The sequence below is a fragment of the Devosia elaeis genome (assembly GCF_001650025.1).
In the GTDB taxonomy this organism is placed as follows: Bacteria; Pseudomonadota; Alphaproteobacteria; order Rhizobiales; family Devosiaceae; genus Devosia; species Devosia elaeis.
This window is the reverse complement of record NZ_LVVY01000086.1, coordinates 171,693-217,062: the sequence shown is the minus strand read 5'-3', so window position 1 is coordinate 217,062 and position 45,370 is coordinate 171,693. Positions and strand designations below refer to the sequence as shown.

The following is a 45,370-nucleotide window of genomic DNA, read 5'->3' as shown; positions in this document are numbered from 1 at the left end:
CGCCATCATCAAACAATCCACAGTTGCTTGACCCGAGGGTGTTCACAGGGTTGAGCCGGCGCCATGGTGCGTGTGGTGGTTCGGCCCGGGGGCAGCGCGGTGTGTGGGGAGGCTTCGGCAAGGAAGAGCCCTCGGGTTAAGCCCGAGGGTGACGATTTGTGGTTGGGGCTGGATCGTTCGGCAAACGCGATGCGGCACCCTCCCCCTTGCGGTGGGGGCTAGGTGTCGTCGTCTTCGTGGGGTTCGTGATCTTCCATGGCGTGGGCGATCATGTCGGTGAGCATGTTGGCGATATGGGCGTCGGCGGCTTCGTAGAAGACCTGCTTGTTGCGTCTGGTGCCGCGGACGAGGCGGGCGGCGCGGAGCAGGCGGAGGTGGTGGCTGACCAGGGACTGGCTGGCGCCGGTGGCCCTGGCGATGTCGCCGACGGCGATGGGGCCTTCGAGGCAGGTCAGGACCACTTTGAGGCGGGTGGGGTCGCCGAGCAGCCGGTAGGTCTCGGCGATGACGGCGAGGTGATTGTCTTCGGGCAGGGGCAAGGCTGGTGTCCCGTTGGGCTTGCTGTGCCTATTACGTAAGGCGGTTCGGCCGAATTGGCCAGTTTGGTCCTCAGCGGTAACCGGCGGCCTGGAGTTCGAACAATTCGGCATAGCGGCCGCCCAGGGCGACGAGTTCTTCGTGGCTGCCCGCTTCGAGAATGGCGCCGTTGTCGAGCACCAGGATGCGGTCGGCCATGCGCACGGTGGAGAAGCGGTGGGAGATGATCACCGCGCTCTTGCCCTGGGCCAGGCCCTTGAAGCGGGCGAAGACCTCGGCCTCGGCCTTGGCGTCGAGGGCGGCGGTGGGCTCGTCGAGAATGATGAGCTCGGCGTCGCGCATATAGGCGCGGGCAATGGCTACTTTCTGCCATTCGCCGCCCGACAGGTCGCGGCCCTGCTTGAACAGGCGGCCCAATTGCTGGTCGTAGCCCTGGGGCAGTTTGGCGATGACGCTGTCGGCCAGGCTCTGTTCGGCGGCCTGGTCGATGCGGGCCTGGTCGGCGCGCGCCTCGATGCGGCCAACCCCGATATTGTCGCGGGCGGTGAAGGAATAGCGGATGAAATCCTGGAAGATGACGCCGACATGGGCGTGGATATCCCTGGGATCCATGTCCTTGAGGTCGATGCCGTCAATGGTGATGCGGCCTTCGCTGGGATCGTAGAGGCGGGTCAGCAGCTTGGCGATCGTGGTCTTGCCGGCGCCGTTTTCGCCCACCAGGGCCAGGGTTTCGCCGGCGGGCAGGGTGAAGGAGAGGTTGCGCACCACCCAATTGTCGGTCTCGGGATAGCGGAAGCCGACATTGTCGAAGGCGATCCCCTGGCGGATCGGCACCGGAAAGGGCCTGGGCTCGGCCGGCGGCAGCACGGTGGGCTCGATCTCGAAGAAGGAAAAGAGATCGTCCAGATACATGGATTGTCCGGCGATCTGGGTGAAGCCGAGCAGGATGCGCTGGAACAGGCCGTTGAGGCGCAGGAAGGAGCCGGACAGGAAGGCCAGGTCGCCCAGGGTGAAGGCGCCGGTTATGGTGCGCCAGACGATGAAGGCATAGGCGGCGTAATAGGCGAGACTCGCAATGCCGGCAAAGAGCGCGCCCCAGGAGGCGCGCAGGATGGCGACGCGGCGGTTTTCGAGGAAAATCTGCCGGGCCAGCGTGCGGAACCGGTCGATGAGGTAATCGCCCAGGCCGAAGAGCTTGACCTCCTTGGCGGTTTCGGCGCTGGCCCCGATATGGCGGAGATATTCGATCTCGCGCCGCTCGGGCGTGCGCCAGCGGCTGAGCATATAGGCCAGGGTATTGAAGCGGGTCTCGCCCCAGATGGAGGGGATGAAGCTCAGCGGCAGGAGGAGGATGAGCCAGGGCGCGTAGAGGAAGAGGCCCGCGGCCAGGGTGATGACGGTGAGGATATCCTGGGCCTGGCCGAACATCTGGCTGAGCAGGGCATTGCGGCCGGCGGCCTGGCGGCGGGCGCGCTCCAGCCGGTCCTGATATTCGGCGCTTTCGAAATGCTGCAGGTCGAGCCGGGCGGCATGGGCCATGAGCTCGATGCTGACCTGGTTGGAATGCAGCTCGGACAGTACCGAATCGACCAGGCCCGTGGCGCGGGCAATGATGTCATTGGCGAGCACCAGCGCGAGTTCGAGCAGCAGGAAGCCGATGACCGGATTGAGCAGGCCGGCATTGAACCAGTCCGGCAGGGCGGGGCCGGGCGGCTCGATGGCGGTGAGGCGCACCACTTCGTCGACGATGAGCTTGGCCGTATAGAGCACGGCCACCGGCTGCAGGGCGGCGATGAGGCGCAGCCCGAGGGAGGCCAGGGTCAGCCAGCGGCTGGTGCGCCAGATCTGGGCGATCAGCCGGCCGAGATGCACCAGGTTTTCGAGGCGCTGCCGGAGGCTGGGATTTTCATCGGGGAGGGGCGGCGGACGACGCCCGGGAAGGTCGGTCATGGCGACCAATGTAGTGCTCCGGCGGCCCGCCGGGAATAGGTCCGTTACGGCAAATTGCGCAGGAAGCCGGCGAGGTCGCCGGTGACGTGATGGACATGGGGGCCGGTGGCGCGGCCCAGTTCCCATGCATCGACCTGGTCATGGGCAAAGCCCTCGCCGGGCACGACCTGTACCGTGGCCATGCCCATGTCATGGGGCACGACGAGGTTCTTTTCGAGATCGTCGAACATGATGGCGCGCCTGGGATCGATGCCGTAGCGGGCGAAGAAGCCGTCATAGGCGGCGCGATGCGGCTTGGGCACGAAGGTCATGGCGCGGATGTCGTGCACCTCCTCGAAGAGATCGCCGCCGCCCAGCCGCGACAGGACCGAGCGGGCATGGCCGACATCGCCATTGGTGAGGATGAACTTGCGGCCGGGCAGGGCGCGAATGGCCTCGACCAGGGCCGGATGCGGATCGACCGGGCTATAGTCGATGGCGTGGACATTGCGCAGGAAATGATCGGGATCGATCTGGTGCCGCTGCATCAGCCCGTTCAGCGTGGTGCCGAAATCGCGGTAATAGTCCTTTTGCAGGGCGCGGGCGGTGTCGAAATCCAGCCGGGTGATATCCATGACATATCGGGTGATGCGGATATCGATCTGCGCGAAGAGATTGCATTCGCGCGGATAGAGCGTGTTGTCGAGGTCGAAGACCCAATCGGTGACGTGGCTGAGGCGGGATGGCGCTGACATGGGCCGATGATGGCAGAAAAAGATGAAGCTTTCATCAGCCGCGATGCGGGGGCCGGCGGCCGGCCCCCGCAAGAAGGCGTTACTGGTTGGCGGCGACCGTCAGGCCGAGGGCGGAGATCAGGCCGGCCGGATTGGCGGCCGCGGCAGCCAGGACCAGGAAGCTGGTGGGGCTGGGCGGCGCCACCTTGACCTCGAAGCTCTGCGGATCGTCCAGGAAGGCATTGGCGGCGGGAACCACCAGTTCGGTCAGGGCCGGAATGCCGGCCTGGCCCACCATGGCGGGAACCATGGGCTTGATGGTTTCGACGAACTGGGCGCGCTCGACGCCGGACTGGGCGGCGAACATGTCGAGCAGGCGGCCGGCAATGCCGGCATCGTCATAGCGCACCGAGGCGCCCACAATGGACAGGGCCTGGGCCATTTCCATGCCCATCATCATCTGCTGGGCCTGGCCTTCCTCGCTTTCCGGATCGAGGTCGCTGGACTGCATGGCGTAAATCTTGTCCAGCACGTCCATGGTGAAGCCGGTGAGGTCGAAGGTGAGGTTGAGCGCGCCGATATCGGCGAAGTCGAACAGGGCCTCGTCGACCACCAGGTGCCCGTCGGCCATGGTCCAGTCCATGGACTGGCTGATATTGCCGTTGATCGTGCCCAGGCCCAGGGCCTCGATGATGGCGGCGCTTTCGGCGTCGTCTTCGCTGAAGGTGGCCAGATCGGCCCAGATATTGGTGATCGAGAAGTCGGACTGCACCGATTCCAGGGAATCGTCGTCGGCGAAGGTGAAGTCCGAGGTCATGTCCATGGCGTCGAGCTTGATCACCTCGACCCCGTCGCGGGTGACCACGAGCGGGCCGGTGGCGACGCGGCCGATGGTCTGGACCAGGGCGGCGGCGCTGGTATCGCCTTCGGGCGGCAGCCAGAGATCCTGCGCCACGATGCCGGTGAGGCTCAGATGGCCGACCGGATCGGTGGCGAATTCGGTGTCGATATCGGGAATGGTCAATTCCTCCATCGTATAGCTGCCATCCTCGTATTCGACGACTCCGCTGAAGGTGAGGACGGTGTCGATCTCGGAGGGCTCCTCGTCGAGACCCACGACGGCCATGGTCGCGCCGTCGATGGTCACGGTGTCGCCATCGACACTGGCCGGGCCGAAGGTGAAGTCGTAGCCCATGGCCTTGTAGACCGTCTCGATGCGATCAACGAAGGCCTCCGCGTCCAGCGCCATGGCCGGCTGCATCATCGCCAGCGTCGCCAGCCCGGTGGCCAGCATGAGGCCCGTCGTCTTCATCGTCTTGATCATCGTTCTGAGTGTCCCTCGGATCATGAAAGCGCCCGGGTGCACCCCCGGCGAGATTATCAGCAGATTGCGTCTTGGCCGGTCAATTGCAAGGACATAGGGGCCAAAATGCGTCGCTTGTGGTAGACGCGGTATATTTCAACCTAATGTCGCAACACAGCGCGGGTTTCACGGCAATTCGAGAAATTGCCGGTAGGCGGGATTTTCGGTCTCGTCCCAATAGGGGAAGCCGATGGCCTCGATATGGGCGAAGAAATCGGCGCGCGTCTCGGGCGGCACCTGGATGCCCACCAGCACGCGGCCGTAATCGGCGCCGTGATTGCGATAGTGGAACAGGGAAATGTTCCAGGCATCGTTGAGCCCTTCGAGGAATTTCAGCAGCGCGCCGGGCCGCTCGGGAAACTGGAAGCGGAACACCATTTCATGGGCGATGCCGGCCACGCGCCCGCCCACCATGTGGCGCACATGCAGCTTTGCCACCTCGTTGTCGGTCATGTCGGTGACAGCCAGGCCATTGGCTTCGAGCATGGCGATGAGGTCGCGCTTTTCGCCATCGCCGCCAGAGAGCTTCACCCCCACGAAGATATTGGCATTGGCGCCGGGGGCGTAGCGATAGTTGAACTCGGTGATGGCGCGCTGGCCAATCATGCGGATGAAGGCGCGATAGGAGCCGGGCCGCTCGGGAATGGTTACGGCCAGCAGGGCCTCGGCGCGTTCGCCGATCTCGGCCCGCTCGGCGACATAGCGCAACCGGTCGAAATTGACATTGGCGCCCGAATTGATGGCGATCAGCGCGCCCTGGGGCGCATTGCCGTTTTCGATATCGCGCCGCAGGCCGGCCAGCGCCAGGGCGCCGGCCGGCTCGGTGATGGCGCGGTGGTCGTCGAAAATATCCTTGATGGCGGCGCAAATCTCGTCGGCGCTGACGGTGACGATATCGTCGAGCAGGTCGCGGCAGAGGCGGAAGGTTTCCTCACCCACCTGGCGCACGGCCACACCATCGGCGAAGAGGCCGACCTGGTCGAGGGGCACGGGCTTGCCCGCCGCGATGGCCGCCTTCATGCTGGCCGCTTCCTCCGGCTCGACGCCGATGACGCGGATGTCGGGGCGCAGGAACTTGACGAAGCTGGCAATGCCGGCGGCAAGGCCGCCGCCGCCCACCGGCACGTAGATGGCGCCGATCGGCTCGGGATGCTGGCGCATCAGTTCGAGCCCCACAGTGCCCTGGCCGGCAATGACGTCGGGATCGTCGAAGGGATGCACGAAGACATAGCCATGCCGCTCGGCCAGCGCGGTGGCATGGGCACGGGCGGCGTCGAAGCCGTCGCCGAACAGCACCACTTCGCCGCCCAGGCGCTTAACGGCATTAACCTTGATCAGCGGTGTCGTGGTGGGCATGACCACGACCGAGCGGATGCCCAGCCTTGTGGCGGATAGGGCCACGCCCTGCGCATGATTGCCGGCCGAGGCGCAGATGACGCCGCGGGCGCGTTCTTCGGCGGTGAGATGGACGATGCGGTTATGGGCGCCCCGGATCTTGAAGGAAAAGACCGGCTGCAAATCCTCGCGCTTGACCAGAATGTTCCGCGCCAGCCGCTCGGACAGCAGTTCCATCTTTTCCAGCGGGGTCTGTTCGGCCACCTCATAGACGGAGGAAGTCAGGATCTTGCGGACGTAATCGGTCATGGCTGGCTCTTTGTCAGCGCGGGAATGGTCCGGTGATGGACGCCTGCTGACGCCAAATGTCAACCGGGGCGCGCAATGGTGCAGCCATTCCGCATGGCGGGTGGCTTTTTGCCCCGCCAATGCTTTATGACCTGCCGGAGCATGCCGCTTCCCGACGTGACCGATCCCGAAGGAAAGTTCATGTCCAGCTTTGCGGCCGAAACGGCCACGCCACCCGATCCGCGCCGGTGGCTGTCGCTGGCGATCCTGCTGATCGCCAATTTCATGAACCTGATCGACGTCACCATCGTCAATGTGGCGCTACCCTCGATGCGCGACAATCTGGGGGCCACCGACAGCCAGATCGAATGGGTGGTGGCGGCCTATGTGCTGGCCTTCGCGCTGGGCCTGCTACCCTTCGGGCGGCTGGGCGACATTGTGGGCCGCACGCGCATGTTTCTTTGGGGCGTCGCCGCATTCACCGCCGCTTCGGCGCTGTGCGGGCTGGCGCATAATATCGAGATGCTGATCGGCGCCCGCGTGCTGCAGGGCATTGGCGGAGCCATGATGACGCCGCAGGTGCTGGCCATCGCCACCGTGACCTTTCCGCCGCAGGAACGGGGCCAGGCCTTTTCGCTGTTCGGGCTTTCGGCCGGGCTCGCCTCGGTCTGCGGGCCGATCCTGGGCGGCGTGCTGATCGATGCGCAATTGTTCGGGCTCGACTGGCAGCCGATCTTCCTGGTCAACATTCCCATCGGCATCGCCGCCATCATTGCCGGCTGGATGCTGATCCCGCGCCTGCCGGGCCACAAGACGCTCAGCAACGATTATGTGGGGATCGTCCTGTTCGGGCTGGGCATCGTGGCCCTGGTCTTCCCGATCATCGAGGGGCGGGCCTTCGGCTGGCCGGCCTGGAGCTTCGTGATGATGGCGGGGGGCCTGGTGCTGCTGGCGGCCTTCTATTTCTGGCAGGGCCGGCGCGCCGCGGCGGGGCGGCCGCAATTGCTCAATTACGACCTGCTGCGCAATCGCGACTACATGTTCGGCGCCTTCGTGGTCACCGTATTCGCCTCGGGCATTCCGGGCATGTTCCTGGTCATCTCGCTGCTGCTGCAGGCGGGATTCGGGTTCACGCCGCTGCAATCGGGGCTGACCAATACGCCTTTCTCCATCGGCGTGCTGATCGCCTCGTTCATCGCCGGGCGGTTCGGCGCGCATTATCTGCGCAGCCGCCTCGCCAGCGCCGGGGCGTTGCTGGCCGGCGGCATTCTCTGGCTGCATTTCATCATTGCCGGGACGGGCGGGAGTATCGACGCCTGGAGCCTGCTGCCGCCGCTCCTGGTGGCCGGCGTGGGGCTGGGCACCGGCTTTTCCTCGCTGTTCCAACTGGTGCTGCGCAATGTGCCGCCGCGCGATGCCGGCGCCGGCTCGGGTGCCTTGCAGGCCTTCCAGCAGGTCGGCGGCGCGCTGGGCGTGGCGCTGGTGGGGCAAATCTTCTTCTCGCAGCTGGCGGGCAATTTTTCCGCCGGCCTGGGCCCCAACCGGGCCTTTGCCGACGCGGCGGCGCTGTCGCTCTGGTATCAGGTGATCTCGTTCGGCCTGGTGCTGCTGCTGGCCTTCCGCTTCAAGGCCTCGGGAAAGCAGCCGGGCGGCCAGGGGGCGCCGGTGGTGGCCGAGGCGTGAGGCATTCTGCCGGCTTCGTCATTGCCGGGCTTGTTCCGGCAATCCAGTCTTTGCTTCCATATCGCATGGACCACCGGGACAAGCCCGGTGGTGACGGGCATGGCAAGCCTTTGCCTGAGCGCGGCGTAAAACGCCTCAGCTCAGCAATTGCCAGGTCTGGAAGATGGCCAGGGCCATGACCAGGCTGCCGACCAGCATCATCAGCTTCTGCGGCGGGATCATGCGGACCACGAAGCCTGCCAGGGGCGCGGCGAGCACGCCGCCGGCGACCAGGCCCGCCACCGACCAGATATAGCGGTCGATGCCCTCGGCCTCTTCCCAATGGCCGGTAAGCAGGGCGGTGACGAAGGCCACCGATACGGCGGTGGTGACGAAGAATTCCACCGTGTTGACCGTACCCACCACATAGCGCGGGGCGCCGCCCGAGCCGATGAGGCTGGAGGTGACGATGGGCCCCCAGCCGCCGCCGCCGGCGGCATCGACGAAGCCGCCGGCCACGCCCAGCGGCAGGACCAGGCCGGTGCGCGGCTCCTTATAGGCGGCGCGGATGCGGAAGGCGCGATAGAGGATGTAGACGCCGAGCAGGCCGAGATAGATGGTGACGAAGGGGCGCAGGACCGCCCCGTCTATAGCGGTCAGCACATAGGTGCCGAGCACGCCGCCCAGGATGCCGGCCGGGGCCAGCCGCCAGAACAGGCGCCAATTGACGTTGCGATGGCTGACATGGCTGGTGGCCGAGGCGGCGGTGGTGAACATTTCGGCGGCATGGACGCTGGCCGAGGCGGCGGCGGGCGGCACGCCGACGGCCAGGAGCATGGTCGAGCTGACCACGCCATAGGCCATGCCGAGCGCGCCATCGACGATCTGCGCGAAAAAGCCCACGGCTGCGAAGATGAAGAACTCTGTTCCCAAGCGGTGCGCGCTCCTGGCCGGGTCGTGATGTCAGCGGAGACAAAGCGCCAGAGGGCGCCTCGTTCCACTCAGCGAACGATCAGCGTGCCGGCGCCGTGCTCGGTGAAGAGCTCGACCAGGACGACATGGGGGGTCTTGCCATTGAGGATGACCACGCCTTCCACGCCATTGTCCAGCGCCTCGAGGCAGGTCTCGACCTTGGGGATCATGCCGCCGGAAATGGTGCCGTCGGCGATCAGCGCCTTGGCTTCGCGCACGGTCAGCTCCGGCATCAGCTTGCCGTCCTTGTCGAGCACGCCGGGCACGTCGGTGAGGAACAAGAGGCGCTTGGCGCCGAGCGAGCCGGCAATGGCGCCGGCAAAGGTATCGGCGTTGATATTATAGGTATTGCCGTCGCGGCCGGGCGCCACCGGGGCGATGACCGGGATCATCTCGGAGCGCGCCAGCAGGTCGAGCAGGGTGCGGTCGACCTCCACCGGTTCGCCCACATAGCCCAGATCGAGCACGCGCTCGATATTGGAGCCGGGATCCTTATAGGTCTTCTCCGCCTTCTTGGCGAAGACCATGTTGCCGTCCTTGCCGCAGAGGCCTATGGCCCATTCGCCCTCGGCATTGATCAGGGCGACGATTTCCTTGTTGATGGAGCCGGCCAGCACCATCTCGACGATTTCCATGGTGCGCTTGTCGGTGACGCGCAGCCCGCCCTCGAACTTGGATTCGATGCCCAGATTCTTGAGCATGGAGGCGATCTGGGGACCGCCGCCATGGACGACGATGGGATTGACTTTGGATTGCTTGAGCAGGGCGATATCGCGGGCAAAGGCCTGGCCCAGCGCCGGGTCGCCCATGGCATGGCCGCCATATTTCACCACGACCGTCTTGCCCTCGTAGCGCTGCATATAGGGCAGGGCCTGGGCGAGAATGCCCGCGTCGTGGCTGAACCGGTCGGTGGACGGCTTATCGTTGGACATGGGTTCGGCGCTCCCTGGCACGGCAATCGGGGAAAGGGTCTAGTCGATTTTCAGCATGGATGAAATCGCCTTTGCCGACATTTTCAAGACGGGGCCGCGTTTTGTCCCCCATCTAGTCGATCAGCAATTCCACCTGGACCCGGGTGTCGAAGGACCAGCCGCCCAGCGCCAGCACGCCGCCCTCGGCATCGCGGACCAGGGGCGCGGTGCGGATGGCTTCGGCGGGGGTGGTGACCTTGAAGCCGAGCACGTTTTCCAGCCGGTGGCGCGGCATGAAATCGGTGGCGCCGACGATGAGGTCGCCGGCATCGGACATATTGGCGATGCGGAAGCGCTCGTCCCAGATCAGCGCGCTGCCCGGCGGCAGGGGCGCTTCGGGCGGCAAGGCGCGGCCGGGCTCGCGCGAAACGGTGAGGGTCTCGTCCTTGAGGCGGATGACGGCGCCCAATAGCGTGGCGGCGCGGGGCAGGCCGTTTTCGGCGATCTGGTCGTAGAGCCGTTCGACCTGGCCCAGGGCGCGCGGCTTCTGGCGGCCGCCCACGATATTGAGGACGCGGCCCAGCACCCGCCGGCCGATGGCCGGGCTCAAGGCCCGGAGCGCCGCGACAGGCAGGCCGGCGGCGCCGAAACCGTCCAGCGTCACCAATTCCTCGAAGGCGGCCTCGGCCATCTGCGCCAGGGCCAGGTCGGCCTCGGCCATGCGCGTGGCGAAGCGGGCGAGGGCGGCGCTGTCCAGCCCCTCTGCGGCGAGCACGGGCAGCAGCTTGCGCCAGCGCACCCGCTCATAGGCCGGATCGTGGTTGGACGGGTCCTGGGCGGCGACGAGCCCGGCCTGCTCGACCAGGGCGGCAAGGCTGGCCGGCTCGACATCGAGCAGGGGCCGGAAGATGGCGATCCCCTCCACCGTGGAGAACGGCGTCATGGCCTTCAATCCCTCGATGCCGCTGCCATGGGCCAGCCGCATCAGCACGGTTTCGGCCTGGTCGGCGCGGTGATGGGCGGCGAGCAGCATCGTGGCGCCATCGGCCTGCATGGCCGCCCCGATCAGCCGGTAACGGGCCTGGCGCGCCGCTTCGGCCAGGCCGGTCTCGGGCTTGGCGCCCGTCCAGGCGAGGCCGCGCGCGGCCAGGCCCAGGCCCCTGGCCGCCTCGAGCACCATGGCGACTTCCGCCGCCGCTTCCGGGCGCAGGCCATGATCGAGGCTATAGACGTAAAGCGCGGGGGGATGGTCGAGGGTGGCGGCCCATCTCTGGGCCAGCAGCATCAAAGCCAGGCTGTCGGGCCCGCCCGATACGGCAAGCCCGATGGCCTTCTGGCCGGCAGCGGGCGCGAAGAGCCGCGCCAGGACCGCCGGATCGTGCAGGTCCGGGGTCAGGCCGGTGGACATTCGGCCCTGGTCTTCTCCTCGGCCAGCCGCGCCTTGAAGGCCGGGATGGTGTCGGTATAGCGCCGGTCGATCTCGGCAAAGGTGCGGCAGGCGGTTTCGCGCTCGCCCACCTCGGCCAGCGCCGTGCCGAGCTTGAGCAGCAGGTCCGGCGCGCGGCTGTGATCGGGATATTTCTGATAGGCTCCCACCAGCACATCGGCCGCCTCGGCATAGGCGGAACGGGCCATCAGCGCCTCGCCCAGCCAATTGGCCGCCTCGGGCGCCTGGGCATTGTCCGGGTAGAGCTCGAGGAACTGGCCGAATTGCTGTTCGGCGAATTCGTAATCGCCGCCTAGAAGGGCCTCGTAGCCGGCGCGGAACTGGGCGTCGGCATCCGGATTGCCGCTGGCATCGGCGCGGGGATCGTAGCTCAGGTTGAGCGGCTGGCCGGTCACCAGGTCAATGCCGCCGGACTGGCCGGTGCCGACCAGGGGATCGGAGGATTCGCCGACCGAGCCATCATCGAAGGACGGATCGAATTCCTGTTCGCCGGGCAGGGGCTGCACGCCCTGCTCGGGGATGATGGTGGGCGGGGCACTATCCTCGCCGGAAGGGGCCGGGTCCTGCGGCAACGCCTCAGGCTGCGTCGCGCCGCCTGGTTGGGTTGCCGCCTCAGTTTTTCCCCCAGCACCGCCTTCCAGCTGCTGGAAGCGGAATTCGCTGTCCTCGGACAGGCGGTTGAGGATTTCCTGCAATTGGGTGAGCTGGAAGGTCAGGCCCTCGACCTGGCCGTTCATGACGCGCAATTGCTCTTCGAGCTGCTGGATGCGCACCATGAGCTGGGCATTGTCGGCCTGGGCGACCAGGATGCGGCCGCCATTGTTGTTGAAGGTCAGCCCGCTGAGCTCGCCCGGGGGCAGGCTTTGCGCCTGTGCGGCGCCGAGGCCAAGGCCAAGCGCGCAGAACGCCGCCCGGCTCCATTTTGAAAATCGTCCTAACGTCAACACATCGTCTCCAATGTTGCCTGCCGGCCAAGATGGGTGCTTTCCCTGCGCCGATAAAGAGCAATTTTGGTCAAAAGAAAGCGCCCGGGCCTTTTTAGGGGCTCCGGGCGCTCTTGCCTCCAGTTTGCACTGGATGAAATGGGCCTTCCGGGGAGAAGGCCGATTCTGTCTACTGGACCACAGTAACCGCGCGGCGGTTCTGGCTCCAGCAGGAAATGTCGTTACAGATGGCCACCGGGCGCTCCTTGCCGAAGGACTGGCTGGTGATGCGCTGGGCATTGACGCCGCGGCTGACCAGGTAATTGACCACGACCGAGGCGCGGCGGGCGCCGAGGGCGATATTGTATTCACGGGTGCCGCGCTCGTCGGCATGGCCTTCGATCATGATGCGGTAATTGCCGTATTGATTGAGCCATTGGGCCTGCTTGTCCAGGGTGGCCATGGCTTCGGTGGTGAGCGAGCTGGAATCGGTGGTGAAGAAGACGCGGTCACCGACGGTGACGATGAATTCCTGCTGGCTGCCGGGGGCGCCGGCCCCGGTATTGCCCACGCCGGTCAGGCCGACATTGTCATTGGCGGAACGGGAACAGGCGGCGATGACAACGACAAACAGCATCATCGCGGCGGCGCGCAGGGCAGAATTGATGGGTGCGGGGATAACCACGTGAGGCTCCTGAAAGCTAAAATCTTAGGCGCAGCATTTACCGCGCTTAATCTTAAAAGCCGGTGTGCCAACGTGGTTAATCTTTGGCTATTGGGGCGCCGATGTGGCAGAAATCCGGGCTTTTTTGTGACGTTGCCATTGGGCCACAGCAGTTGTGATCGGCCGCGTTAAGGTTAAGGGGGCGTGGGATGTGCCCCACGCCTTCTTCCTCTGTCGTCATTGCCGGGCTTGTCCCGGCAATCCATCTCGCGGGGCCGCGTGGACCACCGGGACAAGCCCGGTGGTGACGATCATCGAGGGTTGTCCGTTGCTGGCATCCGCCGTCGCCCCGGGTTTCGCAAGGCTCAACCTGATCACCCCTCCGTCAATTTGAACTCTATGCGGCGGTTTCTTCGATAGGCGTCGTCGTTGTCGGCGGGGTCGAGGGGAGCGAATTCGCCGAAGCCGGCGGCGACGAGGCGGGCGGGGGGCACGCCGCGCGTGACCAGGTATTGGGCAACGGAAATGGCGCGGGCGGCGGAAAGCTCCCAGTTGGAGGGGAAGCGCGCATTGGAAATGGGCCGCTTGTCGGTATGGCCGTCGATGCGCAGGACCCAATTGATATCGGGCGGAATTTCCTCCTCGAGCTGGAGAATGGCATCGGCCAGGGCATCGAGTTCGGGCAGGCCGGCGGCGGCGATATCGGCCTGGCCGGGCGCGAACAGCACTTCGGACTGGAAGACGAAACGGTCGCCCACCACCCGCACATCGGCGCGCCCCTCGAGAATCTGGCGCAACCGGCCGAAGAAGTCGGAGCGGTAGCGGCTGAGATCCTGCACGCGCTGGGCCAGCGCCAGGTTGAGCCGGCGGCCGAGATCGGCGATCTGGGTGCGGCTCTCGCTGTCGCGCGCCTCGGAGGCTTCGAGCGCGGCTTCCAGCGCGCTGATCTGGGTGCGCAGGGCGGCCAATTGCTGGTTGAGCAGGGCCACCTGGGCATTGGCCTCGTCCGAGAGGCGTTCGGCCGCCATCAGGTCCGATTGCAGGCCGGAAATGGTGGCGTCGCGGTCGCCCAGGCCGGTTCCGATGCCGGCCAATTGATCCTGCAGGTTCTGGTTCTCGGCTTCCGCACCGGCCAGGGTGGCGGTGAGATTGGCCAATTGGGCGGTGAGGTCGTCGGAGCCGGCGCGCTCGAGCTGCAGCAATTCGGTCAGTTCGGCGATCTGGCTGTTGAGACGGGCGAGCGCGGTATCACGGCCCTGGATTTCCTGGCCCAGGAAAAACTGGGTCAGCATGAACAGCGACAGCATGAAGATGATGACGAGCAGCAGGCTCGACAGCGCATCGACGAAGCCGGGCCAGTAATTGGCCTCCTGGCGGCGGCGGGAACGGGCTCCCGGCATGGGTCAGTTCCGCCGCTCGTTGTCGTCTTCGTTGAGCATGGCCTCGATCAGGTCGCGCAGCTTCTTGTTGGTCTCGCCCTGTTCGGTGATGTAGCGCCGCAAATCCTCCTGCTCGGTGCGGATATGCTTGACCAGCCCGTCAATGCCGCGCGCCAGCTCGGCCATGGCGCGAATGGCGTTCTGGGAGGAATTCTGGTTCTGCATATTGGCGCCCATGCGCTCGATCATGGCCTGCATGTCGGCGCCGGCCACGCCCATGGAATTGGCCTGCATGGCGGTGACGGGGTGATCCAGCTCGGTCATCGAGGTCATCCAGTCCTCGAGATCGGTATAGAAGGCGTTCTGCGCCTGGCTGGTCTGCAGATCGAGAAAGCCGAGCACCAGCGAACCGGAAAGGCCGAACAGCGAGGAGGAAAAGGCTGTGCCCATGCCGCCCAGCGGGGCGACCAGGCCCTCGCGCAGATTGGAGAACAGGGTGGCCGTGTCGCCCTGGGTCACGTCCAGCGCATTGATGACGGTGCTGACCGAGGTGACGGTTTCGAGCAGGCCGTAAAAGGTGCCGAGCAGGCCGAGAAAGACCAGGAGGCCGGTGAGATAGCGCGAGGTGTCCTTGGCCTCGTCGAGCCGATTGCCCACCGAATCCAGGATCGAGCGCATGGAGGACGGCGTGATGATCGCCTCCCCGATGCGCTCGCGCAGGATGCCGGCGACGGGCGCGAGCAATACGGGCGGGCGCACATTGGTCTGGGTGCCGTCCTGGAGGGAATTGACCCATTTCACTTCCGGGAACAGCCGGAAAATCTGGCGGAAGCTGAGAAAGATGCCGACCGCCAGGGTGAAGAAGATCAGCGAATTGATGAAGGGGTTGGCCCAGAAGAAGGTGACGATCGTGGAGAACAGGATGGCGGCCACCAGCGCCACCAGCACCAGGAAGATCAGGATCTTGACCAGGTAAACCGCGGGGCTGGCGAGGTGGTAGGGATCGTAGCCTTGCGTCATCTTTGCCGAACCTTGCCCCTCTGCCGCAAATCAAACCGCCCCGAGTCTAGAGGCGGGCGGGAGGCGTGACAATAAGGTTAACGAGGCGGTGAGGCGGGAATGTGATGGCGGAAGCGGCCCGGCCGTCAGCTGATCGGCTTCAGCGCCTTGAAAAGCTGGCCATGCAGGGCCTCGTTGCCGGCGACGATCTGGCCGTTCCACACCGAGCCGGGCTGGCCGGCATAATCGGTGACCAGGCCCCCCGCTTCGCGGACCATGAGCAGGCCGGGCGCCACGTCCCAGGGCTTGAGGCCGGCTTCCCAGAGCGCGTCGTAGCGGCCGGCGGCGAGCCAGGCCATGTCCAGGCAGATCGAGCCGGAGCGGCGGATGCCGGCCACGGCCGGATTGATGCTGGCCAATTGACGCAATTGCAGGGCGTCATTGGCGGTGCCCTGGGTCTTGATGCCGGTGCACACGACCGCGTCGGAGAGGTGGCGGCGGGCACCCACGCGCAGGCGCTTGCGGTCGGCCAGCCAGGCGCCACCGCCCTTTTCGGCGGTGAACAACTCGTCCATGACCGGGTTGTAGATCACCGAGGCGACGATGTCGTCGCCACGCTGCAGCGCGATGGCCACGGCAAAGAGCGGTATCGAATGCAGGAAATTGGTGGTGCCGTCGAGCGGATCGATGATCCAGGTATGCTGGCCGTCGGTGCCGGCCACCTCGCCGCCTTCCTCCATCAGGAACGCATAGGTGGGCCGGGCCTTGCGCAATTCGTCATAGACGATCTGCTCGGCGCGCAAATCCGCCTTGGAGACGAAATCGGCCGGTCCCTTGCGCGAGACCTGCAGGTTCTCGACCTCGTTGAAGTCGCGGCTCAGCGACTTGCCGGCCTTGATGGCGGCATTGACCATGACGTTGAGGAGGGCGGAACGCGCCATAGGTAAAGTGCTCGCTGGCTCATGCGGCCCGCCGGGCGCCATCGCGTTTGCGCTGCCGCCCGGCCAGGGATCGTGGCATCCCGCCGCTGGTTTCAAGTGTGGCAGGCTTATTGCCCCAGAAAGGGGCCCGGTTCAAGGGGCTTGCGTTTCCGGCGCGTCCACGGCGGGGTCGCCGGCAGCTTCTTCGGCCGGCGCCGGGGCATTTTCGGCGTTCATCGGGCTGGGCAGGATGGGCTCGTCGATCGCCGGCAGGTCGGTCGGATCCGCATTGGCGCTGGCGGTGCCCGGCGGCTCGGAGGGCCAGAAGCGGGCGCGTTCCTCGGCCCGGGCCAAGGCCTCGGCGGGAATGGAGACCAGCATGCGGTCGAGCGCGGCGTCGGACAGCCCCTGCCGGCGGGCCAGCGAGCGCCACATGGCCGCATCCTCCAGGTTCAGCGTCACCCCTTCGCCCGCGGCCAGCAGCTTGGCATAGCGGTTCTGCGCCACGGCATTGCCGCCCTCGGCGGCGCGGCGATACCAGGAGGCGGCGGCGTCGAGATCGCGCGTCACGCCCTGGCCGAGATAGAACAGGGTGGCATAGTCGATCTGGGCGGCGATCAGGCCCTGCTCGGCGGCCAGCGAAATATAGCGGGCGCCCTCGGCCGGATCGGGCGCCACGCCTGCCCCTTCGAGCAGCATGACGCCGTAATCGTATTGCGCCTCGGCCAGTTCGGCCTCGGCCGCCTCCCGCATCAGCGCGGCGGCGCGGGTCAGGCTGGGTTCGGCATAGATGCCTTCCACATGCAGCAAGGCCATATTGTACTTGGCCGGGATATAGCCGGCATCGGCGGCGCTCTGGAACAATTGGGCGGCGCGCGCGCGGTCGCGCGGCACGCCCAGCCCGTCCTGGTAGAGCATGCCCAGTTCGAACGTGGCCAGCCGGTCGCCATTGCGCGAGGCCAGTTGATACCAGCCGGCGGCGCGTTCGGGATTCTGCGCCACGCCCTGGCCCTTGGCATAAATCTCGGCGATCAGGGTCTGGGCGGCCGCATCGCCCTTTTCGGCGCGGGGGAGGGCCAGGTGCATCGCCGTGAGGTAATAGCCCATCTGATAGGCGCCATAGGCCTCGTCCACCGGATGGCGCGGCCCGAAAATATCGGTGCTGATCTGCTCGGCGGGATTGTCCTGGGCCAGCGCCGGCAGGGCCAGGCCGAGCAGCAGGACGGCGAGCAGGGGCGGGATCCTGGTCATGCCTGCTCCCGTGCGGCCCGGTCGAAACCGCGCAGGGCGGCGGCCGGGTCTTCCGTGCTCCAGATGCAGTCGGACAGGGCGACGAATTCGGCGGGGCTGCCCTCGATCAGCGCGATATCGGCGTCGGGCGTGGAATGGACGGCGGGGATTTCGAAGGTTTCCGCCCACCATTGGGCGAGTTCGGATGCCTGCGGGTCGGCCGCGCCGCCCAGGGGGCCGAACATGACGTAATCGACGCCCAATTCGCCAAAGCTCATGGCGTCGTGGCGCGAGCGGATATTGCCGGTGCCGACAATGGCATCGGGCTTGAGCGCCGCGATGGCCTCGCGGATGGCCTTGACGCCGCCCCGGGTGACATGGACGCCATCGGCGCCGAGGCGGCGCACCAGGGCGACATCGTCTTCCAGCAGCACGGCGGCGCCGGCGGCCTGGCCGACCTGGATCAGCCGCTCGGCCAGGGCTTCATAGCCCGCATCGTCCAGCGTCCCGCGCCGCACCAGGAGCGCGGCGATCTCCGGGCCGGTCAGCACCGCCATCAGCAGGCGGGGAAACTGAGCCGGATCGGGATCGGCCGGGGTGATGAGATAGAGCTGCGGCGCCATGGCGTTTCCGAATTGAAGGCAATGCTCCCTATTTGGCCATTTTGGCGACAAAGGGACAGACCCAAATAGGGCCTGCGTCCGCCGGACGCAATGGCGGGCCTCCGGCATGAAGAAGGCGCGCCTCCGCGAGGAAGCGCGCCTGCCGCGACGTTGGGAGGCGTCGGGATGGACGATCAGGCGGCCCGGTCCACCGCATTGGACCATTGGCCCAGGGCGGCGAGCGAATTCATGTGGGCGCGGTGGGCAAAGGCTTCGCGGGCGGCGTTGAAATTCTCGCGCCGCCCGGCCCAGGCCCGCAGGGCCACGTTCTGCAGCGCCCGGCCATAGGAGAAGGTCAGCGGCCAGGGCTTGCCGGAAATCTGGTTCATGGCCGACAGATGCGCGGTGGCTTCCTCGTCGGTCTGCCCGCCCGAGAGAAAGGCGATGCCGGGCACGGCGGCGGGCACATGTTCCTTGAGCACCGAGACGGTGCGGCGCGCCACTTCCTCGACCGAGGGCCGCTCGCGCGAATTGACGCCGGGCAGCACCATGTTGGGCTTCAGCAGCATGCCGGCCAGGTCGACGCCGGCCAGGCGCAGTTCCTTGAACACGTTTTCCAGCACGTCGCCGGTCACCTGGGCGCAGCGCTCCATGGAATGATTGCCCGGCTCGCCGTCGCCTACCACTTCCGGCTCGACGATGGGCACGATGCCCGCTTCCTGGCACAGCATGGCATAGCGCGCCAGCACATGGGCATTGGCGCGGATATTGTTGCGGGTGGGGGCGATGTCGTTGATGGTGATGACGGCGCGCCACTTGGCGAAACCGGCGCCCAGCGCGGCATATTGCTCGAGCCGCTGGCGCAGGCCATCGAGGCCCTCGGTGATCTTCTCGCCGCCCTCGCCGGGCATGGGGAAGGCGCCGCGATCCACCTTGATGCCGGGAATGCAGTCGGCATCGGCGAGGATGGCGCGGAAGGGCGTGCCATTGGCCGCTTCCTGCTTCAGCGTCTCCTCGGTGAGGATGACGCCGGAAATGTAATTGCGCATGGCCTCGGAGGCGCCGAACAGCATTTCGCGATAATCGCGGCGCAGGTCGAGCGTATTGGGCAGGTTGATCTTGGCAAAGCGCTTGCCGATCGTGCCTTCGGATTCGTCGGCGGCGAGAATGCCCTGGCCGGGCGTCATCAGCTTCTGGGCGATCGCATTGAGCGATTTGGTCATCGGTCTGGCCTCAAAATGAACTGGCGCCAGATTAGATTTTCGTCAGCCCGGTTGCGATTAGACCTGCGTTTATGCGACGAAAGGCTGACCTTGTATGGAAGAAGGTCCGGGAACCTTTTGCCGCTTTCGTCCATCGTCAATTCACGATAGGGACGACATTCCATTCGGCGCGAGGACCATATGAGCAACCAGCCCCACCTGACCTTCAATGACGGCCTTTCGATCCCCCAGATCGGGCTGGGTGTCTGGCAGACACCCAATGACGTGGCCGTGCAGGCGGTGGAAACCGCGCTCAAGACCGGCTATCGCCATGTCGATACCGCCGCCGTCTACCAGAACGAGGCCGGCGTGGGCGAGGGGCTGCGCGCCTCGGGCGTGGCGCGGGGCGAGATTTTCCTCACCACCAAGGTCTGGAACGACGACCAGGGCTATGACCAGACCCTGCGCGCCATGGATGCCAGCCTGGACCGGCTGGGCACCGATTATGTCGATCTCTATCTCATCCACTGGCCCTCGGCCTATCGCGGCAAGTTCGTCGATACCTGGAAGGCGCTGATCCGCCTGCGCGAGGAGGGCAAGGCGAAGTCCATCGGCGTCTCCAATTTCGAGGGCGATTATCTCGAAGAGATCATCGCGGCCACCGGTGTCACCCCGGCCCTGAACCAGATCCAGCTCCATCCCCGCTTCCAGCAGCGGGCCATGCGCGCCAAGCACGAAAAGCTGGGCATCCTGACCGAAAGCTGGAGCCCGCTGGGCCAGGGCAAGCTCCTGGACAATGCCCTCGTCGCCGATATCGCCGCCCGCCACGGCAAGAGCCCGGCCCAGGTCATCATCCGCTGGCATCTCGACATGGGCTTCATCGTCATCCCCAAATCGGTGACGCCGAGCCGGATCGTGGAGAATTTCGACGTCTTCGATTTCACCCTGAGCGAAGAAGACAAGGCGGCCATTGCCGGGCTGGATGCCGCCGACGGACGGATCGGGTCGGACCCGCTGACGGCGCAGTTCTGAGCTCTTCACCTCTCCCCAAGGGAGAGTTTACTTGGGGCTTTTCGGCAGGCGCAACGAACTCGGTTCTTGCCCCCCTCCCCCTTGAGGGGAGGGCCGGGGTGGGGGTTCTGGAGGTGCAGCGCGCTCAGCGGCTGCAAGGATTGCGGACAGGCCTGAACCCCCACCCTCATTCCCTCCCCTCAAGGGGGAGGGAGGCGAAAGAACCACCAGATCAATTGTGTGAGAAGTCCGAAGTGAACACTGCCCCCGTCAAGGGAGAGGGGGCGATAGAGCCCGGCTATAGCGGGTTGCGCCCCTACTTCTTCAGCGCTTCCACGCCCGGCAGGGGCTTGCCTTCCATCCATTCGAGGAAGGCACCGCCGGCGGTGGAGACATAGGTGAGCTGGTCCTTGACCCCGGCATGGGCCAGGGCGCTGACCGTGTCGCCGCCGCCGGCCACCGAGATCAGGTTTCCGTCATGGGTGCGCTTGGCGACATGCCTGGCGATGGCGACGGTGCCGGCATCGAAGGGTTCCATCTCGAAGGCGCCGACCGGGCCGTTCCAGACCAGGGTATGGGCGTCATCGATGGCGGCATTGATGCGGTCGATCGAGATCGGGCCGATATCGAGGATCATGCCGTCTGGGTCGATGGCGTCCACGCCATAGAGGCGGGTGGGCGAATTGGCCTTGAAATGCCAGGAGACCACGGCGTCGATGGGCAGGATGATGGCGCAATTGGCCTTGTCGGCCTTGTCCATGATGCGCCGGGCGGTATCGGCCAGGTCCTTTTCGCAGAGCGACTTGCCGACGCCCAGGCCCTGGGCGAAGAGAAACGTATTGGCCATGCCGCCGCCGATGACCAGGCCATCCACCTTGGTGACGAGATTTTCCAAGAGGTCGATCTTGGAGGAGACCTTGGCGCCCCCGACAATGGCGACCACCGGCTTCTTGGGCTTGCCGAGGCCGGCTTCGAGCGCCTTGAGTTCGGCTTCCATGGCCAGGCCCGCCGCTGCCGGCAGGAGGCGCGCCAGGGCCTCGGTCGAGGCATGGGCGCGGTGGGCGGCCGAGAAAGCGTCGTTGACATAGACGTCGCCCAGGCTTGCCATGCGCTTGGCCAATTCGATGTCGTTGGCTTCCTCGCCGGGGTGGAAGCGGGTGTTTTCCAGCACCAGGACCGAGCCGGCGGGGGCCTGGTCGATGGCCTCCCGGGCGGCATCGACATCGACCCAGTCGGTGGCGACGAAGCCGACCGGATGGCCGGTCTCGTTGGCCACGGCCTCGCAGACCTGTTCGAGCGAGAATTCGGCGCTCACCTTGCCCTTGGGCCGGCCGAAATGGCTGAGCAGGATGGCCTTGCCGTCCTTCTTGACGATTTCGCGGATGGTGGGCACCAGCCGCTCGATGCGGGTGGCGTCGCTCACCTTGCCGTCGGCCAGAGGCACGTTGAGATCGGCGCGCAGCAGCACGCGCTTATTGGTGAGGTCGAGTTCGTCGAGGGTCTTGAAGCCGTCGCTCATGGTGCTGCCTCCGGGCGTGGATGTGTGGCCGTGGGGTAGCAGAGTGGCACGAAGGGCGGAAGCGGGGGAGCGAAAAAACTATGGCTGCATCAGCAGCCCTATCCCTGCCGCGCGAACAATCCGGGATAGTCCGTCACCAATCCGTCGCCATCGACCGCCAGCACCGCTTCGAAATCGGCGGACTGGAAGCGGAAGCGGGTGTCGTCGAGTTTGGTATAGACCTGCTCGGCGCGCCGGACGCTCATCTCGGTGGCGTCGATCCAGGCCATGGCGAAGCGGACGGGCTGGTCGGTCCAGGCCGTGCGCCAGATGGGCAGGGCATTGGTGAGCGGGGTGGGCCAGATATCGACATCGATGCAGCCGCGCAAAGCCGGGAGGGGTTCGGCGCGGTCGTCGGACCAGCCACCGGCGCCATCGGCGAACAATTCGAGCACATGCCCATCGGCGCGTTCGATGCGGACCGTGCGGGTATGGCCGTTCTCGTCCAGCTTCAGCCGGTAGAACAGGCCGAAATCGGGGCCGATAATGGCGCCGCGAATGCGGGTGTCGCGGTCATTGGCGATGATATGGGCGTGTTCGAGCGTTTCGAGCTCGAGACCACGCCAGCGAATGGACCGGTTGAGAAGCATGTGATGGTCCTACCCGAGAGGAAACTTATCCTCGCCGTCGTCATTGCCCGGCTCGTCCGGGCAATCCATCTTGCCGCAGCATGGACCGCCCGGACAAGCCGGGCGGTGACGAAAGAAGGATGGTCGGGGCGCACATAAAAAGGGCGCCCCGAGGGACGCCCTTCAAAACGCATCTCAATCCGCTCAGAGCGTCTTGGCCAGGGCCGCGGTGGTGTCGGCCATGCGGTTGGAAAAACCCCATTCGTTGTCGTACCAGCCCATGATGTTCACGAAATTGCCGTCCATCACCTTGGTCTGGTCGAGCAGGATGGTGCAGGAATGCGGATCGTGGTTGAGGTCGGACGAGACCAGGGGGTGGCGGGTGAAGGTCAGCACGCCCTTGAGCTTGCCCTCGGCCGCGGCGATCAGCGCGTTGTTGACTTCCTCGGCGGTGGTATTGCGGCCGGCCAGGAATTTCAGGTCCACCAGCGAGACATTGGGGGTCGGCACGCGGATGGAGATGCCGTCCAGCTTGCCCTTGAGTTCGGGCAGGACCAGGCCGATCGCCTTGGCGGCGCCGGTCGAGGTCGGGATCTGGGACAGAGCCGCGGCGCGGCCGCGATAGAGATCCTTGTGCATGGTGTCGAGCGTGGGCTGGTCACCGGTATAGGAATGCACCGTGGTCATCATGCCCTTTTCGATGCCGACCAGCTCGTTCATCACCAGGGCCATGGGCGCCAGGCAATTGGTGGTGCAGGAGCCGTTCGAGATCACCACGTCGTCCTTGGTGAGCGCGGCATGGTTGATGCCGAAGACGATGGTCTTGTCGGCGCCTTCGGCGGGAGCGGAGACGATCACCTTCTTGGCGCCGGCCTGCAGATGGGCCGAGGCCTTTTCCTTGGAGGTGAAGATGCCGGTGCATTCGAGCACGATGTCGACGCCCATTTCGGCATGCGGCAATTCGGCCGGGTTCTTGACCGCGGTGACCTTGAAGGTCTGCCCGGCGGTCTTGATGGTGTCGCCATCCACCACGACCTCGTGCGGGAACCGGCCATGCACGCTGTCATAGCGCAGCAGGTGGGCATTGGTCTCGACCGGGCCGAGATCGTTGATGGCCACCACTTCGATATCGGTGCGGCCCGATTCGATGATGGCGCGCAGGATGTTGCGGCCGATGCGGCCAAAGCCATTGATGGCGACGCGAACTGCCATGGTAGAGGCTCCTTCGGGAGGGAGTTTGGAAAAGGGAGGCGCGGCTCTCTTACACTTGGGCGGTGACGGCTTCAACAACGGCCTTCGGCGTAATGCCAAAGTGGCCATAGAGCGCGTCGATCGGGCCGGACGCGCCGAACGAATGCATGCCCACAAAGCGCCCCTTGTCGCCGAGCAGCTTGTTCCAGCTCATCTCGATGCCGGCTTCCACCGCCACGCGCGCCTTGGCCGTGCCGATGATCTCGGCCTTGTAGGCGTCGGATTGCTGCGCGAAGAGCTCCATGGAGGGCACCGAGACGACGCGGGCGGAGATGCCCTTTTCGGTCAGTTCCTTCTGGGCCTCGACGGCGATGGCCACTTCCGAGCCGGTGGCGAAGATCACCGCATCGGCATCGGTGGGGCCGACCAGATTGTAGGCGCCCTTGGCCGACTTGTTCTCGGCCGAATATTCGGTGCGCAGCGCCGGCAGGTTCTGGCGCGACAGGGCCAGGATGGAGGGATGCTTGGCTTCCATCGCCAATTCCCAGCATTCGGCGGTTTCCATGGCATCGGCCGGGCGGAAGACCAGCAGGTTCGGGATGGCGCGCAGGGCGGTCAGGTGCTCCACCGGCTGGTGGGTGGGGCCGTCCTCGCCCAGGCCGATGGAATCGTGGGTCATCACATAGATGACGCGCTGTTCCATCAGGGCGGAGAGGCGGATGGCCGGGCGGGCATAATCGGTGAAGACCATGAACGTGCCGCCATAGGGGATGAGCCCGCCATGCAGGGCCACACCGTTCATGGCCGCGCCCATTTCGTGCTCGCGAATGCCGTACATCATGTAGCGGCCCAGGCGATTGTCGGCCTGGAAGGGTACGGTTTCGGGCGTGTTGGTGAGGTTGGAATGGGTGAGGTCGGCCGAGCCGGCCAGCGTCTCGGGCACATTCTTGTTGATGATTTCGAGCGCCATCTGGCTCGCCTTGCGGCTGGCCACCTTGGGCTTGTCCTCGGCGAGCTTGCGCTTGTAATCGGCCATGGCCCTGGAGAAATCGGCCGGCAGCTTGCCGGACATGCGGCGGGTGAATTCGTCGCGCTTGTCCGACTTGGCGAGGCGGGCTTCCCATTCGCCGCGCAGGTTCTGGCTGCGGGTGCCGGCGGCGCGCCAGCTTTCGAGGATGGGGGCCGGAATTTCGAAGGCCGGATAGTCGATGCCCAGGGCCGCCTTGGCGCCGGCCAGTTCCTCGGCGCCGAGCGGGGCGCCATGCACCTTTTCGGTGCCGGCCTTCTTGGGCGCGCCAAAGCCGATCGTGGTCTTGGCGGCGATCAGGGTGGGCTTGTCGGTGGAGGCCTTGGCGTCGAGCAGGGCCTTCTCGATGGCACCCTGGTCATGGCCATCGATCTCGATCGTGTTCCAGCCGACGGCCTTGAAGCGGGCGATCTGGTCGGTGGAGTCGGCGTTGGAGACCTTGCCGTCGATGGTGATGTTATTGTTGTCCCAGATGACGATCAGCTTGTTGAGCTTGAGATGCCCCGCCAGCGAGATGGCTTCCTGGGAAATGCCTTCCATCAGGCACCCGTCGCCGGCCAGCACATAGGTGTGGTGATCGACGAGGTCAGCGCCGAATTCGGCGGCGAGCTTGGCCTCGGCCACCGCGAAACCGACCGAATTGGCCAGGCCCTGGCCCAGCGGGCCGGTCGTGGTCTCGATGCCGGTGGCATGGCCGAATTCGGGATGGCCGGCGGTCTTGGAGCCGAGCTGGCGGAAATTCTTGACCTGGTCGATGGTCATGTCGCCATAGCCCAGCAGGTAGAGGCTGGAATAGAGCAGCATCGAGCCGTGGCCGGCCGAGAGGATGAAGCGGTCGCGATCGGCCCAATGGGGATCGGCGGGATCGAACTTCATCACCTTGGTGAACAGCACCGTGGCGATGTCGGCGCAGCCCATGGGCAGGCCCGGATGGCCGGAATTGGCTTTTTCGACCGCGTCCATGGACAAGGACCGGATCGCATTGGCCAAATCGTTCTGCTGGGCTGTGTTCGTCATGAATGGACCGCTCTCTCGGAAAGGCTGTAATTTCGGGGGAGCAGCGCCTGGCGGCCTCCTCCCAAAGGCGGTTCGAGGCATAACAGGTTCGGCTTTCCTGTCAATGTCGCCAGCCCGGTTTCGCGTTCGGTCGCTGCCGGATTTCCGGGGGTTTGCCGCGTGATGCTGTTGCAATGGATTGCGGGCTGGGGCAGGCTGTCGCAGCTGGAATCGATGCGTCTTGAGGACGATAGCGGCCATGAGTGAGACAGAACTTGAAGAGGGGCTGATGGCAGCCTCGGCGCGGTTCGACCGGGCGCTGGCGCGGCTCGAAACCAGCGCGCGCGAGCTGTCCGGCCGCATGCAGCGCCAGCAGCGCATGGAGGTGGATACCCAGCGCCTGGTGCATGAGCGGGCCCGGCTCGCCACCGAACTCGACAAGACCTCGGCCCGCGCCAAGCGGCTCGATGATGGCGCGCATGAAGTGTCGCGCCGGCTGGTCGAGGCGATGGAAAATGTCCGCGCCGTTTTGCAGAAGACGGAGAGCTGACGTGCCCGAAGTCAATGTCGAGATCAATGGCCGCAAATATCGCATGGCCTGCGAAGAGGGCCAGCAGGGGCACCTGATCGGCCTGGCCGAGCGGTTCAATACCCAGGTGGAAGGGCTCAAGGGCGCGGTCGGCGAAATCGGCGACAATCGCCTCACCGTCATGGCCGGGATCGCGGTGCTGGACGAGCTGGCCGAGGCCGAACGCCGGATCGCGGCTCTGGAAGACCAGGTCAATGCCCTGACCCAGGCGGGGCAGGACATCGCCGCGGAACTGGAAAATACCGAGGCCCAGTTCGCCAGCAAGCTCATCGATGCGGCTAAGACCCTGGAAGGGGTCGCCGAAAGCCTGGACGGCGCCGTGCTACTGCCGTAATCTTTGGCAAAGATTGGCAATCTTTGCCAATAGAGCCCGGAGGCGATCATGGCCACGATGAATGTTTCATTGCCCGATGCGATGAAGGACTGGGTCGAGAACCGCGTCGGCACCGGCCAATATGCCAATGCCAGCGATTATGTACGCGACCTCATCCGCATGGACCAGAAACGGGCGGAAGCCCAGGCCGAATTTGATCGCCTGGTCGAGGAGGGGATCAATTCGCCGCGTATCTCCATAACGGCTGAAGACCTTCTGGAACGTGTCATGGCCAAGGCCGAAGCGGCCGTGGGAACAAGGAAAAGCGCATAGCGTATGGCTTGGGAAACAACCGAAGCGGCAAGCACTGACCTATCCGATATCGCCTTGGCCAGTACATTGCAGTTCGGCCTGCCTCAGTCGCGCAGCTATGTTCGGCGGTTGATTGCCATGTTCGAAACACTGGCTGAAAATCCCAAAATGGCACCGCTCCGCCAATCATCATCCGGACTGGTCCGGATGATGCCGTGCCAATCCCATCACATTGTCTATCGGGAAGAAGGGGACGACATCGCGATTTTGCGCGTGTTGCACCATTCTCAGAGCTGGCCTGACGAAATCTAGACATATTCCAAAGAACAGGCTGGAGCTCTCGCCCGTCGCCTCTAACCCTCCGTCACGCTGTCCATGAAGGCCTGTTCCAGGTCGAGTTTTTCCAGCATGTCGCGGACGATGGTGTCGTCGAGTTCCATATTGTCGCGGGCGGCGACCAGCCGGGTGCGGCGGGCTTCGAGCAGCAATTTGCCGATGGCCAGGGCTTCGGCGGGGGCGATGCCGCTGGGTTTTTCTATTTTCTGTTCGCTGCGGAAGCGCTGGCGCATGATGGCGACGAGCCGGGTGGATTCGGGGCCGGGATTGTCCCGGGCATAGGCGTCCAGGGCCTCGTTGGTGGCGCTGCGCGTCAGCGTTTCGGCCAGGGCGCGCTGCGCCGCGACGAAACGGTCATGGCCGGGGTCCTCCAGGTTCAGCCTGCCGATCAGCCAGGGCAGGGTCAGCCCCTGGATGAGCAGGCTGGCAATGGTGACCAGGAAGGCCAGTGAGACGATGGCCTCGCGGCCGGGGAAGGGGGGGCCGCCGGCCACGACCAAGGGCGTGCCGGCGGCGGCTGCCAGGGTCACCACGCCGCGCATGCCGGTCCAGGCCAGGACGATGTTTTCCTTCCAGCTCAGCGGCGGCTGGGGCGGCATCCTCTCCCGGCCCCTATGCCGGGCGGGCCGGGCCGGCTTGTTCATCAGGGCGCGATAGCGCCAGCGCCCGAGCGCGGCCGAGCCGAAGACCCAGAGGAAGCGCATGGCCACCATGGCGAGGAAGATCACCAGGGTGGCGCTGGCCAGTTCGATATCGTCGAAGCCGGCTTCGTTGGCATCGGCGATGACGAAGCGCAATTGCAGGCCGATATAGGCGAAGACGAAGGTTTCGAGCAGCGTGTCCACCGTGCGCCAGAAGCCGGCTTCCTGCATGCGCTCCTCATATCCGGACTGCACGCCGTGATGGCCCATGGCAAAGCCGGCGGCGACTACGGCCAGGACGCCCGAGGCATGGAATTCCTCGGCGGTGAGATAGGCGGCGAAGGGGATGATGACCGAGAGCGCGGTGGCCAGGGCCGGGCTGGCCAGAAGCCGCCGCGCCCATTGGGCCAGATTGCCGATGACCAGCCCCACCAGGATGCCGATGCCGGCGGCATAGAGGAAGTAGAGCGGGATATTGTCGATAAAGGCATGGGTGCCCGTGGCGACGGCGACCAGGACCGCGAACATGGTCAGCGCGGCCGCGTCATTGATCAGGCTTTCGCCCTTGAGCACCGTCATCAGGCCGACCGGCAGGCCGGCGCGCCTGCCGATGGCGATGGCGGCCACCGCATCGGGCGGGGCGATGACCACGCCCAGGATCAGCGCGGTGATCGGCAGCAGGGCCGGCAGGACGCCCAGGGCCGCGACGCTGACTCCCAGGGTGGAGACGAAGACCAGGAACACCCCCAGATTGACGATGGAGCCCATGCGGCGGCGGAAATCGGCGAAGGAGAAATCGCGCGCCGCCGAGAACAGCATGGGCGGCAAGACGATGGTGAGGATGAATTCGGGCTCCAGTTCCAGCGGCGGAATGCCGGGCAGGAAGGAGGCAGCCAGCCCCACCATGACCACCAGCAGGGCCGGCTGCACGTTGCGCCGTTCGGCCAGCGCGCTCACCGCCAGGGCAATGGTGACGACGATCAGCACATGGGCGAACATGGCAATTTCCTTGGGCTGGCGGCGAAGCCGGTCACAGGGCTGTGCAATCTCATCATAAGTTGCGCCGCGCTCTTTGCATGGCAAGGGGGAAGCGCCTATATCTTGCACGCTGCCCGGTGCGTGAGGACTTTCATATCCCCGGGGCCTTAATCGATCCTAAGGGAGCTGTCCCTGACCGGGCCCGTGGGCTCGGACATACGGCGCCCACCTACGTGAGTAGGTTCCCGGGATCGCATGTCCCACGGCCAGGGCGGCGTCTGAATTTCTGTTCCAGAGGGCGCATGGCGGACCTTGCAATCGAAGAAGCCAAGGCCGGTCTGCGGAAACAGGCCCATGCCGCCCGGGCGGGCCTGTCGCCCGGGGAACGGCAGGACGCCGCCGCCGCGGTCGCCGCGCTGTTCTTCGAGCAGGTCGCCTATAATCCCGAAGACGTCATTGCCGGCTATTGGCGCATTCGCGACGAGCTCGATTGCCAGCCCATCCTGGTGCAATTGCTCGATAGCGGGCAGAAAGTGGTGCTGCCGGTGGTGCAGGGCGCCGATGCGCCGCTCGATCTGAGGCTCTGGGAGGCCGACCAGCCGCTTTACGAGGCCGGTTTCGGCACGCTGGCCCCGTCCGATCTCGCGCCCCGCGCCGAACCGGACCTGGTGCTGATGCCGCTTCTGGGCTTCGACCGGGCGGGCACGCGGCTGGGCTATGGCGGGGGCTATTACGACCGGACCCTGGCCGCCCTCGGCAAGAAGCCGCTTCTGGTGGGGCTGGCCTTTGCCGCCCAGGAAGTGGATCACATTCCGCGCGAACCCCATGATATTCCCCTCGATGCGGTGATTACCGAGCAGGGCGTGCGCTTTTTCGGGACTTCCGTATGAGATTGCTGTTTCTGGGCGATGTGATGGGCCGCGCCGGCCGCGATGCCGTGGCCGAGCGCCTGCCGGGGCTGATCGCGCGGCATGGCTTCGATTTCGTCGTGGTCAATGGCGAGAATGCCAGCCACGGCAAGGGGCTGATCGAGAGCCATTTCCAGGCGCTGCGGGATGCCGGCGCCGATATCGTCACCCTGGGCGACCATGCCTTCGACCAGCGCGAGGCGCTGAGCTATATCGAGCGCGAGCCGACCCTGATCCGACCGATCAATTACGCGCCGGGCACGCCGGGGCGCGGCGCCATGCTGGCCGAGGGTCGCAACGGCCATCGCGTGCTGGTGGTCAATGCGCTGGGCCGGGTCTTCATGCCGCCCATCGACGATCCCTTCCGCGCCGTCGAGGCGGCCATCGCCGCCTGTCCGCTGGGCGAACAGGCCGATGCGATCATCGTCGATTTCCACACCGAGGCCACCTCGGAAATCCAGGCCATGGGCCATTTCCTCGATGGGCGGGCGAGCCTGGTCGTGGGCACCCATACCCATATCCCCACCGCCGATCACCGCATTCTCAAGGGCGGCACCGCCTTTCAGGCCGATGCCGGCATGTGCGGGGATTTCGACTCCATCATCGGCACCGATACCGAAGAGCCGCTCAATCGCTTCCTGACCGGCATTCCCAATGGCCGCTTCAGCCCAGCCGAGGGCGAGGCGACCCTGTGCGGGGTGATGGTGGAGACCGATCCGCGCACCGGCCTTGCCGTCAAGGTCATGCCGCTGCGGCTGGGCGGGGTGCTGGCCCAGGCCGAGCCCGGCTTCTGAGGATGATCTCCATGCGCCGCTTCCTTCTCGCCCTGCTGGCCGGCCTGCTGTTGACAATTGGGGCCATGGCGGCCGAGCCGATGGCGATTGCGGTCGAAAGCGCCGAAGCGGGCCTGGATGAATTCACCGGCCAGCCCCTGGTCAATGTCCGCTGGTCCGCCGAAGGCCAGCGCGCCTTCGCCCTGTTCACCGCCGACCATGTCGGCAAGCGGGTGGACCTGATGGTGGGGAAGGAGGTGGTGACCTCCCCGGTGGTGCAGACCGTTCTCGACATGCGCGACATCCAGATCACCGGCCTGGTCTCGCTGGCCGAGGCCCGGGACATTGCCGGCCGCCTCACCGGCAAGAAGGCGCGGCTTTTCGTGCGGCTGGCGCGGGATTAGCCGCGTGCGCTCGGCTTCACAAGCGGGCCGCTCTTGCCTATAAGGCGCCACCATACCGAGAATTCAATCAGAGCGGAGTGCGCGAATGGCAGGCCATTCACACGCCAAGAACATCATGCACCGCAAGGGCAAGTCGGACGCGATCCGGTCCAAGATCTTTTCCAAGCTGGCCCGCGAAATCACCGTGGCGGCCAAGATGGGCCAGCCCGATCCGGCCTTCAATCCGCGCCTGCGCCTGGCCATCGCCAATGCCCGCGCCCAGTCCATGCCCAAGGACAATATCGAACGCGCCGTCAAGAAAGCCGCGGGCGGCGATGCCGAGAACTATGACGAAATCCGCTACGAGGGCTATGGCCCCGGCGGCGTCGCCGTCATCGTCGAGGCGCTGACCGACAATCGCAACCGCACCGCCTCCAATGTGCGCTCCTATTTCTCCAAGAATGGCGGCGCCCTGGGTGAAACCGGCTCGGTCGGCTTCATGTTCGACCGGGTCGGCGAGATCACCTATCCGGCGAAAGCCGGTTCGGAAGACAAGGTGATGGAAGCGGCCATCGAGGCCGGGGCCGACGACGTCGAAAGCGACGAGGACGGCCATTACATCTATACCAGCTTTGAGAGCATGGCCGAAGTCGCCGCCGCGCTCGAAGCGGTGCTGGGCGAGGCGGAATCGGTCAAGGCCATCTGGAAGCCGCAGAATTCCACCCCCATCGACGCCGAAAAGGGCGCCACGCTGATGAAGCTGCTCAATACGCTCGAAGAAGATGACGACGTGCAGAACGTCTATTCCAATTTCGACATGAGCGACGAAGACGCGGCCAAGCTGGCCGGCTGACACGCTTCGCTCCGACGAGCCCCTGCCTCATCCATTGGGTCATTCCCGCGCAAGCGGGAACCCCTGTTCTGACGTTGATATCGTGAACGGAGGTCCCCGCTTTCGCGGGGATGACGCCTCGGGATGGGGATCCGCCCCAGAGCGTTTCACTATCCGCCATCGTCACCAGCGGGCTTGTCCCGGTGGTCCATGTCGCGGCGCGGCGCCCCTCCACACCCCGCTGCGGCATCCCCCTTATCCGGCGCTGCGCGCCACCTTCTCCCCGAGGGGGAGAAGAATTGGTCCGGTGTTTGTTTTGGCACAATGCCTCTTATTCCTCTCCCCGTCGGGGATAGGGTGGATCGGGCGCAGCCCGAGACGGGTGAGGGGGATGCGGCCGCCCCTCACGCCGCGTCGATCAGCGCCACCCGGTCGCGGCCGGCGCTCTTGGCCTGGTAGAGGCAGGCATCGGCCATTCTGTAGAGGGTGCGGAAATCGGTGGGGCCATGCATGGTGGCGCCGCCGATGCTGATGGAGAGCGGGCAGATATTGCCATCGGTGGCCACGGCCAGCCGCCCTACCGCCAGGCGCAGCTTTTCGGCCAGCCGGGCGGTTTCCCCTGCCTTGGCGCGCGGCAGGAAGATGCCGAATTCCTCTCCGCCCAGCCGCCCGATGGGCAGGTCCGGCCCGGCCGTCTCGCGCAAAGTGCTGGCGATCAGCCGCAGGGCGTCGTCGCCCCGGTCATGGCCGTGATTGTCGTTGATAGCCTTGAAATGATCGACGTCGATGACCAGCAGCGCGCAGGGCGCGTTGGCGGCGTTCAGGGCCGCGCTGACATCGGTGGTGAAGGCGCCGCGATTGAGGCAATCGGTCAGCCAGTCATAGGTTGCCAGCTTGCGCAGCCGCTCGTTGACGATCCGCAATTGTTCCTGGCGGAAGATGATGAAGCCGATCGAGGGGCCGCCCAGCATGGCCGGGGTGACGATCGAGACGATCAGCCCCTGCACATTTATCCCCTGGGAGAAGGTTTCCATGATCACATTGGTGATGACGATGGAGAGCACGATGGCGATGGCGGTGAGTAGGCCCGTGACCCGGAAGACACGCTGCCACGCCTGGCGGCTGAGCGTGTTGTCTGCTCCATGCATCTCGTTTTTGTCCCTGCGTTCCGGGGGCGAACCTATTGGCGCGTTGTGAACAGAAGGTGTGCGCGGTCCGTAAGAATTAAAATATCGCGCCTGTTGCCTCTTTGTTCACTTTGGTCTTGTAGGTTCGCCCGGTCTCTCTACAAGGTAGATCATGAGCGAACCCGTACGAATCATCGGCATAGATCCCGGATTGCGGCGCTGCGGCTGGGGCCTCATCGAGGCGATGGACAACAGGCTGCGCTTCGTGGCCGGCGGCACGCTGACCCCGCCGGTGGAGGGTGCCCTGGCCGTGCGGCTGGCCGCGCTGGCCGGAATGCTGGGCGAGGTGCTCGATCAGCACCGGCCCGATGAGGTGGCGGTGGAGGAAACCTTCGTCAATGCGGGCGTGCGCTCGGCGCTCATCCTGGGCCAGGCGCGCGGCGTTGTGCTGGTGACGCCGGCCCTGCGCGGCCTGCCCGTGGCCGAATATGCGGCCAATCTCATCAAGAAATCGGTGGTGGGCACCGGCCATGCCGCCAAGGATCAGGTGGCCCTGATGGTCAAGACCCTGCTGCCCGGCGCCATCGTCAAGGGGCCAGATGCTGCCGATGCCCTGGCCATCGCCATCTGCCATGCCCATCATCGCGTCTCGGCCAGGCGCATGGGGATTTTGGCGTGATCGGCAAGCTCAAGGGATTGGTGGATCAGTTCGGCGACGATTGGGTGCTGATCGATTGCGGCGGGGTCTGCTACGAGGTCTTCTGTTCCGGCCGCACCCTGCAGGCGCTGCCGCGCGTCGGCGAGGCGGCGGTGATCTTCATCGAGACCATCGTGCGCGAGGACCTGATCCGGCTCTATGGCTTTGCCAGCGAGGCCGAGAAGGGCTGGTTCAACCTCCTGACCAGCGTGCAGGGCGTCGGCGCGCGCGTGGCCCTCGCCATTCTCTCGGTCATGGGCCCCGCCGAACTCTCCAGTGCGGTGGCCCTCCAGGACAAGGCCATGATCGGCCGGGCCAATGGTGTGGGGCCCAAGCTGGCGCTGCGCGTCGTGACCGAACTCAAGGGCAAGGTGCCCGCCATCGGCGCGGTGGATGCGGGCACGCTGGGCCTACAAACGGCTTTGGGCGAGGGGGTTGCGCGCAGCAATGTCGCCGATGCCGTGTCCGCCCTCACCAATCTGGGCTATTCCAGCGCCCAGGCCTCGGCGGCCCTGGCTCGCGTCGTGGCCAAGGAAGGGGAGGATACCCCCACCGAGAAATTGATCCGGCTGGGATTGCGGGAATTGAGCCAGTAGCCTTGTTTCTGGACACTTTCCTTACTACTTTGAGAAAGTAAGGAATTGGAGGTCGTTATGGCCACAGCGACATTGACGAGCAAGGGGCAGATGACTTTGCCCAAGGACGTGCGGGACGATCTCAAGCTGGAGCCCGGCGACAAGGTGGATATCGTCAAGGAGGGCAATCGCTATGTACTGGTGCCACGCAATGTCCGGGCAGAAGATCTTTACGGCATTCTGCACCGGCCCGGCGATCGCCGTATGACGCCTGAGGAAGAAGACGAGGCCAACGCCGCGGCTCTGGCCGAAGAGGATGAGCGTATTCGTGCTGGGCGTTGACACCAATGTGCTGGTGCGCTTTTTGACGCGGGACGATGCCGTTCAGTCGGAAATTGCCCGCAATATCCTCACGTCACGTGAAAATCAGCCCATCCATATTTCTCTCGTCGCGCTGGTGGAACTGGTTTGGGTGCTGACCAAACTCAAGCGCTGGTCGAGAAGGGACGTATTCGAGGTCTGCCGTGACCTTCTGCGCAGCGGGGACTTCGTCATAGAATCCGCGGCTCTGGTCGAGCAATGCCTGCTTGAGGCCGAAAATGCGAAATGCGACTTTGCCGACGCGCTGATCGCGGCGGTCAATATGCGCGCCGGTTGCGCGACGACAGTAACTTTCGATCATGATGCACGCACCCTCGCCGGGATGACGGCCGCGGAGACCTTTTCTTGACCTCCCTCACTTCCGCCGCCGCCGGGCGCGATGACAATCTCGATGTTTCCCTGCGCCCGTCCGGCTTTGCCGATTTCGTCGGCCAGGCCGATGCGCGGGCCAATCTCGAAGTCTTCATCAAGGCGGCGCGGCAGCGCGGCGCGGCGCTGGATCATGTACTGTTCGTCGGCCCGCCCGGCCTGGGCAAGACCACGCTGGCGCAGATCATCGCCCGGGAATTGGGCGTGGGTTTCCGCGCCACCTCCGGCCCGGTCATCGCCAAGGCGGGGGACCTGGCGGCGCTGCTGACCAATCTGGAAGAGCGCGACGTGCTCTTCATCGACGAAATCCACCGGCTCAATCCCGCCATCGAGGAAGTGCTCTATCCGGCGATGGAGGATTTCCAGCTCGATCTCATCATCGGGGAAGGCCCGGCCGCCCGCTCGGTGCGCATCGATCTTGCCAAGTTCACCCTGGTTGGCGCCACCACCCGCGCGGGCCTCCTCACCACGCCCCTGCGCGACCGTTTCGGCATTCCGGTGCGGCTCAACTTCTATACGCCGCAGGAACTGGTGCAGATCGTGACGCGCGGCGCGCGGCTCATGGGCATGCCCATGGCGCCGGACGGGGCCATGGAGATCGCCCGCCGCTCGCGCGGCACGCCGCGCATTGCCGGGCGGCTGCTGCGCCGGGTCATCGATTTCGCCATGGTCGACGGCGCCTCCGAGATCGACAGGGCCGTTGCCGACAAGGCGCTGATCCGCCTCGATGTCGATGCGCGCGGGCTGGACCAGCTCGACCGGCGCTATCTCACCACCATCGCCGATTTCTACAATGGCGGGCCGGTGGGCATCGAGACCATTGCCGCCGCGCTCAGCGAGCCCCGCGACGCGGTGGAGGAGATCGTCGAGCCCTACCTCCTGCAACAGGGTTTCATCCAGCGCACGCCGCGCGGCCGCATGCTCACCGCCATTGCCTTCCAGCACCTGAACAGGAGCGTGCCGCAGGGTTTCGTCGGCATGCAGGCCAACCTGTTCGAGGAGGACGGGGAGTGAACCGTCACGTCATCAGTTTTCCCATCGAGGGCAGCCGCTTCAATTATCGCGTCGCCGCCATCATCGTGGTGGATGGCCATGTGCTGGTCTGCCGCGAGGATGATGACGCCTATACCATGCTGCCGGGCGGCCGGGTCGAATTGGGTGAGCCCAGCCGGCTCAGCCTCGAGCGCGAGATCGCCGAGGAGCTGGCCATGCCGGCGGCGATCGGACCCCTGGCGGCGACCTCGGAAAGCTTCTATCGCCGCGAGGGCCAGGATTTCCACGAGCTGGGCTTTTTCTATAGAGCCGAGCTGACGGGGCAGGGCCCGAACGGACAATCGCCCTGGCTGGTGCGGCAGGACGAGGGGCACGATCTCTCATTCCATTGGGTGCCGCTGGCGGGCGCAGCGCTGGAGGGCTTCAACCTCCTGCCGGCCTGGCTGCCCGCTTTCCTGCGCGATCTGCCGGCGGGGCCGGTCCATATCGTCGACGGCGCCCGATGAGCGCGCACCGCTTTCCCGTCCGCATCTATTACGAAGACACCGATTTCTCGGGCAATGTCTACCATGCGGCCTATTTGAAGTTCCTCGAGCGGGGCCGCACCGAATTCCTGCGCGAGGCCGGCATCCATCATTCCGAGCTGGCGACCGAGGGCATCGCCTTTGCCGTCCGCTCGATGAACATCGACTTTATCGCCCCCGCCCATATCGATGATATGCTGACCGTCCTCACCGAGCCGGTCGAGGCCAGTGGCGCGCGGCTCAAATTGCGTCAGACAATTCTGCGTGAAGATGTTCTGCTGATAAAGGCGGAGCTGACCGTGGTTTCGATCAAGACCAGCGGCGGGCCGGCACGCCTTCCGCTATCCATAAGGGCTCTGGTGAGGCCCTGAACGTTAGCAGTCTGCTAGCGAAGTCGCCGTTTCGGATTCGGTTTGTTAACCCTTTGGTGACCATAAAGAGGCCAAAGGGAGCTTTGCGCCGTCTCGGCCGGTCAACGGCCCGGAATACGGGGCATTTCTCTTAATTTTGACAGATTTGGTCCCCATCGCACCGACGATGGGGCCGCTTATGTGAGCCGGGCCGAGAAGGAATTTTCATGGAAGCCATGGATGCAGTTGGAGCTGCCGCTCCACATACCGATCTGTCCATCTGGGGCCTGTTCTGGATGGCCGACATCGTCGTCAAGTCGGTGATGCTGGGCCTGCTTGCAGCCTCGGTCTGGTGCTGGGCGATCATCATCGACAAGACCATCGCCTATCGCCGGATGAAGGATGAGATGAACCGCTTCGAGCGCACGTTCTGGTCCGGCCAGTCGCTGGAAGAGCTTTACCAGCAGCAATCGGAGAAACCCTCGGGTGGGCTGGGTTCGGTCTTCGTGGCGGCCATGAAGGAATGGAAGCGCAGCCACGAGCAGAACGCGGCCAGCTTCGTGGGCATGCAGCAGCGCCTCGACAAGGTGCTGGACGTGGCCATTGCCCGCGAGAGCGAATATCTCGAAAAACGCCTGGGTTTCCTGGCCACTGTCGGTTCGGCCGGGCCCTTTATCGGCCTGTTCGGCACGGTCTGGGGCATCATGAACGCCTTCACCAATATCGCGGCCTCGTCCGATACCAATCTTGCCGTCGTGGCCGGCCCGATCGCCGAAGCGTTGTTCGCCACCGCAATCGGTCTCGTCGCTGCCATTCCGGCGGTTATCGCCTATAACAAGCTCTCCTCCGATGCCGGCAAGATGATCGGCCGGCTGGAAGGCTTTGCCGACGAATTCTCCACCATCCTGTCCCGCCAGCTCGAAGCGCGGAGCCGCTGACATGGGCATGGGCGCAGCATCGGGCGGCGGAGGCGGCGGCGGGCGCCGCGGCCGTCGCCGCAGGAAAACCGGGGTCATGAGCGAAATCAACGTGACGCCGATGGTCGACGTCATGCTGGTTCTGCTCATCATCATGATGGTGGCCGCGCCGATGATGACCTCCGGGGTCAGCGTGGATCTGCCGCGGACGGCGGCCGGCGAAATGCCGAGCCAGACGCGGCCGATCACGGTGGCGGTGACGCCGGAAGGCGCCATTTTCATCGACGAAAATCCGGTCGCCGAGGCCCAGCTCGTAACCACGATGGCGGAGCTTGCGACGCCGGAGGACCGCATCTACCTGCGCGGCGACACCACCGCCAATTACGGCACCGTCATGCGCGTCATGGGCATGCTCTCGGCGGCGGGTTACACAAAGATCGGGCTCGTCACCGAGCGCGAGAGATAGGCCGGACTGATGCGTACGGGCCTGACCGTTTCGATCTCCGCTCACGTGCTGCTGCTGGTTCTGGGTCTCATCAACCTGGGATCCACGGAGCCGCTGCAGACGAGCGTGCAATCCATTTCGGTCGATCTCGTGCCCATCGAGGAATATTCCAATATCCGCATGGGCCAGCTCGACAGCGACGTAGTCGAGACCGATACGCCTTCCGTCGTGGATACCGATATTCCGGCCGAACTCGCCCAGCTCACCGGCAATACCACCGAAGACCAGGTCACGCCGTCGCCGGCCGATGTCCCCACGCCCGCCCCGGTGACCGAGACGGCGCCGGCGCCCGAGCAGCAGCCGGACCCCGAACCGGAGCCTGAACCCGAGCCCGAACCGGAACCAGCGCCCGAGCCGGAACCGGCGCCTGAGCCCACCCCGACGCCGCCGGCCTTGCCCGAAACCCGGCCGGCCGACCTGGTGCCCACGCCGGCCCCGGAACCCGAGCCAACGCCGGAGCCCGAGCCGGAGCCTGCCCCCGAGCCCGAGCCGGAACCGGCCCCAGAACCGACACCGGAGCCGGTGCCCGAGCCGACACCCGAACCCGAGACGCCTCCGGCGCCGCAGGTCAATGTCGCCATGCCGACATCGCGGCCCAACGACCTGGCGCAAATCCGCGAGCAGGCGCTGGCCGCCGAGCGCCGCCGCCGCGAGGAGGAGCGGCAGCGCCAGGCCGCCGCCGCGGCCCAGCAGCCGCGCCCCACGCCGTCGACCGCGCCCACGCAGACAGCGGCGGACCAGATCAACAATATCATCAACAACGCGCCCACGACGGGCGGCACGACGGGGCAGGGTGGCTCGACCACGCTGGGCGACACCACCGGCACCTCGGCACGGCTCAGCCAGACGGCCATCGACGGGCTGGTGGCGCGGATCAAGACCTGCTGGAACCTGCTGCCGAGCGATTTCAACAGCGGCATGAACGTCACCCTGCGGGTGTCCATGAACCGCGACGGCAGCGTCAACGGCACGCCGCAGGTCATTGCGGCGGATCCTTCGCCTGCGGGGCAGGGCATCGCCCGGGCGGCGCAGCGCGCGGTGATGCAATGCGGACCCTATTCGATGCTTTCCGCTGACGCCTATGACCAATGGCGCCAGATCGAAGTGGAACTTAGACCCTGACCTTGAATTTGCCTGTTTGCTGGCCAAAGAACGGCCCGAACGGCGAAACTGGAGACCGAACCGAGATGACTCTTGTGAACCGGCGCACTGCGTTGAAACTGGGACTGGCGGGCGGCGCCCTGCTGGCAACTGCCCCGATGTCCCTGGCCCAATTGCGCATCGTGGTGGAAGGAGCCAATTTCCAGCCGCTGCCGATCGCCATCCCCGATTTTGCCTCGTCCGACCCCACTTTCGGGCGCGAGATCGCCGATATCGTGCGCAACAATTTGCGCCGTTCGGGGCTGTTCCTGCCGCTCGATCCGGCTTCGTTGCCCGTGCAGGTTGGCGACGTCAATGCCACGCCGGACTTCAATGTCTGGCGCACGGCCAATGTCGATGGCGTGGTGATGGGCTCGGTGGAGCGGGGCGGGCAGGTCAATGCGTCGGTGCGCGTCTGGGATACCCAGCAGGGCGCGCAGGTGGTCGGCAGCAGCTATTCCACCGATCCCAATTCGGCCCGCCGCATCGCCCATATGGTGTCCGACGCCATCTATTCGCAGCTTTCCGGCGGCACCGGCTATTTCGACACGCGGGTGGTCTATGTCGCCGAAAGCGGGCCCAAGGCCAACCGCACCCGGCGCCTGGCCATCATGGACCAGGACGGCGCCAACGTGAGCTATCTGACCGATGGCTCGTCCATGGCCCTGACGCCGCGTTTTTCGCCCAATGGCGACCTGCTCACCTATATGAATTTCGCCGATGGCAATCCGCAGGTCTATCTGCTGCAATTGTCGACCGGCCGCCAGCAGCGCCTGGCCTCGGTGGGCGCCATGACCTTTGCCCCGCGCTTTTCGCCCGATGGCGGCACCGTGGCCTTTTCGGTGGAGCAGGGCGGCGCGACCAATATCTACGCCGTGTCCACCGGCGGCGGCCAGCCGACCCAGCTCACCTCGGGCGCGGCCATCGATACGGGCCCATCCTATTCGGCCGATGGCAGCCGCATCGTCTTTGAAAGCGATCGCGGCGGGTCCCCGCAGATCTACATGATGGGTGCCGGCGGCGGAAATGCCCAGCGCATCAGCTATGGCCAGGGCAGCTATTCCACCCCTGTCTGGTCGCCCACCGGTGATCTCATCGCCTTTACCCGTCAATCCGGCGGGCAGTTCCATATCGGCATCATGAGCCCGGACGGTTCGGGGGAGCGCCTGCTCTATTCGGGCTATCACGCCGAGGGGCCGACCTGGGCTCCCAATGGCCGCGTCATCATGTTCTTCCAGGATCCGGGCGGCAATGACGGCCCGCGCCTGATGAGCGTCGATATCTGGGGCCGCAGCGTGCAGACGATCCCCACTGAAAGCTATGCCTCCGACCCGGCCTGGTCGGGCCTGCGCAGCTGATTATTGCTTCACGGCCGTTCATCAAGGTCATCCTGGCTTCGCCAGGGTGACCTTTTTATTGCGCCGTGTCCGCTGCAAGCCGTTGCCGCTCCGCGGTCCTCAATACGGCGTGACCGGCTGGACGGTGCCTTGGACTTGTGGTCACGTCCAATATCCGGCGTCGGCTGCTCTATAGCCGGCGACGGAGCCCGATCCGAAGGAGACGGTGTCATGATCCTGTCGCGTCGCGCCCTCCTGGCTGCCGGTGCCCTTGCTGGCCTGGCCACCGCGCTGGGCCTCAACCGGGCGCAGGCCGTGGAAGGCGATTTCCCGTTCAAGCTCAGCGATGCCGAATGGAAGGCCCGGCTGGAGCCGGCCGCCTACCAGGTGCTGCGCCATGAAGATACCGAGCGGGCCTTCACCTCGCCGCTCAACGACGAAAAGCGGGATGGCATCTTTCATTGCGCCGGGTGCGATCAGGCGCTGTTCGAATCCGCAAAGAAATATGACAGCGGTACCGGCTGGCCCAGCTTCTGGGATTTCATCCCCGGGGCCGTCGGCACATCGGTGGACAATTCGCTCTGGATGACCCGGATCGAAGTCCATTGCGCCAATTGCGGCGGCCATCAGGGTCATGTCTTCGAGGACGGGCCGGAGCCGACCGGTCTGCGCTATTGCATCAATGGCGTGGCGCTGCGCTTCGTAGCCGCATAGCTGGGCTGCATGCGACGGGCCGCGCCGGCCTTGCCAAGAATGGCTTGCACCGCCTAATGGGAGGAACGATCAGGTTCTTTCCCATGAAGCTTTCGATTCTCCTTACCGGTGAGGTTCCCGCGCCCTTGCGAGGGCAGTTCGCGTCCTATCCGGTCATGTTCCAGAAGATGTTCGAGAATGCGGGCGGCGATTTCGAGTTCGAGGTCGTTCCAGCCGTGGGCGGTGATCTGCCCGATCCCGCGGGATTGGACGCCATCGTCATCACCGGGTCGGCGGCGGGGGTTTACGACGACCTGCCCTGGCTCGACCCCATGCGGACGTTCATCCGCGGCGCCTATGCGGCGCGGACGCCGATGCTGGGCATCTGTTTCGGGCACCAGATCATGGCCGATGCGCTGGGTGGCGACGTCCGCAAGTCCGAGAAGGGCTGGGGCCTGGGACGGCACACCTATCGCGTCGTCGGGCGCCCGGGCTTCATGGCCGAGGCGCCGGACAGCCTCTCCATCGCCTGTTCGCATCAGGATCAGGTGATCGTGCCACCGACCGAGGCGGAGGTGATCCTGGCCTCCGATTTCACTCCCAATGCGGGACTTGCCTATAGGTCCGGACGGGCGCTGAGCTTTCAGCCGCATCCGGAATTTGCGGACGACTATGCCCTGGCCCTGGCCCAGATGCGGCGCGGCCTGGCTTCCGAGGAAGTGGTCGACAAGGCGGTGCAGTCATTTGCGACACCGTCCGACAGCCTGCTTGTCGGCGGCTATGTCACGCGGTTTTTCGCCCAATAGGGCTCAGCTTTCGAGCAGCAGGGCGATTTCGGTGCGGAGCTGATTGAGGCCGGTGCCCTTCTCGCTCGAGGTCTGGATAATGTCCGGGTGGGCGGCCGGGCGCTTGGCGATGGTCGAGACCGTGCGGGCAAGCGCGCTTTCCAAATCCTTGGCCGAGGGCTTGTCCACCTTGGTGAGCACGACCTGATAGCTCACCGCCGCCCGGTCCAGCTCGTTCATGACGCTGATATCGTTGTCCTTGGGACCATGGCGGCTGTCGACCAGGACATAGACCCGGCGCAGGGTGGCGCGGCCGGTGAGATATTGATGGATGAGCTGGGTCCAGGCCTTGACCTTGGGCTCCGGCGCCTTGGCGAAGCCGTAGCCGGGCATGTCGACGATGCGCAGGTTCTCGCTCTGGCTCTCGAAAATGTTGAGTTCCTGGGTGCGCCCGGGCGTATTGGAGGTGCGTGCCAGCCCGGAAGTACCGCACAGGGCGTTGATGAGGCTGGACTTGCCGACATTGGAGCGGCCGGCAAAGGCGATCTCGATCCGGTCCATGGGCGGCAGGTCGGCAATGCGCACGCAGCCCTTCACAAAGGCGAAGGGCCGCGCGAACAGCAGGCGGCCGCGTTCGACGATATGCGGCGAGTAATCTGGCTGGCTCATGGTCCTACCCCATAAAGATCGGGCCCGCCGGGGAAGGGCGGGCCCATTTTCGTTCGGTTCCGGCTCAGCTCTTGCTGGCTTCGTCCGCCGGCTTGGGCTTGCGGCGGAAGCTGTCGAGGATGTTGCCGAGCAGGTTAACCTCGACGCCATGCCGCTTCATGATGAACCATTGCTGGGCGATCGACAGCGTGTTGTTCCAGGCCCAGTAGATCACCAGACCGGCGGGGAAAGTGCCCAGCATGAAGGTGAAGATCACCGGCATCCAGTTGAAGATCATCGCCTGGGTCGGATCGGGCGGCGGCGGATTGAGGCGCATCTGCACCCACATCGTGATGCCCATGATGACCGGCCAGATGCCCAGATGCAGGAAGGCGCCAAGGATCGGAACGGCGGTCGGGTTCCAGGGGATCAAGCCGAACAGGGTGAAGATATTGGTCGGATCGGGCGCCGCCAAATCCTGAATCCAGCCGAAGAAGGGCGCATGGCGCATCTCGAGCGAGATGAAGATGACGGTATAGAGCGCGAAGAAGACCGGAATCTGGATCAGGATCGGCCAACAGCCGGACAGCGGATTGATCTTTTCCTTGCGGTAAAGCTCCATCATCGCCTGCTGTTGGGCGGGGCGATCATCCTTGAGCCGTTCCTGGATGGCCTTCATTTCCGGCTGCACCCGGCGCATGGCGGCCATGGAGGCGTAGGACCGGTTGGCCAACGGGAAGAAGATGGCCTTGACGATGACGGTCACGGCCAGGACGGCCAGGCCGAAATTGCCCAAAATGCCGTAGAGGGTCACCAGGAGCCAGTGCATGGGCTTGGTGAGGAAGTGGAACCAGCCCCAGTCGATCAGCAGCTCCAGACGGTCGAAGCCGTATTGCTCCTGATAGCCGGTGATGACGCGATCTTCCTTGGCGCCGGCAAAGACATAGGCCTCGTGGCTGACCGAGCCGCCCGCCGGCACGATGACCGGCTGCGTCTCGACATAATTGGACTGGTAGACATGGGTGCCGGCCGGGGCGCTGTAGGCGAAGCGCGCATTGATGGCGGTGCCGGCCTTGGGCAGGACGGCGGTGGCCCAATATTTGTCGGCCATGCCGAGCCAGCCCGTGGTGGCGCTGAAATCCACCTGACGCTCGTTCTGGAGGTCGTGATATTTGCGGGCGACATAATTATTGGTGCCCAGGACCCCGATCGGGCCTTCATGCTGGATGAAGAAGTTCTGCACCTTGGGATCGCCATGACGCACGACGCGGGCGAAGGGGAAGAGGGCGATATCGCCCGAGCCATTGTTCTCGACCGTCTGGGTGACGGTGAAGAGATAATAGTCATCGACCGCGAAGGTCCGGCGGAAGACCAGGCCCTGGCCATTGTCGTAGCGCAGCGTGACCGAATTGTCGGCCGTCAGCGTGGTGGCGTCGCCTTCAACCGTCCAGATCGTCTGGCTGTCGGGCAGGGCGACATTGGAGCCGGCGGCGGCAACCCAGCCCTGTTCGATGAAATAGGCATCGGGCAGGCCGGCGGGCTTGAGCAGGGCGATGATCGGCGAATCGGGCTCGACCGTCTCGCGATATTGCTTGAGCTCCAGGTCGTCGATGCGCGCGCCGGTGAGGCTGATCGACCCTTCGAGATCGAGCGTCGAAATATCGACGCGCTCGCTGGCGGCAATGGCGCTGTCGCGGTCGGCAAAGGTCTGCGGGCCAGTGGCGGCCGGCGCGGCGGTGCCGGCTTCGGCGCCGGCCTGCGGCACGGCGAGCTGCTCGGCCTCTGCCTGCTGTGCGGCACGGATCTCTGCCTGGCGCTGGGCCTGTTCGAGCTGTGGACCGGCAATGAAAAACTGCCAGCCAAACAGCACGAGCATGCTGAGCACCACGGCCAGGATCACATTGCGATTATCAGAATTCATGGTCTCGAGTTCCGTTGGCCGTGGCCGGGACTATTGCGTTTGTCTGGCGCGTTCTGGTCATGCACGCGGGCGATGAGGCCGCTCAAATCGGCGACCATTCTGGCGAAGGGCAGGCTGAGGGCCTCCCGCCGCGCCAGAAGGACATAGTCATGTCCGGGGTGAAAGTCACGCGCGCAAGCTGCCGCAGCCGCCCTGAGGCGCCGTTTCATGCGATTGCGCTCGGGCGCGTTGCCGACTTTCTTGGTGACGGTGAAGCCGATGCCCGGCTCGGTCTGCGGCGCAGGGGCGACCTGCAGCCCAAACGCAGAGCGCCCGGCGCGATTGCCCCGGGCGGCTCTCAGAAATTGCGAGCGCCGCTTCAGGCGGCGCAATGTCGCTTCAGGCTGGGAAAGATCGGCCGTCATCCGGCCAATAATCCCTTAGGCCGACAGCTTCTTGCGGCCGAGGGCACGGCGGCGATTGAGAATCGCGCGGCCGTCCTTGGTGGCCATGCGGGCGCGGAAACCGTGACGACGGGCACGCACGAGCTTGCTGGGCTGGTATGTACGCTTCATAACATCAGACCGCGCTTATGCACGGTTCCTCTTTTTGATACTGCTTGCGCAGAAATGGTGGTGGAGGCGGACAAGCCGCGCCGCCTTCGGGTTGGGGCGTCTATAGGGAAAAGCCGCCGCCAAGTCAACGCGCCTTACCGGCATGAGCGAGACCCGGGCAGCGGTTGTCAAGCGCGGCTTTCCCTCGCATAAGTGCGCAAACCATTCCGGCCCAGGCGACCATGGCTGACCATTCTCGACCCGATCTTTGCGTTGTGGGCGCCGGTGCGCTGGGAATCGCGGTGGCGCGGCATGCCAGGGCGCTGGGCGCGCGGGTGACGCTGGTGGACCGTGGCTTGCC

Annotated in this window: 50 protein-coding genes and 1 other RNA gene (1 of these 51 running past the window's edge); 25 read left to right on the top strand and 26 right to left on the bottom strand. The window is 65.3% G+C overall.

The window, feature by feature from the left end; translation table 11 throughout:
• Positions 1-218: 218 nt before the first annotated feature.
• The 5 genes from A3840_RS11210 to ilvA all read right to left on the bottom strand — a co-directional run bounded on the left by A3840_RS11210 (position 219) and on the right by ilvA (position 6,207).
• Positions 219-539 carry an ArsR/SmtB family transcription factor gene (locus tag A3840_RS11210; RefSeq protein WP_067456347.1) on the bottom strand — a complete coding sequence of 107 codons (321 nt, stop codon included), beginning with the start codon at positions 537-539 and terminating at the stop codon, positions 219-221.
• 70 nt (positions 540-609) lie between these two features.
• The gene (locus A3840_RS11205) at positions 610-2,487 is read right to left on the bottom strand and encodes an ABC transporter ATP-binding protein (RefSeq protein WP_067456344.1); all 1,878 of its coding nucleotides are present in this window, start codon (positions 2,485-2,487) and stop codon (positions 610-612) included.
• A gap of 44 nt (positions 2,488-2,531) precedes the next feature.
• Positions 2,532-3,221, bottom strand: a complete 690-nt coding sequence (locus A3840_RS11200) for a pyrimidine 5'-nucleotidase (RefSeq protein ID WP_067456406.1) — start codon at positions 3,219-3,221, stop codon at positions 2,532-2,534.
• A 79-nt stretch (positions 3,222-3,300) separates the two neighbouring features.
• Positions 3,301-4,524 carry a hypothetical protein gene (locus tag A3840_RS11195; protein WP_067456341.1) on the bottom strand — a complete coding sequence of 408 codons (1,224 nt, stop codon included), beginning with the start codon at positions 4,522-4,524 and terminating at the stop codon, positions 3,301-3,303.
• A 165-nt stretch (positions 4,525-4,689) separates the two neighbouring features.
• A complete protein-coding gene (gene ilvA / locus A3840_RS11190) occupies positions 4,690-6,207 on the bottom strand; it encodes a threonine ammonia-lyase, biosynthetic (RefSeq protein ID WP_067456338.1) in 1,518 nt (505 codons plus the stop codon).
• A 141-nt stretch (positions 6,208-6,348) separates the two neighbouring features.
• Between ilvA and A3840_RS11185 the strand changes: the two genes are divergently transcribed.
• Entirely contained in the window at positions 6,349-7,869 is a 1,521-nt protein-coding gene (locus tag A3840_RS11185) for an MFS transporter (protein WP_245676597.1), read from the top strand.
• Positions 7,870-8,004: 135 nt separating this feature from the next.
• Here the strand turns inward: A3840_RS11185 and A3840_RS11180 are convergent, their stop codons facing one another.
• The 11 genes from A3840_RS11180 to A3840_RS11130 all read right to left on the bottom strand — a co-directional run bounded on the left by A3840_RS11180 (position 8,005) and on the right by A3840_RS11130 (position 19,118).
• On the bottom strand, positions 8,005-8,781 hold the full coding sequence (locus tag A3840_RS11180; protein ID WP_067456335.1) for a sulfite exporter TauE/SafE family protein: 777 nt from the start codon (positions 8,779-8,781) through the stop codon (positions 8,005-8,007).
• Positions 8,782-8,849: 68 nt separating this feature from the next.
• Entirely contained in the window at positions 8,850-9,752 is a 903-nt protein-coding gene (argB, locus tag A3840_RS11175; protein ID WP_067456332.1) for an acetylglutamate kinase, read from the bottom strand.
• A 112-nt stretch (positions 9,753-9,864) separates the two neighbouring features.
• Positions 9,865-11,139, bottom strand: coding sequence for a tRNA lysidine(34) synthetase TilS (gene tilS / locus A3840_RS11170; protein WP_067456329.1), 1,275 nt, complete (start codon positions 11,137-11,139; stop codon positions 9,865-9,867).
• The gene (gene ybgF, locus A3840_RS11165) at positions 11,124-12,122 is read right to left on the bottom strand and encodes a tol-pal system protein YbgF (RefSeq protein ID WP_067456326.1); all 999 of its coding nucleotides are present in this window, start codon (positions 12,120-12,122) and stop codon (positions 11,124-11,126) included. Before ybgF ends, tilS begins: the two co-directional genes overlap by 16 nt.
• Before the next feature lie 169 nt (positions 12,123-12,291).
• Entirely contained in the window at positions 12,292-12,741 is a 450-nt protein-coding gene (gene pal / locus A3840_RS11160) for a peptidoglycan-associated lipoprotein Pal (RefSeq protein WP_067456401.1), read from the bottom strand.
• Positions 12,742-13,139: 398 nt separating this feature from the next.
• Positions 13,140-14,165, bottom strand: a complete 1,026-nt coding sequence (locus A3840_RS11155; RefSeq protein ID WP_067456323.1) for a peptidoglycan -binding protein — start codon at positions 14,163-14,165, stop codon at positions 13,140-13,142.
• A gap of 3 nt (positions 14,166-14,168) precedes the next feature.
• Positions 14,169-15,164 carry a flagellar motor protein MotA gene (locus A3840_RS11150; protein WP_067456320.1) on the bottom strand — a complete coding sequence of 332 codons (996 nt, stop codon included), beginning with the start codon at positions 15,162-15,164 and terminating at the stop codon, positions 14,169-14,171.
• Between the two features lie 125 nt (positions 15,165-15,289).
• The gene (locus tag A3840_RS11145; protein WP_067456317.1) at positions 15,290-16,084 is read right to left on the bottom strand and encodes an inositol monophosphatase family protein; all 795 of its coding nucleotides are present in this window, start codon (positions 16,082-16,084) and stop codon (positions 15,290-15,292) included.
• Positions 16,085-16,216: 132 nt separating this feature from the next.
• Positions 16,217-17,314, bottom strand: a complete 1,098-nt coding sequence (locus A3840_RS11140; protein WP_067456314.1) for a tetratricopeptide repeat protein — start codon at positions 17,312-17,314, stop codon at positions 16,217-16,219.
• Positions 17,311-17,916: a thiamine phosphate synthase gene (locus tag A3840_RS11135; RefSeq protein ID WP_067456311.1), complete on the bottom strand. Its 606-nt coding sequence runs from the start codon at positions 17,914-17,916 to the stop codon at positions 17,311-17,313. The genes A3840_RS11140 and A3840_RS11135 overlap by 4 nt, the downstream gene beginning before the upstream one ends.
• A 173-nt stretch (positions 17,917-18,089) precedes the next feature.
• Positions 18,090-19,118, bottom strand: a complete 1,029-nt coding sequence (locus tag A3840_RS11130; protein ID WP_067456308.1) for a class I fructose-bisphosphate aldolase — start codon at positions 19,116-19,118, stop codon at positions 18,090-18,092.
• 180 nt (positions 19,119-19,298) lie between these two features.
• Here A3840_RS11130 and A3840_RS11125 point away from each other — a divergent pair, with 180 nt between their 5' ends.
• On the top strand, positions 19,299-20,129 hold the full coding sequence (locus A3840_RS11125) for an aldo/keto reductase (protein ID WP_067456305.1): 831 nt from the start codon (positions 19,299-19,301) through the stop codon (positions 20,127-20,129).
• 295 nt (positions 20,130-20,424) lie between these two features.
• Here A3840_RS11125 and A3840_RS11120 read toward each other — a convergent pair whose 3' ends face one another.
• The 4 genes from A3840_RS11120 to tkt all read right to left on the bottom strand — a co-directional run bounded on the left by A3840_RS11120 (position 20,425) and on the right by tkt (position 25,470).
• Entirely contained in the window at positions 20,425-21,627 is a 1,203-nt protein-coding gene (locus tag A3840_RS11120; RefSeq protein WP_067456302.1) for a phosphoglycerate kinase, read from the bottom strand.
• Between the two features lie 98 nt (positions 21,628-21,725).
• Positions 21,726-22,256 carry a putative glycolipid-binding domain-containing protein gene (locus tag A3840_RS11115; protein ID WP_067456299.1) on the bottom strand — a complete coding sequence of 177 codons (531 nt, stop codon included), beginning with the start codon at positions 22,254-22,256 and terminating at the stop codon, positions 21,726-21,728.
• A gap of 183 nt (positions 22,257-22,439) precedes the next feature.
• The gene (gene gap, locus A3840_RS11110; RefSeq protein ID WP_067456296.1) at positions 22,440-23,447 is read right to left on the bottom strand and encodes a type I glyceraldehyde-3-phosphate dehydrogenase; all 1,008 of its coding nucleotides are present in this window, start codon (positions 23,445-23,447) and stop codon (positions 22,440-22,442) included.
• Positions 23,448-23,496: 49 nt separating this feature from the next.
• Positions 23,497-25,470 carry a transketolase gene (gene tkt / locus A3840_RS11105; RefSeq protein ID WP_067456293.1) on the bottom strand — a complete coding sequence of 658 codons (1,974 nt, stop codon included), beginning with the start codon at positions 25,468-25,470 and terminating at the stop codon, positions 23,497-23,499.
• A gap of 238 nt (positions 25,471-25,708) precedes the next feature.
• On the opposite strand from tkt, the gene A3840_RS11100 reads away from it, so the two are divergent.
• Genes A3840_RS11100 through A3840_RS19070 form a run of 4 tightly spaced genes read left to right on the top strand, consistent with a single transcriptional unit; the run spans position 25,709 to position 26,975 of the window.
• Positions 25,709-25,999 (top strand): DUF4164 family protein, encoded by a 291-nt coding sequence (locus A3840_RS11100; protein WP_067456290.1) that lies wholly within the window; start codon positions 25,709-25,711, stop codon positions 25,997-25,999.
• Position 26,000: 1 nt separating this feature from the next.
• A complete protein-coding gene (locus A3840_RS20155; RefSeq protein ID WP_082903819.1) occupies positions 26,001-26,372 on the top strand; it encodes a cell division protein ZapA in 372 nt (123 codons plus the stop codon).
• Positions 26,373-26,420: 48 nt separating this feature from the next.
• Positions 26,421-26,684 (top strand): type II toxin-antitoxin system ParD family antitoxin, encoded by a 264-nt coding sequence (locus tag A3840_RS11090; RefSeq protein WP_067456285.1) that lies wholly within the window; start codon positions 26,421-26,423, stop codon positions 26,682-26,684.
• 3 nt (positions 26,685-26,687) lie between these two features.
• Complete coding sequence (locus A3840_RS19070) at positions 26,688-26,975, top strand: type II toxin-antitoxin system RelE/ParE family toxin (protein ID WP_082903818.1); 288 nt, start codon at positions 26,688-26,690, stop codon at positions 26,973-26,975.
• Between the two features lie 41 nt (positions 26,976-27,016).
• Here the strand turns inward: A3840_RS19070 and A3840_RS11085 are convergent, their stop codons facing one another.
• Complete coding sequence (locus tag A3840_RS11085) at positions 27,017-28,639, bottom strand: cation:proton antiporter (RefSeq protein ID WP_067456283.1); 1,623 nt, start codon at positions 28,637-28,639, stop codon at positions 27,017-27,019.
• 103 nt (positions 28,640-28,742) lie between these two features.
• Here A3840_RS11085 and ssrS point away from each other — a divergent pair.
• The 5 genes from ssrS (at position 28,743) to A3840_RS11060 (ending at position 31,535) form a co-directional block, all read left to right on the top strand.
• A non-coding RNA gene (gene ssrS, locus A3840_RS11080) (6S RNA) lies at positions 28,743-28,900 on the top strand.
• A gap of 20 nt (positions 28,901-28,920) precedes the next feature.
• A complete protein-coding gene (locus A3840_RS11075; protein ID WP_067456277.1) occupies positions 28,921-29,508 on the top strand; it encodes a 5-formyltetrahydrofolate cyclo-ligase in 588 nt (195 codons plus the stop codon).
• Positions 29,505-30,320, top strand: coding sequence for a TIGR00282 family metallophosphoesterase (locus tag A3840_RS11070; RefSeq protein WP_067456274.1), 816 nt, complete (start codon positions 29,505-29,507; stop codon positions 30,318-30,320). The genes A3840_RS11075 and A3840_RS11070 overlap by 4 nt, the downstream gene beginning before the upstream one ends.
• Positions 30,321-30,331: 11 nt before the next feature.
• Positions 30,332-30,703: a SecDF P1 head subdomain-containing protein gene (locus A3840_RS11065; protein WP_131798305.1), complete on the top strand. Its 372-nt coding sequence runs from the start codon at positions 30,332-30,334 to the stop codon at positions 30,701-30,703.
• An 85-nt stretch (positions 30,704-30,788) separates the two neighbouring features.
• Entirely contained in the window at positions 30,789-31,535 is a 747-nt protein-coding gene (locus A3840_RS11060; RefSeq protein WP_067456268.1) for a YebC/PmpR family DNA-binding transcriptional regulator, read from the top strand.
• Between the two features lie 383 nt (positions 31,536-31,918).
• On the opposite strand, the gene A3840_RS11055 is transcribed toward A3840_RS11060, so the two are convergent.
• Complete coding sequence (locus A3840_RS11055) at positions 31,919-32,662, bottom strand: GGDEF domain-containing protein (RefSeq protein ID WP_082903817.1); 744 nt, start codon at positions 32,660-32,662, stop codon at positions 31,919-31,921.
• A gap of 151 nt (positions 32,663-32,813) precedes the next feature.
• Between A3840_RS11055 and ruvC the strand changes: the two genes are divergently transcribed.
• The 13 genes from ruvC (at position 32,814) to A3840_RS10990 (ending at position 41,928) form a co-directional block, all read left to right on the top strand.
• A complete protein-coding gene (ruvC, locus tag A3840_RS11050; protein ID WP_067456265.1) occupies positions 32,814-33,320 on the top strand; it encodes a crossover junction endodeoxyribonuclease RuvC in 507 nt (168 codons plus the stop codon).
• On the top strand, positions 33,317-33,934 hold the full coding sequence (gene ruvA, locus A3840_RS11045; RefSeq protein WP_067456263.1) for a Holliday junction branch migration protein RuvA: 618 nt from the start codon (positions 33,317-33,319) through the stop codon (positions 33,932-33,934). The genes ruvC and ruvA overlap by 4 nt, the downstream gene beginning before the upstream one ends.
• Before the next feature lie 57 nt (positions 33,935-33,991).
• Positions 33,992-34,255 carry an AbrB/MazE/SpoVT family DNA-binding domain-containing protein gene (locus tag A3840_RS11040; protein WP_067456260.1) on the top strand — a complete coding sequence of 88 codons (264 nt, stop codon included), beginning with the start codon at positions 33,992-33,994 and terminating at the stop codon, positions 34,253-34,255.
• A complete protein-coding gene (locus tag A3840_RS11035; protein WP_082903815.1) occupies positions 34,230-34,643 on the top strand; it encodes a type II toxin-antitoxin system VapC family toxin in 414 nt (137 codons plus the stop codon). The genes A3840_RS11040 and A3840_RS11035 overlap by 26 nt, the downstream gene beginning before the upstream one ends.
• Entirely contained in the window at positions 34,640-35,677 is a 1,038-nt protein-coding gene (gene ruvB / locus A3840_RS11030; protein WP_067456253.1) for a Holliday junction branch migration DNA helicase RuvB, read from the top strand. The genes A3840_RS11035 and ruvB overlap by 4 nt, the downstream gene beginning before the upstream one ends.
• Complete coding sequence (locus A3840_RS11025; protein WP_067456250.1) at positions 35,674-36,162, top strand: NUDIX hydrolase; 489 nt, start codon at positions 35,674-35,676, stop codon at positions 36,160-36,162. The genes ruvB and A3840_RS11025 overlap by 4 nt, the downstream gene beginning before the upstream one ends.
• Positions 36,159-36,551 carry a tol-pal system-associated acyl-CoA thioesterase gene (gene ybgC / locus A3840_RS11020; protein ID WP_067456247.1) on the top strand — a complete coding sequence of 131 codons (393 nt, stop codon included), beginning with the start codon at positions 36,159-36,161 and terminating at the stop codon, positions 36,549-36,551. Before A3840_RS11025 ends, ybgC begins: the two co-directional genes overlap by 4 nt.
• A 215-nt stretch (positions 36,552-36,766) precedes the next feature.
• Complete coding sequence (gene tolQ / locus A3840_RS11015; RefSeq protein WP_067456395.1) at positions 36,767-37,468, top strand: protein TolQ; 702 nt, start codon at positions 36,767-36,769, stop codon at positions 37,466-37,468.
• A 1-nt stretch (position 37,469) separates the two neighbouring features.
• A complete protein-coding gene (locus tag A3840_RS11010) occupies positions 37,470-37,913 on the top strand; it encodes an ExbD/TolR family protein (protein WP_067456244.1) in 444 nt (147 codons plus the stop codon).
• Between the two features lie 9 nt (positions 37,914-37,922).
• The gene (locus A3840_RS19875) at positions 37,923-39,074 is read left to right on the top strand and encodes a hypothetical protein (RefSeq protein ID WP_205633368.1); all 1,152 of its coding nucleotides are present in this window, start codon (positions 37,923-37,925) and stop codon (positions 39,072-39,074) included.
• A 65-nt stretch (positions 39,075-39,139) separates the two neighbouring features.
• Positions 39,140-40,450, top strand: a complete 1,311-nt coding sequence (tolB, locus tag A3840_RS11000) for a Tol-Pal system beta propeller repeat protein TolB (protein WP_067456238.1) — start codon at positions 39,140-39,142, stop codon at positions 40,448-40,450.
• A gap of 216 nt (positions 40,451-40,666) precedes the next feature.
• Entirely contained in the window at positions 40,667-41,143 is a 477-nt protein-coding gene (msrB, locus tag A3840_RS10995) for a peptide-methionine (R)-S-oxide reductase MsrB (protein WP_205633370.1), read from the top strand.
• Positions 41,144-41,226: 83 nt separating this feature from the next.
• Positions 41,227-41,928 (top strand): glutamine amidotransferase-related protein, encoded by a 702-nt coding sequence (locus A3840_RS10990; protein ID WP_067456232.1) that lies wholly within the window; start codon positions 41,227-41,229, stop codon positions 41,926-41,928.
• 3 nt (positions 41,929-41,931) lie between these two features.
• Here the strand turns inward: A3840_RS10990 and yihA are convergent, their stop codons facing one another.
• The 4 genes from yihA to rpmH form a co-directional block, all read right to left on the bottom strand.
• Positions 41,932-42,576, bottom strand: a complete 645-nt coding sequence (gene yihA / locus A3840_RS10985) for a ribosome biogenesis GTP-binding protein YihA/YsxC (RefSeq protein ID WP_067456228.1) — start codon at positions 42,574-42,576, stop codon at positions 41,932-41,934.
• A 64-nt stretch (positions 42,577-42,640) separates the two neighbouring features.
• Positions 42,641-44,476: a membrane protein insertase YidC gene (gene yidC, locus A3840_RS10980; RefSeq protein WP_067456223.1), complete on the bottom strand. Its 1,836-nt coding sequence runs from the start codon at positions 44,474-44,476 to the stop codon at positions 42,641-42,643.
• On the bottom strand, positions 44,473-44,880 hold the full coding sequence (gene rnpA, locus A3840_RS10975) for a ribonuclease P protein component (protein ID WP_067456221.1): 408 nt from the start codon (positions 44,878-44,880) through the stop codon (positions 44,473-44,475). Before rnpA ends, yidC begins: the two co-directional genes overlap by 4 nt.
• A gap of 15 nt (positions 44,881-44,895) precedes the next feature.
• Positions 44,896-45,030 (bottom strand): 50S ribosomal protein L34, encoded by a 135-nt coding sequence (gene rpmH / locus A3840_RS10970; RefSeq protein WP_046105410.1) that lies wholly within the window; start codon positions 45,028-45,030, stop codon positions 44,896-44,898.
• 221 nt (positions 45,031-45,251) lie between these two features.
• On the opposite strand from rpmH, the gene A3840_RS10965 reads away from it, so the two are divergent.
• Positions 45,252-45,370, top strand: the 5' end (the start) of a protein-coding gene (locus A3840_RS10965; protein WP_082903814.1) for an FAD-dependent oxidoreductase. 1,324 nt of this gene lie beyond the right edge of the window; the window shows 119 of its 1,443 coding nt (coding positions 1-119); it begins with the start codon at positions 45,252-45,254; its stop codon lies beyond the right edge, outside the window.

Coding starts and splice junctions, on each gene's coding strand:
- A3840_RS11205 (WP_067456344.1), bottom strand. CDS start 2,487: ATGACCGACCTTCCCGGGCGTCGTCCGCCGCCCCTCCCCGATGAAAAT.
- A3840_RS11200 (WP_067456406.1), bottom strand. CDS start 3,221: ATGTCAGCGCCATCCCGCCTCAGCCACGTCACCGATTGGGTCTTCGAC.
- A3840_RS11195 (WP_067456341.1), bottom strand. CDS start 4,524: ATGATCAAGACGATGAAGACGACGGGCCTCATGCTGGCCACCGGGCTG.
- ilvA (WP_067456338.1), bottom strand. CDS start 6,207: ATGACCGATTACGTCCGCAAGATCCTGACTTCCTCCGTCTATGAGGTG.
- A3840_RS11185 (WP_245676597.1), top strand. CDS start 6,349: ATGCCGCTTCCCGACGTGACCGATCCCGAAGGAAAGTTCATGTCCAGC.
- argB (WP_067456332.1), bottom strand. CDS start 9,752: ATGTCCAACGATAAGCCGTCCACCGACCGGTTCAGCCACGACGCGGGC.
- tilS (WP_067456329.1), bottom strand. CDS start 11,139: ATGTCCACCGGCCTGACCCCGGACCTGCACGATCCGGCGGTCCTGGCG.
- pal (WP_067456401.1), bottom strand. CDS start 12,741: ATGATGCTGTTTGTCGTTGTCATCGCCGCCTGTTCCCGTTCCGCCAAT.
- A3840_RS11155 (WP_067456323.1), bottom strand. CDS start 14,165: ATGCCGGGAGCCCGTTCCCGCCGCCGCCAGGAGGCCAATTACTGGCCC.
- A3840_RS11150 (WP_067456320.1), bottom strand. CDS start 15,164: ATGACGCAAGGCTACGATCCCTACCACCTCGCCAGCCCCGCGGTTTAC.
- A3840_RS11145 (WP_067456317.1), bottom strand. CDS start 16,084: ATGGCGCGTTCCGCCCTCCTCAACGTCATGGTCAATGCCGCCATCAAG.
- A3840_RS11140 (WP_067456314.1), bottom strand. CDS start 17,314: ATGACCAGGATCCCGCCCCTGCTCGCCGTCCTGCTGCTCGGCCTGGCC.
- A3840_RS11135 (WP_067456311.1), bottom strand. CDS start 17,916: ATGGCGCCGCAGCTCTATCTCATCACCCCGGCCGATCCCGATCCGGCT.
- A3840_RS11130 (WP_067456308.1), bottom strand. CDS start 19,118: ATGACCAAATCGCTCAATGCGATCGCCCAGAAGCTGATGACGCCCGGC.
- A3840_RS11125 (WP_067456305.1), top strand. CDS start 19,299: ATGAGCAACCAGCCCCACCTGACCTTCAATGACGGCCTTTCGATCCCC.
- A3840_RS11120 (WP_067456302.1), bottom strand. CDS start 21,627: ATGAGCGACGGCTTCAAGACCCTCGACGAACTCGACCTCACCAATAAG.
- A3840_RS11115 (WP_067456299.1), bottom strand. CDS start 22,256: ATGCTTCTCAACCGGTCCATTCGCTGGCGTGGTCTCGAGCTCGAAACG.
- gap (WP_067456296.1), bottom strand. CDS start 23,447: ATGGCAGTTCGCGTCGCCATCAATGGCTTTGGCCGCATCGGCCGCAAC.
- tkt (WP_067456293.1), bottom strand. CDS start 25,470: ATGACGAACACAGCCCAGCAGAACGATTTGGCCAATGCGATCCGGTCC.
- A3840_RS11100 (WP_067456290.1), top strand. CDS start 25,709: ATGAGTGAGACAGAACTTGAAGAGGGGCTGATGGCAGCCTCGGCGCGG.
- A3840_RS11090 (WP_067456285.1), top strand. CDS start 26,421: ATGGCCACGATGAATGTTTCATTGCCCGATGCGATGAAGGACTGGGTC.
- A3840_RS19070 (WP_082903818.1), top strand. CDS start 26,688: ATGGCTTGGGAAACAACCGAAGCGGCAAGCACTGACCTATCCGATATC.
- A3840_RS11085 (WP_067456283.1), bottom strand. CDS start 28,639: ATGTTCGCCCATGTGCTGATCGTCGTCACCATTGCCCTGGCGGTGAGC.
- A3840_RS11075 (WP_067456277.1), top strand. CDS start 28,921: ATGGCGGACCTTGCAATCGAAGAAGCCAAGGCCGGTCTGCGGAAACAG.
- A3840_RS11070 (WP_067456274.1), top strand. CDS start 29,505: ATGAGATTGCTGTTTCTGGGCGATGTGATGGGCCGCGCCGGCCGCGAT.
- A3840_RS11065 (WP_131798305.1), top strand. CDS start 30,332: ATGCGCCGCTTCCTTCTCGCCCTGCTGGCCGGCCTGCTGTTGACAATT.
- A3840_RS11060 (WP_067456268.1), top strand. CDS start 30,789: ATGGCAGGCCATTCACACGCCAAGAACATCATGCACCGCAAGGGCAAG.
- A3840_RS11055 (WP_082903817.1), bottom strand. CDS start 32,662: ATGCATGGAGCAGACAACACGCTCAGCCGCCAGGCGTGGCAGCGTGTC.
- ruvC (WP_067456265.1), top strand. CDS start 32,814: ATGAGCGAACCCGTACGAATCATCGGCATAGATCCCGGATTGCGGCGC.
- A3840_RS11040 (WP_067456260.1), top strand. CDS start 33,992: ATGGCCACAGCGACATTGACGAGCAAGGGGCAGATGACTTTGCCCAAG.
- A3840_RS11035 (WP_082903815.1), top strand. CDS start 34,230: ATGAGCGTATTCGTGCTGGGCGTTGACACCAATGTGCTGGTGCGCTTT.
- ybgC (WP_067456247.1), top strand. CDS start 36,159: ATGAGCGCGCACCGCTTTCCCGTCCGCATCTATTACGAAGACACCGAT.
- tolQ (WP_067456395.1), top strand. CDS start 36,767: ATGGATGCAGTTGGAGCTGCCGCTCCACATACCGATCTGTCCATCTGG.
- A3840_RS11010 (WP_067456244.1), top strand. CDS start 37,470: ATGGGCATGGGCGCAGCATCGGGCGGCGGAGGCGGCGGCGGGCGCCGC.
- A3840_RS19875 (WP_205633368.1), top strand. CDS start 37,923: ATGCGTACGGGCCTGACCGTTTCGATCTCCGCTCACGTGCTGCTGCTG.
- tolB (WP_067456238.1), top strand. CDS start 39,140: ATGACTCTTGTGAACCGGCGCACTGCGTTGAAACTGGGACTGGCGGGC.
- A3840_RS10990 (WP_067456232.1), top strand. CDS start 41,227: ATGAAGCTTTCGATTCTCCTTACCGGTGAGGTTCCCGCGCCCTTGCGA.
- yihA (WP_067456228.1), bottom strand. CDS start 42,576: ATGAGCCAGCCAGATTACTCGCCGCATATCGTCGAACGCGGCCGCCTG.
- yidC (WP_067456223.1), bottom strand. CDS start 44,476: ATGAATTCTGATAATCGCAATGTGATCCTGGCCGTGGTGCTCAGCATG.
- rnpA (WP_067456221.1), bottom strand. CDS start 44,880: ATGACGGCCGATCTTTCCCAGCCTGAAGCGACATTGCGCCGCCTGAAG.
- rpmH (WP_046105410.1), bottom strand. CDS start 45,030: ATGAAGCGTACATACCAGCCCAGCAAGCTCGTGCGTGCCCGTCGTCAC.